We start from the raw sequence: 55,861 nt of genomic DNA on the forward strand, positions 1-55,861 counted from the left end.
GAAACACGCGATGATCATGGGCCTCTGGCAGGTTCTGGCACTCATTCCCGGCACGTCGCGGTCAGGCATCACCATCACCGGCGGACGGCAACTCGGCTACGGCCGGCACGACGCGGCCAGGCTTGCCATGCTGATGTCCATCCCGACGATCCTTGCCTCTGGCGCGCTTCTCGGCGCAGAGGCGCTCATGGAGCCTGACGCTTTCCCCTGGCGCGATGCCGTCATCGGCGCTGCGCTAGCCTTCTTGGCCGCGCTCGCCGCGCTGGCGCTGATGATGCGGCTCCTCAGGAGCGTCAGCTTCACACCCTACGTCATCTACCGCGTGATCCTCGGCCTCGCCCTTCTGGTCTACGCCTATTCCTGAGCGTCATGCGCCGCGCGGCTGTCGTCCGGCGCCTCGGCACGGTCGAACATGCCGTAATCGCGCAGAACATGGCAGACCTTGAGCCGGTAGTCCGAAAAGACGCCGCGCCGCCCCTTCGACTGCGCGCCGCGATGGGCTGCAAGCTGCCGCCAGCGTTCGACCGCATCCTCGTCCTCGAAGAATGAGATCGACAGGAGCTTGTCCGGATCGGTGAGGCTCTGGAACCGCTCGACGCTTATGAAGCCCTCGACCTCATGCACCATCGGGCGCATTTCTGCGGCGATGTCGAGATATTCGTCCTTGCGCCCTTTGGCGGGGATGACTTCGAAAATGATCGCGATCATGGGCGGCCTCCTCGCAGGGTGTCATAATGCGTTCCACGCCGCGCGGGAAGGCGCCGCTTATGCCCCCGGACTTGCCGCCCTCATCCCGGCGTCAGCACATGCCGCAAGAGCGCCACCGGATGCCGCCGTAGCGTCAGGCGCATGGCGACGTAATCCTCCACCACCTCCTCGCCCTCGCTCATCTCGGGCAAGAGCGCCGCTGGCTCCACGATCCCCTCCCCGTCCATATCCCCCGAGAACAGCGGCAGGGGTTTCGCGCCGCCCAGCGCCTTCGCCTCCCAGAGCGCCGCGCGCCGCGTGAGCCCGAGCGGGGCGAAGACATCCGCCTCCGCGAGCCGCGCCACGCGGGCAGGCGCGAGCCCGGCCCGCCGCCAGACATCGCCGACGCTCTGGTAGCCGTTGCCGCGCGCGGCGGTCAGCCAGACCGCGTCCTCCTCCGCGAGTCCCTTGATCTGCCGGAACCCGAGCCGGAGCGCGAGTCCGCCGCGTCCGTCGGGTTCCATCACGTTGTCCCAGTAGCTGTCATTGATCGCCACGGGCCGGACCTCGACCCCGTGCTCGCGCGCATCCCGCACGATCTGCGCGGGCGCGTAGAACCCCATCGGCTGCGCGTTCAGCAGCGCGCAGGCGAAGATGCCGGGGTGGTGGCACTTGATCCAGGCCGAGGCATAGACGAGGAGCGCGAAACTCGCCGCATGGCTTTCGGGAAACCCGTAAGAGCCGAACCCCTCGATCTGGGAAAAGCAGCGCTCCGCGAAATCGGCCTCGTAGCCGTTCTTGCGCATCCCCCTCAGGAACCGCTCTCGAAAATCGCCGATATGTCCGAGCTTCTTGAAGGTCGCGAGCGCCCGGCGCAGCCGGTCCGCCTCGGAGGGCGTGAACCCCGCGCCGATGATGGCGATCTGCATCGCCTGCTCCTGAAAGAGCGGCACGCCCAGCGTCTTGCCCAGAACCTGCCCCAGCGCATCCGAGGGAAAGGAGACGTCCTCCTCTCCGTTCCGGCGGCGGATATAGGGATGGACCATATCGCCCTGGATCGGTCCCGGCCGGATGATCGCGACCTCGATCACCAGGTCATAGAAACTGCGCGGCCGCATCCGGGGCAGGAAGTTCATCTGCGCCCGGCTCTCCACCTGGAAGACCCCGATGGAATCGGCCCGGCAGAGCATGTCGTAGACGCGCGGATCCTCTGGCGGCAACGTCGCCAGGTCGTGCCGCGCCCCGTGATGCCGCGCGATCAGGTCGAACGCCTTGCGGATACAGGTCAGCATCCCAAGGCTCAGCACGTCGACCTTGAGGATGCCCAGCGCATCGATATCGTCCTTGTCCCAACAGATGACCGTGCGATCCTCCATCGAGGCGTTCTCGATCGGCACCAGCTCGTCGAGCCGCCCCTCGGTCACGATGAACCCGCCCACATGCTGCGAGAGATGCCGCGGGAAGCCGATGATCTCGAAGATCAGCTCCATCGTCAGCATCAGCCGCGGATCCTCGGGGTCGAGCCCGATCTCCCGCATCCGCTGCGGCTCGATCCCGTTGGTGGAGAAGAAGCCCCAGAGCTGCGACGAGAGCGCCCCGATCGTGTCCTGCGAAAGCCCCATCGCCGCGCCCACCTCGCGAATGGCGCGTTTGCCGCGGTAATGGATGACCGTCGCGCAGAGCCCCGCGCGGTGCCGGCCGTAGCGCGCATAGATGTGCTGGATCACCTCCTCGCGGCGCTCGTGCTCGAAATCGACGTCGATATCGGGGGGCTCGTCGCGCGCCTCCGAGACGAAACGCTCGAAGACCATTGTGCCGATCTCGGGACTGACCGATGTGACGCCGAGGCAATAGCAGACTACCGAATTGGCCGCAGAGCCGCGCCCCTGGCAGAGTATCCCCCGCTCGCGGGCGAAGGCCACGATATCGCGCACGGTAAGGAAATAGGGCGCATAGGCCAGCTGCGCGATCAGCGCCAGTTCGTGCTCGAGCAGCTTTGTCACCTTCTCAGGCGCGCCGCCCGGATAACGCCATTTGAGCCCCGCCCGCGCCAGCCGTGCGAGCCGCGCATCGGCAGTCTCTCCATCCGTGATCTCGGAAGGGTATTCGTAGCGGAGCGTGCCAAGGTCGAAATCGCAGCGCGCCGCAAGCCGCACCGCCCGGTCCAGCGCCGGGGCATGAGGGCCCAGAAGGCGGCGCATCTCGGGCTCCGACCGCAGCCGCTGCTCGCCGTTTGCCAAGGCATCGCGGCCAAGATCGTCGACCCGGATGCCCGTGCGGATCGCGGTCATCACGTCCGCAAGCCGCCGCCGCCGCCCGTGATGCATGATGGGCCGCGCGCTCGCCACCGTCTCGATGCCGAGACCGCCCGCGAGCCGCGCGAGCCGGTCGAAGCGCGCCGCATCTTGCCCGTCATAGCGCGGGCTCAGCATCATGTGGACGCGTGTTTTATGCCCCGCCACAAGCCTCCGGGCGAGCGGCTGCCAGCGCGCCACCTCTCCGGGCTCCGGCCCCGAGAGAATGAGCTCCAGCCCGTCGGCCCCTTCCATCAGGTCCGCGAGCCGCAGATCGCACGCCCCCTTCTCCGCCCGGAGCCGCCCCCTGGAGATCAGCCGGCACAGCCGCGCCCAGCCATCCCGCGTCGCCGCGAGCGCGGTGATCTCGAGCCCTTCGGCCAGAACGAGACGCGCCGCCGGGATGAGCCGCGGCACGTTGCGGATCGCAAGGGACGGGCCTGCCTCGCAGCCCTCTGGCGCAGGCGGGCCGATGGGGCCGTCCGCCGCTTCGGCTTCGGCGCGTTCGGCCAAGATCCGCGCGATCTCCCGCGCGCGCTGCCACGCGCGCACGATCCCGGCCACCGAGTTCTCATCGGCAATGGCAATGGCCTCCAGCCCTTCCAGCGCCGCGCGCTCCATGAATTCCTCAGGGTGCGACGCGCCGGTCAGGAAGGTGAAGTTCGATGTGATGCTGAGTTCGACGGACATGAGGGAATCAGGCAGCTTTCCGCCATATGTTCCCATTTTGTTCTTTTGCGTCCAACCCCAATTTGGGTTGGCCCAAATACCTCGGGGGTGTCTGAGGGGGCAGCGCCCCCTCAGCTATCGAGCCAGGCGAGTCCCATCTCGGCGAAGCGCGGCACGTAGGCGCCGAGCCTCAGCCCGCTTTCGGGGTTCGAGGCGTTGCCGTCCAGCGCGCGCCTCTTCACTCCTTGCAGGATCGCGCCCATCCGGAAAAACGAGAAGGCGACGTAATAGCCGAACCGCTCGGGCCGCGCGATGCCGCGCGCCTCGCAATACATCTCGATGAACGCGTCATCGGACGGCAGGCCAAGCGCATCACGGTCCAGCCCGGCAAGACCCCGCCCCTCGGCGCCGGGCGGCATCTGCCATTGCATGATGACTGCCGCAAGGTCGGCGAAGGGATGGCCGAGCGTCGAAAGCTCCCAATCGAGGACCGCACGGCAGGACGTGCCTTCCTGCGCGAAAAGCAGGTTGTCGATGCGGTAATCCCCGTGAACAAGCGTGCGGGTGCCGTCATCTTCGGGCATCTCTTCGCCGAGCCGGGCGATGAGGCGGTCCATCTGAGGCAAATGCTCGGTCTCCGAGGCCTCGTATTGCCCGGCCCAGCGCTTGAGCTGGCGCGCGTAGTAATGTCCCGGAGGGCCATAATCCGAAAGCCCCGCCGCCTCGAGATCGACATCGTGGATCGCGGCCAGAACGCGCGCCATCTCGCAGGCGATCTCCGCCCGCTCGCCGGGGACGAGGTCGGTCATGGACGGCTCGGCGATGTTGCGGCCCGAGACATGCTCCATCACGTAGAACATCGAGCCGATCACGCTCTCGTCGTCGCAAAGCGCCAGCACGCATGGCACCGGCACATCCGTGGCCCAAAGCGCCTTCTGCACCCGGAACTCCCGATCCACAGCATGCGCCGATTTCAGAAGCGCACCTTCTGGCTTCCGCCGAAGAACGTAGGAGCCCGAACCGGCATTCAGACGGAAGGTGGGGTTCGACTGCCCCACCTCGAATTTCGTCGCGGAAAGCGGACCGCGATAGCCCTCCACGTTCTCGGCCATCCAGGCCGAAACCGCGCTCAGATCGAGATCGGACATCATACCTCTCTCTGGGTGTATTTCCTCAGCTCCGCCCGCGCGACCTGCCGGCGGTGCACAGCGTCCGGCCCGTCGGCAAAGCGCAGCGTGCGGATATGGGTCCACATCGAGGCAAGGTCGGTGTCCTGGCTGATCCCGGCGGCGCCGTGCATCTGCATCGCCTCGTCCACGACGCGGCCGGCCATCAGCGGGGCGACCACCTTGATCTGGCTGATCCACGGCTGCGCCGCGCGCACACCGGCCGTATCCATCATCCACGCGGCCTTGAGGCAGAGAAGCCGGGCCATCTCGATCTCCATCCGCGCGTTGGCGATGATGTCGTAATTCGCACCCAACTCCACCAAGGGCTTGCCGAAGGCCTCTCGCGCGAGCCCGCGGCGGCACATCAGGTCGAGCGCCTTCTCCGCCTGCCCGATCGCGCGCATGCAATGGTGGATGCGCCCCGGCCCGAGCCGCCCCTGCGCCACTTCGAAGCCGCGTCCCTCACCGAGCACGACATTCTTCGCCGGCACACGCACATCGGTGAAGCGCAGATGCATATGCCCGTGCGGCGCATCGTCCGCACCGAAGACCTTCATCGGGCGCAAAACCTCGATGCCCGGCAGATCCGGGTCCATCACGAACATCGTATGGCGCTGATGCTTGGGCGCGTCCGGATCGGTGCAGGCCATGAGGATATACAGACCGCAGCGTGGATCGCCCGCGCCCGAAATCCACCATTTCTCGCCATTGAGAACGTAGTCTTCGCCATCGCGCTTCGCCTCGAAGACGAGCTGCGCGGCATCAGACGAAGCCGTGTCCGGCTCCGTCATCACGTAGGCCGAGCGGATCTCACCCTCGAGCAGCCGTCCGAGCCAACGCTCCTTCATCCAGTCCGCGCCATAGCGTTCCAGCACTTCCATGTTGCCGGTATCGGGCGCGTTGCAGTTGAACACTTCAGCGGCGATGGAGACCTTGCCCATCTCTTCGGCAAGATAGGCATATTCGACAGTCGTCAGCCCGTAACCCCGCTCGCTGTCCGTCAGCCAGAAGTTCCACAAACCGCGCTCCCTCGCCTTGGCCTTCAGCCCGTTCAGGATCTCGAGCTGCCGGTCGGTATGCGCGAAACGCCCATCCGGGTGCTTACCCACCTCGCCGTGGAACTCCGCGTCGAGAGGCGCAATATCTTCCTCGACCATCTGGCGCACCGCGTCGATCAGCGGGCGCACCTTCTCGGTGACACCAAGGTCCATCACTCTTCCTTCCAACTTACGAGGTTCAGCCAATCGGCGACGATCGCGGGTTTGTCCTCGCCGTCGCGTTCGACGCTCACGTCCCAGCGCAGAAGCACCCCGTTCTCGCGCTCCTGCGTCTCGGATATCTGGAAATGCCCGCGGATGCGGCTACCGACTGCCACCGGGGCTACGAAACGGATGCGGTCGAAGCCGTAATTCACCGACCACGCGCCCGGCGGCAGGTCGGGCAGAACGTCATAGAGCATAGCCGAAAGCATCGAGACCGCGAAGAAACCATGCGCGACGGGACCATCGAACCCAGCCGCCTGCGCCGCGCCTTTTTCAAGATGGATGCCCTGCCAATCCTCGGAGGCATCCGCGAAGGCCGCGACCTTCTCGGCGGTGATCTGGTACCAGCGCGACGCCTTGGGCTCGGTGCTGCGAAACGCGTCAGCCAGCATCGGGCAGCGTGTGATCGGCGTAGGTCTGGCGCAGTGTCAGCTTGGAGACCTTGCCGGTCGCGGTCAGGGGCAATTCGTCCGCGAAGACCATGTCGTCTGGCAGCTGCCACTTGGCCAGGTGCTCGAGCAGCATCTCGTGGATCTCTTCCAGCGTCGGCTTGTCATCACCCTCCAGCACGACCACGAGCAACGGGCGTTCGTCCCATTTGGGATGCGGCACGGCGATCACCGCACAGGACGCGACCTTCGGGTGCGCCATCACGATATTCTCGATGTCGATCGAGGAGATCCACTCGCCGCCCGACTTGATGAGATCCTTCGTGCGGTCCTGGATGACGAGGAAGCCTTGCGCGTCGATGGACGCCACATCGCCCGTGCCGAACCAGCCATCATCGTCGAAAGCCTTCTCGGTCGCCTCGGGATTGGCGAAATAGCCCGAGATCACGGTGTTGCCGCGCACGAACAATTCGCCCGCAGCCTTGCCGTCATGCGGAAGACGATTGCCGGCATCGTCGACGATCTTCAGCTCAACGCCGTAAAGCCGCCGGCCCTGCTTGGCCTTGAGCGCCATCTGGTCGTCCCAGGACAGCTCTTTCATGGGCGCGGACAACAGACCGTGCGTGCCGACCGGGCTCATCTCGGTCATGCCCCAGGCGTGGCAGACCTCAACGCCCGATTTCTCGAACCCTTCGATCATCGAACGCGCGGCGGCCGAGCCGCCGATCACCACCTGCGCGAAGCCGTCCGGGTTCTTGCCGCGCTTGTCGATCTCGCCCCTCAGACCCAGCCAGACGGTCGGCACACCCCAGGCGGACGTGACGCGTTCGCTATCCATCAGATCGAACAGCGACGGCCCGTCGAGCTTCGGCCCCGGCATGACGAGCGATGCGCCGGTCAGCGGCGCTGCATAGGGAAGACCCCACGCGTTGACGTGGAAGAGCGGCACGACCGGCAGAACGCGCGCGCCTTCGGTCAGCGATTTCGAGAGGCCGATCGCGACGGTCATCGCGTGCAGCACGGTGGAGCGATGGGTATAGAGCGCACCCTTCGGATTGCCGGTCGTGCCCGAGGTGTAGCACAGCGCCGCGGCGGCCTCTTCGTCGAGATCGGGCCAGTCGTACTCGGCGGGCTGATCCGCGATGAGGTCTTCATAGCACATAAGATCGAGCGTGCTGTCCGGCATATGCGCCCGGTCGGTCATCGCGACGAGCGTCATGCCCGGCGGCAGGTGCTCGGCGAGTCCTTCGATGATCGGCGTGAAGGTTACGTCGAAGAACAGCACCTTATCCTCGGCATGGCCGATGATGTAGAGCATCTGCTCGGCAGACAGTCGCGGATTGATCGTATGGCACACCGCGCCCATGCCCGAGACACCATAATAGAGCTCGAAATGCCGGTAGCCGTTCCAGGCGAGCGTCGCCACCCGGTCACCCTCACCAATACCGAGCCCGGCCAGCGCATGGGCGAGCTGGCCCGAGCGGGCATAGGCCTCGGCATAGCTTTCGCGGTGGATATCGCCCTCGGTGCGGACCGAGACGATTTCGCCGCCGGGATGCGCCCCGGCCGCGTAGCGCAGGATCTCGATGATCGAGAGCGGTTGGTTCATCATCATTCCGTGCATCTGGCCCTCCCTTGCCGTCTGCGCGTCGAACACCACCTCACTCTGCGAAGCCTGCGACGCTTCCGCAACAGCTAAGCCCCGACGACCCCACGGAAAGGCAAACAATGTCCGACACCTACCGCCGCATCGCCCTGGCCCGCCGCCCGGACGGCGCAGCCACCACCGAGGATTTCTCGCTCGAGACGGACCCGATGCCCGAGCCGGGCGATGGCGAGGTCCTTGTCGAAGTGCAGTGGATGTCGCTCGACCCGTACATGCGCGGGCGAATGGACGATGCCAAGAGCTACGCCGCACCCGTAGAGATCGGCGGCACGATGACCGCGCAGGGCGTCGGCCGCGTAATCGCCTCCAAAGCGGAAGGACTCGTGGAAGGCGACACCGTCACCGGAATGACCGGCTGGGCGAGCCACGCGGTGCTTTCGGGCAAGGAGGTCCGCAAGCTCGACGAGGGAACGCCGCCCTCGGCGGTGCTTGGCGTGCTGGGGATGCCGGGTTTCACCGGCTGGCGGGGCCTGCACGAATACGGCCGCCCCAAATCCGGCGAGACGCTGGTCGTCGGCGCGGCGACAGGCCCCGTGGGCTCGATGGTCGGGCAGCTCGCTAAGGCGATGGGCCTGCGGACGATCGCCATTGCCGGCGGCGCAGAGAAGTGCCGGATTGCGACCGAGACGTTCGGCTTCGACGCCGCCATCGACCACCGCGCACATGACGATGCCCGCGCTCTGCGTAAGGCCATCGCCGAGGTCGCGCCCGACGGTGTCGACATCTACTGGGAGAATGTGGGCGGCAAGCTTCTCGAGGCGGTGCTTCCCCTGATGAACGTGCACGGACGCATCCCGCTCTGCGGCGCGGTCGCCTGGTATTCCGGCGATGTCAGCGAGACGAACCTTTTGCCGATGGCCTGGCGGTCGATCCTGACGAAGCGCCTGTCGGTCAATGGCTTCATCATCTTCGACCACTGGGACCACTACCCCGCCTTCCTCAAGGATGTCGCCCCGCGCGTGGCGGGCGGCGAGATCACCTATCTCGAAGACGTCGCCGAAGGGCTCGAGAACGCGCCCGAAGCCTTCATCGAGATGCTGAAAGGCGGCAATACCGGCAAGCAGGTGGTCAAGCTTTAGGGCTCAGCCGCGTCCGATATAGGGCATCGCGGTCGCCATCACCGTCATGAACTGCACGTTCGCCTCAAGCGGCATCCCGGCCATGAGGCGGACGGCGCGCACGGCCTCGGAGACATCCATCGTGGGTGGCTCTGGCAGGCCCTTGGCCCGGTTGCCCTCGATGATGCCGTCCAGAAGCTCGGTCCGCGCATTTCCGATATCGATCTGACCGCAGGCGATGTTATGCGCCCGTCCATCGAGGCTGAGCGATTTCGTCAGCCCGGTGATCGCGTGCTTGGTGGTCGTGTAGCAGACGGAGTTCTCGCGCGGCACATGGGCCGAGATTGAGCCGTTGTTGATGATGCGCCCGCCCTTGGGATCCTGCTTACGCATGATTGCATAGGCCGCGCGGGCACAGAGAAACATGCCGGTCAGGTTCACCTGCAAGACCTGCATCCACTCCGCGACGTCGACCGCGTCGATCTCGGCTGCCGGACCGAAAAGCCCGGCATTGTTGAAAAGCACGTCGATGCGGCCCGCGTCCTGGGCAAAGCGCGCCGCCGCCGCGTCCACCGCGTCCGAATCCGAGACATCCGCGGGCAGGATGACCGCGTTCCGGTGACCGCTCGCGACCTCGATGAGCGCGTCCTCGCGCCGGGCAAGAAGTCCGACCAGCCAACCCTCCGCGAGGAAGTCCCGCGCGGTCGCTGCGCCGATGCCCGAGCTGGCCCCCGTTATGAGTATGCTTTTCACGCCTCGTCCTCCTCTGCGGCAAGCTCCAGCGGCATTGGCTGCGCCACCTCGCGCAGATCGTCGACCGCGAGCGGCCCGGAAGGTTTCGCGAGCCGATTCCGCACGACCCAATAGAGTCGCTCCTGTGCGCGGGTGATCGCGACATAGGCAAGCCGTTTCCAAAGGGGCTGCCCCGCCTCCGACCGTCCGGCCCGCGCGGCGGCGTAAAGATCGGGCGCGAAAACCTGCACAGCATCCCATTGCGACCCTTGCGCCTTGTGGATGGTCACCGCCGCACCGTGCAGGAAGGTCGCGCCCATGCGCGCGGCGAAGGGGATGAAGGGCTCTTCCTCGTCCGGTTTCTCGATCTTCACGATGGAGGCCGCCGAGATCCGTGGATCGGGCGCGCCCATCACGTGCAGCCGGGAAAAGCCGGGCTTCCGGCCGGGACCGAGATAGACCACCTGCGCGCCCTTGATGAGGCCGCGCGCTTCAAGGTCCAGCCGCTTCTTGCGGTGCTTCATCGGCAGCTCGATACCGTCGCAAATGAGCGGCTCGCCTTCCAGGAGCTCAGTCTCGGGCGCGCCGTAGACCGCGCGGAACGCGTTGATGAGCCGGATGCGCGTAGCGTTCCGCCAGACCAGCACCGGCGAGCGCGCCATCAGATCGACCTCGACCCGCTGGCCCCAGACGACGCGGTCGTCGCGGTGGGCGGTCTCCTCGACCATCCGCTCGAAATCCTCGAAGGTGAGGTCAGGGTCCGAGAGCGCGTGGGCCAAATCGAGGATCGGGTTGTCCGCGTCTTGGCGATGCACGCGGGCCAGCTCCATCTTCTGGCTCACCTTCATGCGGTCGAACACCATTGCGCCAGACTGGTTGACCGGCGCGAGCTGCGCCGGATCGCCGAAAAGCAGAAGGTTCGGGAAGATCTCCTGCAGATCCTCGTATTGCCGCTCGTCCAGCATCGAGGCCTCGTCGACGAAGCCGATATCGAGCGGCTCTTCCCGGCGCTTCCAGCCGGTAATGAAGTCCGAGCCCCGCAGACCGGCCGCCGCGAGCGCCGCTGGCACCGACTTGTGGCCCTGATAGGCCGAGAAGGCCCGGTCGAGTGCATCCTCGGTCAGATCCTCGATCACGGGTTTCTCGCCGTTTCCCATGAGCCATTCGGCGATCTTCTCGTATTCCGGGTCATAGACCGGAGTATAGAGGATGCGGTGAATGGTCGTCGCAGGCACGCCGCGATTGCGAAGAACGCTCGCGGCCTTGTTCGTGGGCGCGAGGATGGCGAGGGTCCGGCGATCCTTGCGGCGGCGGCTCTCGTAGTCACCCGAGACGGTCTCGACCCCGGCTTCACCGAGCGCGCGGGCCAATTCGGCGAGAAGCATGGTCTTCCCCGATCCGGCCTTGCCCAGAAGCGCCATGACGCGCGTCTTGCCCTCCTTGGCGGGCAAGCAGAGCCCCTCCTCGAGATCCACGCCCGCCTCGCGCAACATCTCGGCCACGCGGTCGTAGGCCTGGGCCTGGTCGTCGGAAAAGGTCAGTGCGGGCAGCGTCATGGGCGGACCCTACAGACGCGAGCCGCCGCGCACCAGATGGCGCGCGGCGGCAATTTCGTCTCTGGGCCGGCTCCGCGCTCAGCGCGCGTCGAGCGCATCCTCAAGCGTTCGAAGGCCGGTCTTCGGCGACTGTACGAGCACGGCCATGTTGCCCGGCTTATGCTCGTTCCGCATCATCTTCATGTGCGCTTCGGGGATCTCGGCCCAGGGGAACACCTCGGACATGCAGGGATCGAGGCGCCGCTCGATCATCAGCTTGTTTGCAGCAGCCGCCTGCTTGAGATGCGCGAAGTGGGAGCCCTGTAGGCGCTTCTGGTGCATCCACATGTAGCGCACGTCGAAGGTTGTGTTGTAGCCGGTCGTTCCGGCGCAGATCACGACCATGCCGCCTTTCTTGACCACGAGCGTCGAGACCGGGAACGTCGCCTCGCCAGGATGTTCGAACACCATGTCGACGCTGACGCCCTTGCCGGTAATTTCCCAGATGGCCTTGCCGAACTTGCGCGCCTCTTTGAGCCACTCGGTGTATTCGGGGCTGTTTACAATGGGAAGCTGACCCCAACACTTGAAGTCGCGCCGATTGATGACGCCTTTCGCCCCAAGGGACATGACGAAATCGCGCTTGTCCTCTTCTGAGATAACGCCGATCGCGTTCGCGCCCGCGGTGTTGGCAAGCTGGATCGCGTAGGAGCCGAGCCCGCCCGACGCACCCCAGACCAGCACGTTCTGGCCGGGCTTGAGCTCGTGCGGATGGTGGCCGAACAGCATCCGGTAGGCGGTCGCGAGCGTCAGTGTATAGCAGGCGCTCTCTTCCCAGGTCAGGTGTCGCGGACGCGGCATGAGCTGCTGCGCCTGTACGTTGGTAAACTGCGCGAAAGAGCCATCGGGCGTCTCGTAGCCCCAGATTCGCTGCGTCGGCGAGAACATCGGGTCGCCGCCGTTGCACTCCTCGTCGTCGCCGTCGTCCCGGTTGCAATGGATCACGACCTCGTCGCCGACCTTCCAGTTGCGGACCTTGTCGCCCACTGCCCAGACGATGCCGGAGGCGTCGGACCCCGCGATGTGGAACTCGGCGCCGTGCACGTTGAACGGCGAGATCGGCACGCCCTTGCCGGCCCAGACGCCGTTATAGTTGACGCCTGCCGCCATCACGAGAACCAGCACCTCGTGGCTGTCGGGCAGCGGCGTGTCCACGACCTCGACCTTGAAGGACTTGTCGGGATCGCCGTGGCGCTCGCGACGGATCGTCCAGGCGTACATCTGCTTCGGCACATAGCCCATCGGAGGCATTTCGCCGATCTCGTAGAGGTCCTTCTCGGGTGCATCGTATTGCGCGATGCCGGGTTGCGTATCGAGAGCCATGAGCTGCCTCCTGTCGTTCATGCGCGTGCCGCAGTGCGGCGGTGTTCGTCTTCACCCGAGATAGAGCCGGGCGCGCAACAATGCAATCATATTTAGGTCCGGTTTGTAATTTTATGACCGAGCAATTGCAGAAAGTTACGCTGCGTCTGCAAAATCAGTCAGGAGATGACGCACGGAGTTCGCATAGAAGCGGAGAATCGGTTCCGCGTTTTCTGACGGCCGGTACGTCTCCCCATCCTCGATCACGAGTTTGCGGAGCTTGAGCCGCTCTAGCGCGAACTGAACGGCGTAACCCCGGCTGCGGCGCGGCAGGAACAAGCGGTACTCGGTGGCGATCTCGACCTTTCGGAAGGCCACTTCGAGGTCGGTCCGCGTCAACGGCCCGCGCGTCAGCAAGAGATATGAAACGAGCGGCACGGGCAGAATCGGCACCGCATCGGCAATGCGCGACATGATCTCCCGGCCGAGCGCTTCGGGTCGTGCGACGAGTTCGGGCTGCGCTCGCATGGACAGCGGACGGCCGAACCTGACTGCCGTCAAACCGAAGCTGCGGAACCGGCCGGTCGCGCGTCGCCACAGAAGCGCCAGCGCGTTGCGGAAGGCCGAGAACAGACCCGCGCGAAAGCGCCGGTCGCCGCGCTGGTCGGCATCGATCAGGATGCGGTCTTCCAGCACGCGGTCATAATTGAGCGCGACCGGCACGAAAACCACGTCGCGCGTCTTCAGATCGCTGCCCTCCGCGATGTACTTTATCAGCCCGACTTTCGGAGAATGCAGCGCGCCGTCGAGGCTGAGACCGCCCTCCGGGAAGATCGCCTGCGCGACCCCGCCTTGCGTCGCCATCTGCACGTATTTCTCCAGCACCTTGCGATAGAGCGCGGTGCGCGACTTGCGGCGGATGAAGTACGCGCCCATCGCCCGGATCAGCGCCGAAAGCGGCCAGACCCGCGCCCATTCGCCCACCGCGTAGGACAGGGCCGAACGATTCGCCGCAAGGTACGTCACGAGCACGTAATCCATGTTCGAGCGGTGGTTCATCACGAAGATGACCGTCGCGTCGCGATCGATGGCCTCGAGCGCGCGCTCGTCGATATCCGCGACGTCCACGCGGTAAAGCGCATTCGACAGCCACCGCGCCGCGCGGATCGCAAAGCCGAAATAGGCCGTGGCCGAAAATGCGGGCACGATCTCGCGTGCATAGCGGCGGGCATCCTGGAAGGCGACATCCTCGCGCAGGCCGTATTCGGCGGCATGGGCGAGCACGGCCTCCGTCACGTCGGGATCGTAGATCAATCGCTGGATGAGATCGTATCTGCGCGCCAGCTTGAACGGTTGGATAGGCCGCTCGAGGCGCTCGTTCAGCCGCGCGACGATCTTCTCGGCGCGCCGCCGGAAGAACCAGCGCACGGAGGGAAACAGGAAATGCGATGCGAAAGTCACCGCCGCAAAGAGCAGGATCAGTACGAATAGCCAGACAGGAAGCGTGACGGAGCCGGTCATGCCGGCGAGACTTGCAGCCGCCTCGGGCATCGGCAAGCCTCAGCCCGGCGGAAGGCCCGCTTTCGCGACGTGGCGGCAACGCGGTATCGTAAGCCGAAAGCACACCATCGCGCCGCGACGCAGCGAATTGACATTGCCACAATCTTTCTCATATTCGTGCTCAAACGCAATTTTATTGCCAGACCGATCCGAGGGTTTCATGACCGAGACATCCCAAGCGACCGCCCGCGACAAGCCCTGGCTCATCCGGACCTATGCCGGACATTCCACGGCGAAGGCGTCGAACGCCCTCTATCGCGGGAACCTTGCAAAGGGTCAGACGGGGCTTTCGGTGGCGTTCGATCTGCCGACGCAAACGGGCTATGACAGCGATCACGTGCTGGCCAAGGGCGAGGTCGGCAAGGTCGGCGTTCCCGTCTGCCACCTCGGCGACATGCGGACGCTTTTCGACGAGATCCCGCTCGAGCAGATGAACACGTCGATGACGATCAACGCGACCGCGCCCTGGCTGCTCGCGCTCTACATCGCGGTGGCCGAGGAGCAGGGAGCGGATGTCTCCAAGCTTCAGGGCACGGTGCAGAACGACCTCATCAAGGAATACCTCTCGCGCGGCACGTATATCTGCCCGCCGAAACCGTCGCTGAAGATGATCGGGGACGTGGCAGAGTACTGCTACAAGCACGTTCCCAAGTGGAACCCGATGAACGTCTGCTCCTACCACTTGCAGGAAGCAGGCGCGACGCCCCAGCAGGAACTGGCCTATGCACTCGCCACTGCCATCGCGGTTCTGGACGAGCTGAAACCGCGCGTGCCCGCCGAGGATTTCCCGATCCTCGCGGGCCGGATCTCGTTCTTCGTGAATGCCGGCATCCGGTTCGTGACCGAGATGTGCAAGATGCGCGCCTTCGTGGATCTCTGGGACGAGATCCTGCAGGAACGCTACGGGATCGAAGATCCCAAGTTCCGCCGCTTCCGCTATGGCGTGCAGGTCAATTCGCTGGGACTGACCGAACAGCAGCCGGAAAACAACGTCTACCGCATCCTGATCGAGATGCTCGCTGTGACGCTGTCGAAGAAGGCCCGCGCCCGCGCGGTTCAGCTTCCCGCGTGGAACGAGGCTCTGGGCCTGCCGCGCCCCTGGGATCAGCAATGGTCGATGCGGATGCAGCAGATCATGGCCTACGAGACCGACCTTCTGGAGTTTGACGATCTGTTCGATGGCAACCCTGCGGTCGACGCCAAGGTCGAAGCGCTGAAAGAAGGCGCACGGGCGGAATTGTCGACGCTCGACGGTATGGGCGGCGCGATCGAGGCCATCGATTACATGAAATCCCGCCTCGTTGAGAGCAATGCCGATCGCGTGGGCCGTGTCGAGCGCGGCGAGACCGTGGTGGTCGGCGTGAACCGGTATACGGAAAGCGAGCCCTCCCCGCTTCTGGGCGAGGATGGCGGCATCATGACCGTCGATCCCGCCGTCGAGGCCGACCAGATCGGACGGCTCGAGGAATGGCGTGCGCAGCGCAACGCCGATGCCGTGACTGCCGCGCTCGCGGATCTGCGCCGCGCCTCCCGCGAGGGGCGCAATGTGATGGAAGCCTCCATCGCCGCCGCCAAGGCAGGAGTGACGACCGGCGAATGGGCCGAGGAAATGCGCGCGGCCCACGGCGAATATCGCGGCCCGACCGGGGTGTCGAAATCCGTCTCGAACCAGACCGAGGGGCTCGATGATATCCGCGACGCGGTGGATGCGATCTCCGACAAGCTCGGCCGCCGCCTCAGTTTCCTGATCGGCAAGCCGGGCCTCGACGGGCATTCGAACGGCGCCGAACAGATCGCATTTCGTGCACGCGACTGCGGAATGGACATCGATTACGAAGGCATTCGACTTACGCCCGATCAGATCGTGTCCGCGGCTCTGGAGAACAATCCACACGTGATCGGCTTGTCGATCCTTTCGGGAAGCCATTTGCCGCTGGTAGAAGACACGCTTTCGAAATTGCGCGATGCCGGGCTCGGCAACATTCCTCTCATTGTCGGAGGCATCATTCCCGACGTCGACGCGCAGCGTCTGAGGGCGATGGGTGTTGCCCGTGTCTATACTCCGAAAGATTTTGTCCTGAACAAGATCATGACGGATATCGTGACCCTTGCAGACCCCGAAGCAGTCGCTGCCGAATAATCCTTAACGACAATTCCGTCCAATTCGTTAACGCGCAAGTTGCGCGACGAATCACGCGTTCCGGATCCACCTTTATTTCCACTTGCGTTTGAATGATTTATCATCAAATAAATTATGAAACAAATGGAGAGAAAACGAATGGATCTCGAAAAGATGTCGAAGGAAGAGCTGGAACAGCTCAAGAAAGATGTCGACAAAGCTTTGAAGACAGTTGATGCACGCCAGAAAGCCGAAGCGAAACGCGCGGCGGAACAGGCCGCACGGGAATACGGCTTCTCTCTCGACGATCTCGTTGCCGGACAGACCGGAAAAGGCAACAAGGGTGTTGCCAAGTATGCAAACCCCGCCGATCCGACGCAAACGTGGACGGGTCGTGGCCGTAAGCCCAATTGGGTGAATGACGCGCTGGCAGCCGGGAAAAGCCTGGACGACCTCGCTATCTGATGTCCATCCATATCGGTGCGAAACCCGGCGACATCGCCGAAACCGTTCTCATGCCCGGCGATCCCTATCGGGCGCGCTGGGCAGCGGAAACCTACCTCGATAATCCGCGCCTCGTGAACGAGGTGCGTGGCATGCTCGGATATACCGGAACCTGGAAAGGAAACCCGGTCACGATTCACGGCAGCGGCATGGGAATGCCCTCGCTTTCCATCTATGCGAACGAACTTATTCGAGATTATGGCGCGAAGACCTTAATCCGTATCGGCTCCTGCGGTGGAATGCAGACTCACGTCTCGATACGAGACGTCATTGTCGCGATGACGGCATCGTCAATTTCGACGCCGTCGCGCGGCATCTTCAAGGAGTTTAATTTCGCACCCCCCGCCGATTGGACCCTGCTGCGGAATGCGGTCGAGGCGGCCGAAGCGAAAGGCGCCCCCGTGCATGTGGGCGGGATCTATTCGGCAGATGTCTTTTACGACGAGCGGCCCGATCTGAATGAACAGATGACCCGGCATGGCATTCTCGGGGTCGAGATGGAGGCTGCGGAGCTGTACAATCTCGCGGCACGCCACGGAATCCGCGCCCTTTGCGTCCTGACCGTCAGCGATCACCTCATTACCCATGAGGCGCTGCCTTCCGAAGATCGGGAGCGCAGTTTCGGGGACATGGTCGAGATCGCTCTGGACGCCGCCTTTCCGTGACGCCCTATCGCCCGTGCGTGCCGTCGTAACCGGAGCGCGCGGGCGGTTGCCAGCCCTCCGGCTGCGCGGCCGGTATCAGCACCTCTACGCGCAGCGGAAAACATGCCGCCTCGTCCGAGGAATGCTCGGCACCGCAATCGCCGCCCGGACATGCCGAGAGCGCGCCAAGAAGTTCGATCTCCGCGAAGAAGGTCAAGGCATCACCCGGGCGCACCGGACTGGCTTTCATGAAATACTGCCCAGTATCCCGCGTGAAACCGGTGCACATGAAGACGTTCAGAACGTCATGCACGTGTGGCTCGGCGGCACGCAGGGTGCAGCCCAGCTCATCGGCCAGCGCGCGCGTCAGGTTGGAGTGGCAACAGTGGTGATACTGCGCGCCCGACAGCACATTGGCCGTGTAAGGATCGCAGCGCGTGCCGATGACGTCATGCACGGAGCCGCCATCCGCATCAATTCCGTACCAGCCGAGATCGTCGCGCACGATCGTCGCCATCGGTCGCAGATGCGGAAAGGACGACCAGAGCCGCTCACCAGTGGTGACATGCGTTCCATGCAGTGCACGTGTCTTGCCGGAATAGAACCGCTCTGACAGATCGTCCGCGTTCCAGAGATTGAGATCGCCGACCTGAGGCCCCTCTACGCTGACGATGCGGAAGAACGATCCGGCAGGTACGCGGAACGTGCGCGCCTCGCGGGGTGGTATGATGATCTCGTCGCTTCGTGTGGCCGTCACCAAAGCAGCCTCGAAGGCGGCAAGCGGCGGCGCTGGCAGCGTCTCGGGCGGATAGCAGATCACCGGTGCTGCGGCCCGGCGCGTCTCTGCGTCCTGCGGTTCCTGCGTCACTCTGTGCCCCTTCTCGCTGCGTTTGCGCGAGACTACGCTCAATCGGCATGGACACGAAAGCAAGAAGGCCGGGCGCAAGGCCCGGCCTCGTTTGACCCCGTGGGGCTGTGTTCAGATCACGACGACATCGAGCGGCGGGAAGCCGTTGAAGCCGACCGAGGAGTAGGTCGAGGTGTATGCGCCGCAGGACCGGATCACCACCTTGTCGCCTGCGCGCAGACCGAGCGGCAGCTCGACCGGGCGCTTTTCGTAGAGCACGTCGGCGGAATCGCAGGACGGGCCGGCCATGACGCAGGGGCCTTTGCCCTCGTGCTCGCGCAGCGTCGCGAACTGGTAGCGGATCGCCTCGCCCTCGGTCTCGGCAAGACCGGAAAACCGGCCGATGTCGAGATAGACCCAGCGGTGCATATCGTTCTCGGATTTCTTGGAGACCAGAACGACCTCCGCGGCGATGGCACCTGCCTCGGCAACCATGCCGCGGCCCGGCTCTGCCATGATCTCCACCTCGGTGCCAAAACGCGCCTCGACGAGCTGCATCACCTCAACGGCGTAGGGCGTCGGGCCTTGCACGGCATCGGTGTAGAAGGCCGGGAAGCCGCCGCCGATATTCAGGAGCGACAGCTCGAAGCCTGCCTCGCGGGTCGCGTCCCACACCGATTTCACCTGGTCGAGGATGGGCGCCCATGCTGCGGCTCGCTTCGTCTGCGAGCCGACATGGAAGGAGAAGCCGACCGGCGTCAGGCCGAGCGCGGTCGCGCGTGCCACGAGGTCCACCGCCTTGTCAGGCGCACAGCCGAACTTGCGGGTCAGCGGCCAGTCGGCCTCGCAGGCATCGACAATGAGGCGAATGTAGACCCGAGCACCGGGCGCGTGCTCCGCGATTTTCTCGAGCTCTTCCTCGGCATCGGCCGCGAACAGATCGATCCCGACGCCATGCGCCCAGGCAATGTCCGAAGCGCGCTTGATCGTATTGCCGAAGGAGACATGCTCGGGCGCCGCGCCCTGGCTCAGGCAAAGCTCGATCTCGCCGCGCGATGCTGCATCGAAATGCGATCCGAGGCCGACAAGCGTCTCGATGATCTCGCGTGCGGGGTTCGCCTTGACCGCGTAGTGGATCGACGCGCGGCCCAGACCCGCGCGCAGGGCACGGAACTGGTGTGCAACCGCATCGCGGTCGATCACGAGCGTCGGACGGTCGAAGCTGCTCGAGAAGATGAATTCTTCGACGCGGGAGGTTTGAGGTGCGGAAAATGCCGAAAAATCGGCGACGTATGCGTTCATGTCCATCTCCACTAGACCCGGCCATCTATGACCGCTCACTTCTTCGGGAGACGTTACCGTCGCTACGTAACCGTGGGGCGGACCCATGGGAAAGAGGCGCGTGCGTTGGCGTCTGTCGTAGCGCGCATATCGACGTTCACCTGAGTCGTTTCAAGAGAAATTTCGTGCGCGGGACAAGAATTTTCCGCAACGGCGGAATCGCGCTATCCCCTTGTGGCTTTTGATCAAATTCAGGCCGTGCGCCTAGCTGTCTTCGGGGCGGTAACAGCGTTGCGGGGTCTTGCCTTGCGTCCCCTCGGTCACCGCGCCGCAGAAGGCGCAGCGCCATTCCGCGCGCCCGTCGCCGGTCCGATATTCGCGCCAGCGACAATCGCGCGTCTCCCGGTTCGCGAAGATCGCGACCAGAACGAACGCAACGATAAGACCGATGACAACGATCATCGGCGCGCCTCGGCTCCGCAGATGTCAGGCAAAGGTGTCACTAGGTCTCCGAAACAAAAAGCTCCGTCCCACGTTTGGCGGGGCGGAGCCGGGATGCAAAGCGGTCTGCCGGACGTGCGGCGCGTTCAGGCCGCGAGACCGAATTCGTCGTAGTCCGCAGCGTCTTCGGCCTCTGCCTGCGGGGCGAGGTCGCGCACGTCGAAATACGCGAAGGCTTCGTTCAGAAGCGCGAGAGCCTCGGCGGGGGATGTGGAATTGTCTGCCATAAGGGGCCTCTTCTCGGATGCGTAGTCCCCTCCCTACACCCCCGATTTGACCATCGCTGCGACGCAGCACAAGCATCAGATCTGCAACCGAGCGATGCAGGCAGCACATGGCACAAACAAAACGCCCCGACCGAGGGCCGGGGCGCTTCGCGTGCAATCAGTCTGCGCTCAGATGGCTCGCTCGACCATCGTTTTCTTGATCTCCGCGATCGCCTTGGCGGGGTTCAGACCCTTGGGGCAGGTCTTCGCGCAATTCATGATCGTGTGGCAGCGATAGAGCTTGAAGGGATCTTCAAGATCGTCGAGCCGCTCACCCGTCGCCTCGTCACGGCTGTCGATGATCCAGCGATAGGCGTGCAGAAGCGCTGCCGGCCCGAGATACCGATCGCCGTTCCACCAGTAGGACGGGCAGGCGGTCGAGCAGCAGGCGCACATCACGCATTCGTAAAGACCGTCGAGCTTTTCGCGATCCTCGATGGACTGCTTCCATTCCTTGGCCGGGCGCGGCGTCTCCGTCTCGAGCCAGGGATGGATCGAGGCGTGCTGCGCGTAGAAATGCGTCAGGTCCGGGATGAGATCCTTGACCACCGGCATGTGCGGCAGCGGGTAGATTTTCACGTCGCCCTTCACCTCGTCGATGCCGTAGATGCAGGCCAGCGTGTTGATCCCGTCGATGTTCATCGCGCAGGACCCGCAGATGCCTTCGCGACAGGAGCGGCGGAAGGTCAGCGTCGGGTCGATCTCGTTCTTGATCTTGATAAGAGCGTCCAGAACCATCGGCCCGCAGGCGTCGAGGTCGAGGAAGTACGTATCGACCCGTGGATTTTCCCCGTCATCGGGGCTCCAACGGTAGATCTTGAACGTACCAACCCGGTTCGCGCCCTCGGGCTTCGGCCAGGTCTTGCCCGTCCGGATGGTGGAGTTCTTGGGGAGCGTCAGTTGAACCATGACGGTGCCTCCGTGGCTATTTCATCATTCAAGATATGGCGTGAGCGCGCGGCATGAAAGGCGGGACCGACCGACCGTGACAATGCGCGGCATCTCTTCGGGTCTCTGCGTGCAATCATCATAGACGAGCTACCTCGCTCAGTGCAGCACCACTCAGACACTGCAATGTCTCCGGCTTGCGCAGGATCGCGGTGACGACCTCGCCTGTGGCGTCGGTCGGGCCAGTCACGCTGTCGGCAGCGAGGGAGACGATCTGTGTCGAGTTCGCATTGTCGATGATGCAGTTGATCGCTGGCTCCACAGGAAGGCCGGGATAGCGTTCGAGTACGACCCGGTTGACGGTCGATTTCGCCGCAGAGCGCGCGATCTGATCCTGCGTCTGCGGCGTGCAGCCGGCAAGTGCCAGGATGGCAATCAGCGCCGTTGGGGCGGCGCGCGTGTATGACCGGGTCAATCGAGGCAATAGAGCGTCCCGCGATAGAGAGTGGGGGCGCCGGGCGGACAGTCTAGGCTGGCGGCGGTCACGACAGTTCCGCCGGTCCGACCACCCGCGCCATGCGCCGAAAGTCCCGCACCTTTGCCGGTATAGACATCTGCTTGCACAATCGGGGCCGGCTGGGGCGCCGGCGCGGGCGGTGCGGCACAGGCGGAAAGAGCTGCGAGTGCGGCAGCCGCGAGCGGTTTGAAACCCCGAGCCATCAGAACGTGCGCGCCTTGGGCGCGATCTTTTTCAGCTCGATCCCGCCTTGCTCTTCCGTGGTCAAAGGATCGGTCACGATCGGACGATAGCTGAGATCCACCTTCGCGTCCGAGATCCGGCTGATCGTATGTACGCGCCAGTTCTCGTCGTCGCGCTCGGCGAAGTCCTCGTGCGCATGGGCACCGCGGCTTTCCTTCCGTGCCTCGGCTCCGGCGATGGTCGCCAGCGCGTTCGGCATGAGGTTGGTAAGCTCCAGCGTCTCCATGAGATCGGAGTTCCAGACAAGGCTGCGATCCGTAACCTTCAGATCGCCGATCTTGCCTGCGATGTCGGTCATGCGCTTGAGACCGTTCGCCATCGTCTCGGCGGTGCGGAAGACGGCGGCGTCTTCCTGCATGGTCTTCTGCATCTCGAGCCGGAGTTCCGCTGTGGGCGTCCCGCCATCAGCGTGGCGCAGCGCATCGAAGCGGTCGAACGCCTTGTCCACCTGTCCCTTGTCGGCCTTGCGCGGCGAGGCTGCCCGGTCGACCACGTCGCCCGCGCGGATCGCGGCGGCGCGGCCGAAGACCACGAGGTCGATGAGCGAGTTCGATCCGAGGCGGTTCGCACCGTGCACGGAGGCGCACCCCGCCTCGCCCACGGCCATGAGGCCGGGCACGATCTTGTTCGGGTCGTCCGCTGTCGGGTTCAGCACCTCGCCCCAGTAATTCGTGGGGATGCCGCCCATGTTGTAATGCACGGTCGGAATCACCGGGATCGGCTCTTTGGTGACATCGACGCCCGCGAAGATGCGCGCGCTCTCGGAGATGCCGGGCAGACGCAGTTGCAGCGCCTCTTTGGGCAGGTGCGAGAGGTTCAGGTGGATGTGATCGCCACCCTTGCCGACGCCGCGTCCTTCGCGGATCTCCATCGTCATGCAGCGCGAAACGTAGTCGCGTGGCGCGAGGTCCTTGTAGTTGGGCGCATAGCGCTCCATGAACCGCTCGCCTTCGGAGTTGGTCAGATACCCGCCTTCGCCGCGCGCACCCTCGGTGATAAGGCAGCCCGCGCCGTAGATGCCGGTCGGATGGAACTGAACGAACTCCATGTCCTGAAGGGGTAGCCCGGCCCGCGCGACCATGCCGCCGCCATCGCCGGTGCATGTATGCGCCGAGGTAGCGGAGAAATAGGCACGGCCATAGCCGCCGGTCGCGAGCACGACCATCTTCGCGTTGAAGACATGCATCGTGCCGTCGTCGAGCTTCCAGCAGACGACGCCCGTGCAGGTGCCGTCATCGTCCATCAGAAGGTCGATGGCGAAATACTCGATGTAGAACTCGGCGTTGTTCTTGAGCGACTGGCCGTAGAGCGTGTGCAGGATCGCGTGACCGGTGCGGTCGGCGGCAGCACAGGTGCGCTGTACCGGCGGGCCTTCACCGAACTCGGTCGTGTGGCCGCCGAAGGGACGCTGGTAGATCTTGCCCTCTTCGGTACGCGAGAACGGCACGCCGTAATGCTCAAGCTCGTAGACCGCCGCGGGAGCATGACGCGCGAGATATTCCATCGCGTCGGTGTCGCCGAGCCAGTCGGACCCCTTCACCGTGTCGTACATGTGCCATTGCCAGTGGTCGGGCCCCATGTTCGACAAAGAGGCCGCGATGCCACCCTGTGCGGCCACGGTATGCGACCGGGTCGGGAACACCTTGGTCACGCAGGCGGTCTTGAGCCCTTGCTCGGCCATGCCCAGCGTCGCGCGCAGGCCCGAGCCGCCGGCCCCCACGACCACGACGTCATAATCATGCGTCTCGTATTCGTATTCAGCCATGTCTCGTCGGTCTCCGCGAAATCAAAGCGCCAGGCGCGCGACGGCGAAAAGGCCGGTCGCGGCGAGCGCATACATAAGGCAGGTCATGCCGAGGATGAGGATCTTTTCCCAAAGTCCGTGCACGTAATCCTCGACGAGGGTCTGGAAGCCGTCCTTGAAGTGGATGCAGGTCACGAGGATCGTGAGCCCCGCCACGATCGCCGGGAAGGGACGGGAGTAATAAGCGATCACCTCTTCGTAGCTCGATCCCAGGATCGGGCCGAAGGTGAAGACGAAAAGCGGCACCAGGAAAAGAAGGCCCACGGATTGGATCTTCATCTTCCAGAAATGCTCGGTTCCGGCTTTCGCGCTGCCCCAGTTCACGGCGCGCTTGCGGTCGGTCAGGAATGCCATGTGCTGCGCCCCTTCAGATGATGATGACGGTGAGGATGGTCATGGCGACGGAGGCACCGATCATGCCCCAGCCGAGCTTTTCCGCGATATCGAGCTCGAGACCTATCGCGTAATCCCAGATGAGGTGCCGGATGCCGGCGAAGAAGTGGTACCAAAGTGCCCAGACCGACAGGAACATCACCAGATCGCCGAACCAGCTCGTCACGAAGCCGTTCGCGGTGGCGAAATACTCGGGCCCGGAGGCCGCGGCGATGAACCACCATACAATCATGAAAATCGCGACGATCAGCGCATTGCCGGTAATCCGCGTCAGGATCGAGGTGATGGAGGTCAGCTGCGGGCGGTAGACCTGCAGGTGCGGCGACAGGGGGCGGTTCCCCCGGTTCACGTCTGCCATTGACGAATTCCTTTCGGTTCCCTGAGCTTGGTTCTAGTCATATTTATCGCGCTGTCACGCGCCCAGCCTCGAAAATGAGCGCCTTTGCCGCGGTTGCCGGGCTGATAGCGCGGCAAGTGATCACAAGAAATACGCGTGTGATCACAAATATCCACCGCGCAGCGAGTCGCCTCGGGCCATTAGAGCGGGATCAGCGCCCAGTAATCGAGATCGAGCAGGATACCGGGCAGATACCTGCCATCCTCATCCTTGAGCTCGCCGACGCTGCCGTCTTTCGTTGCAACCAGGCGCAAACGGATCGCACCGACGCCCGGCGCGGAGGTTTCCGCCGTGTCGAGCACTTCGGACCAGGCCCGGATCGTGTCGCCTGCAAAGCACGGATTGGCATGCGCCCCTGCATTGAGCCCTGCGATGATCTGCGCGTTGGCGAGACCGTTGAAACTGAGCGCGCGAGCCATCGAGATGACATGCCCGCCATAGATCAGGCGCTTGCCATCCTCGCGCTGGGTGGCGTCGAAATGCACCTTGGCCGTGTTCTGCCAGAGGCGCGTCGCCATCATGTGCTCGGCTTCCTCGACCGTGACGCCGTCTACGTGGTCGATAACCTCTCCGATCGCGTAATCGCTGAGGCGGTGCCGTTCTCCGGCCTGACCGAAATCGTAATCCGAGAAATCGAGCCCCGAGGGAATCGTCAGATCGGCGGGCTCGAGCGCATTCTTGAGGTTGGGCACGACGGTCGAGGGGGCGGGAGCATCTTCATCGCGTTTCTTGACCATCACCCAGCGCACGAAGTCGATCACCGTCTCGTCGCGTTGATTGATGCCCTTGGTCCGCACCCAGACGACGCCGGTTTTCCCGTTCGAATTCTGCTTGAGGCCGATCACTTCCGACTGCGCGCGCAGCGTGTCGCCGGCGAAGACAGGCTTCAGCCAGCGTCCTTCCGCATAGCCCAGATTGGCTCGCGCGTTGAGCGAGATATCCGGCACCGACTTGCCGAAAACGACGTGGAACGCCGCCAGATCATCGAGCGGACTTTCCGGCAGGCCCGAGGCGCGCGCGAACTGGTCCGATGAGTAGAGCGCGTGCCGCTCCGGGTAGAGCGCGTGGTACAGCGCCCGCTCGCCCGGACCGACGGTGCGGGGCACGGCGTGTTCCAACACCTGCCCGATCTCGTAATCCTCGAAGAAATTTCCGGAATTGGTCTTCGCCACCGATCCACCCTCATCCTTCATCACTGCTCTCCGAGCTTCATGTCAGGATCGTAGGTGCCGGGTGCGTCCTTCACGACGGCTTGGCCGCAGCGCATCACGCCGTTCGCGGAATCGAAGGCGTAGGTCGGATCGCCGTAGAGCTCCCAGCCCTTGGAGAGGGCTTCGCTCACCTTGTGGCAAAAGGCCGACGTGTCGTCTTCGCTGAGGAAGCGGTAGAGTTTCATAAGGTCTCCTCTCGCGGGGTCAGGCCGGGAAGGGCCAGACGCCCAGCCAGGCGTGAATTCCGGTGATGAGGACGAACATCACGATGGAAATGATAAGAAGAACGACATCTTTCTTCGCAGGGCCGGGCTCGGGCCGGTCCCAGGTCGTGCTCTTGTTGATGAGGATCACCTCGGCGACAGCCCAGGCCAAGAGCCCGCCGAAAAGGATGATCGAGGCCAGGTCACCGTTGACCAGAAGGTGCGCGATCGCCCAAACCTTGACCGCGGTGAGCTGCGGATGCCGCAGCTTGCCGCGCAAACGGCCTTTCGTGGCACTCATCCCGTACAGGAACACGGCACCCAGCATCATCAGGTTGTTGATGTGGACCATGAAGGACGGCGGGTTCCAGACAGGGATCAAGGGCGCCGCGCGATAGCCAAGGATCATAAGGACGAGCCCCGCCAGAACGCCGACCGCGACGAGCCCCTTGCCCGCATTGCCCATCGCCGCGCGCTGCTCGGGTGCGACACGTTTGAAGAAATGCGCGGCGACCCAGAGGAGCAGCCCGAGTATCAGCAGAAGCATTGCGGTCATCCTTTCGCGATGGCGTCGATTGCTTCCGCTTGTGCCAAGAGTTTGCGGGCCGTGTCTACGTGCAGATTTTCGACGATCTTCCCGTCGACCACCGCGACCCCCTGCCCTTCGGCCTTCGCCGCCTCGTAAGCCTCGATCTGACGGCGCGCGAGATCGAGGTCGTCTTCGGAGGGGCCAAAGGCGCGGTTCGCGATCTCGACCTGAGCGGGATGGATCAGCGTCTTGCCGTCAAAGCCCATATCGCGGCCTTGCCGGCATTCGGCGGCGAGCCCCTCTTCGTCCTTGAACGCGTTGTAGACGCCGTCGACCGCCGCGATGCCATGCGCGCGCGCCGCCAGCAGGCACTGACCCAGCGCCGGCAGCATCGAGACCCGGTCGGCTGTCGCCCGCGCGCCGAGCTCCTTCACGAGGTCGTTCGTGCCCATGATGAAGCCGTCCATCAGAGGATGGGCCGCGATCTCGGGCGCCGCAAGAATGCCGCGCGGCGTCTCCATCATGGCCCAAAGCCGCACGTCGCCGGTGATCCCCGCGAGAGAATCGAGCTGCGCCGTGTTCTCGACCTTCGGCAGAAGCACCGCATCGGCCTTCATCTCGGCCGCGGCCTTCGCGTCGTCCTTGCCCCATTCGGTCTCAAGGCCGTTGATCCGCACCAGGGTGAAGCGCGGCGCGAAGCCGCCCTTGTCCAGCTCTTCGGCGAGTGTCGCACGGGCCACCGCCTTTTCCTCGGGTGAGACCGCGTCCTCCAGATCGAAGATGATCGCATCGACCGCGAGGCCCCGCGCCTTGTCGATCGCCCGCGGCTTGGAGCCCGGAATATAGAGGACGGAGCGAAGCGGGCGGGTCATCATGGGCGGCATCCCCTCAGGCGGCGCGAAACAATATTGCGCCGGAAACAGCCAGTTTTTGCCGAAACATTCAAGCAGAATTTGCTGCAATGCAGAGAGCCGCCCTCAGCTCAGCGCGTCCCAGATGAGTTTAGAGCCGGTGATGCCGAGCAGCGTATAGGTCAGACCGAAGAAGACCCGCTCCGGCACGAGATGATGCGCCTTGATCCCGATCCAGGTGCCGAGGACCGCCGCGGGGATCAGCGCGAGATCGAGAAGCAGGCTTTCGCGGGTGAAGATTCCCATCCCCGCGTAAAGCCCGACCTTGGAGAGGTTGATCGCCCAGAACACGAGAACCGTGGTCGCCTGGAACGCGGTCTTCGGCAGGCTGCGCCCCAGCAGATAGACCGCGGCGGCAGGTCCGCCTGCATGGCTGACGAAAGAGGTGAAGCCCAGCGTCAGACCCGCAAGGATGCCCGCGCGCTGGCCCATCTGCCGCTCGATCCGGATGACACCGGCTTTCTGCGCCCACTGCCACGCGATGAACAAAAGACAGACCAGCCCAATCACAAGGCGAATCGCGTCGTCGTTCGTCCAGCGATAGAACAGCGCGCCGAGCACCACGCCGGGCAGACCGGCCGCGATCAGGAGCCGCGCCTCCGGCCAGCGCCACTTCTTCCAGTAGGCCGGCAAACTGACCACGTCGATGACCATCAAGAGCGGCAACATGATCCCGAGCGCCGCACCGGGATCGAGCACGATCGCCAGAATCGAGGCCGACGCAAACGCTGCGCCCGAGCCGAATCCACCCTTGGAGACGCCCGCGAAGATCACCGCAGGCACGGCAAGCGCAAAAACGGGCCAGCTGAGAAGATCCATGTGAAAACGTCCGTAAATGACGGTGTTAGCGATGTGTTAGCGCTTGAGCCCGGCAATGAACAGGCTGGCCTTCCAAGGTCGCTGCATCGCGGCAGGCTTGCGCGCGGCCCGGACATTGCTTAGGCCATCACGCAAATTTTCACCCAACCGGAGACTACCTCATGGCCAGACCCAAGATCGCGCTCATCGGCGCGGGACAGATCGGCGGGACGCTTGCACATCTTGCCGCGCTGAAGGAGCTGGGCGACGTCGTCCTCTTCGACATCGCCGAGGGCACGCCCGAGGGCAAGGCGCTCGACATCGCAGAATCCGGGCCGTCCGAAGGCTTCGATGCGAACCTCAAAGGCACCCAGGACTACGCCGATATCGCTGGCGCGGATGTCTGCATCGTCACCGCCGGCGTGCCGCGCAAGCCGGGCATGAGCCGCGACGACCTTCTGGGCATCAACCTCAAGGTCATGAAGTCGGTTGGCGAAGGCATCCGCGACAATGCACCGGACGCGTTCGTGATCTGCATCACCAACCCGCTCGATGCGATGGTCTGGGCCCTGCGCGAATTCTCGGGCATGCCGCACGAGAAAGTCGTCGGCATGGCGGGCGTTCTCGACAGCGCGCGTTTCCGCCACTTCCTCAGCCTCGAGTTTGGCGTGTCGATGAAGGATGTCTCCGCATTCGTTCTCGGCGGTCACGGTGACACGATGGTGCCGCTGACCCGCTATTCGACGGTCGCAGGCGTGCCTCTGCCCGACCTTGTCAAAATGGGCTGGACCACGCAGGACAAGCTCGACGCGATCGTGCAACGCACCCGTGACGGCGGCGCTGAGATCGTTGGCCTCCTGAAGACCGGCTCCGCCTTCTACGCGCCCGCAACGAGCGCCATCGAGATGGCCGAGGCCTATCTCAAGGACCAGAAGCGCGTCCTGCCCTGCGCGGCATGGTGCGACGGCCAGTTCGGCCTGAAGGGCCTTTACGTCGGCGTGCCGACCGTCATCGGCGCAGGCGGTATCGAGCGTATCGTCGAGATCCAAATGACCAAGGACGAACAGGCGATGTTCGACAACTCGGTCAACGCGGTCAAGGGTCTCGTGGACGCCTGCAAGGGCATCGACGACAGCCTGAGCTGAGATCGGCGACACTGCGATTTCAATCAAGGGCGGCCGCTGAGCCGCCCTTTTTCGTTGCGGTTCAGTCTGGCGACGACAGTCCGACGCTTCGATCGAAAGCCTCCGGTCTGAGGTCAACGCTCCCACCGAAAAGCGCCGCCGTCGCGCGGGCCGGATCGCACGGCATAGGCTCCAGGCACCCGGCTTGCCTCAGTGCATCGGCCAGTTCCGGCCCGAGGACGCGCAGCTTGTCATGCAGGGCGAGCGCCGCTGCTCCGTCGCCCCCAGCCTCCGTGACTTCTGCAATCTGACGCGCGCGAAAGGACTGGGCGCGCGAGCCGTCTTTATACATGCCCTGCGCGGCGTACCGCATGAGCTTGGCGCACCAATGCGCCCGCGTCAGCCCGTCGAAATGACAGATCTTCGCCTCGCGGCTTTCCGCGATGCGCGCTGGCGGCTCACGACGGGGGCCATGAAGCCCGAGGCTGAGCCCACGCCCGGTCCGAGTGACGCTCTTGCCAAGCGCATGTCCGCAAAAGCCGCGATCGGTGAAGAGCGCAAGCTCGTCTCCAAGCAGGCGGCGCGCGGCACGCGGCGGACCCGGAACCTGCCACAGCAGAGCGCCGTCGAATATCGTGTCCACCGGCGCGTCCCTCAGCCAGACACGCTCACCGTTCGGGATATGCAAACTGTCGATGTCGTCTGGCAAAGCGGAGAGCAGCCCTGCGAATTCCTCTGCCGCCAGGAATTCGTCGGCATCTACGTGCAGGAGCCAATCGACCTCCATCGTCCGCACCGCGTGCTCCGCATTGAACCGTTGCTTGCGGTTGAGAGCCGCGGGCTTGCGCCGCACTCCGACAATGTCTGTATAAAATGCCTCATCGGCCCCGATGAGATGCACCTGCGGCACACGCCCGAGCAACTCGTTGATGCGAGGGTCGGATCGATCGAGATAGTAGCGGATCTCTGATACACCCATCGTCACGTAGTGCGCGGCGTGCGCCGCAAGAAGTTCAGGCGGCTCTGCGACGGTCGAGACGACGCCCCAACGCATCGCTTACGCCTTGAGAAGGGCCGCATGGCCCTCGCGGTCGGCCCGCTCGACCAGTAGCGCCGCATCGAACGCCTCGACGGACAGATCTGCCGAGACGCCTGGAAAGATCCGCGTCAGCGACGCCGACGCATCCACACCTGTCGGCTTCAGACGGTGTATGCGGCTCATCTTCCGAGCCATCAGCGGCGGAATGACCCTGAGCCGGTCGTGCAATGCGACGACCGGAGCGAGATCGCCGCCCGACTCGACAGCCAGCGCGATCTGCTGATCCCGGTAACTCGAATGACGGCGCCCGGGCTTCGGCAGAACCCCGTTCTCTGCGTGACGTTGAAGCTTCAAGGCCCAGTGCAGACGGGTGAGACCGTCGAAATGACTTATTCTAACGGTGTCGGCGGCATGGGTCACATCCGTGTCGCAGCGCGGCCGGTGAATGCCCGCGCCGATGCCGCCGCCAACACGCAGCGCCCCCTTTCCGAGTGCATGTGCCAGAAGACCGTGACGCGTCAGATGCCCCATATCCGGGCCCCGCACCCGGGCAAGACGGCCCGGATCGGTCATCGGGAGCGCCAATGCGCCGTCGAAAATGGTCTCGAGCGGCGCGCCTTCGAGGTAGACCCTCTCTCCGTTCTGCACCCAGTATGCCGAGATCTCGGGCGGCAAGGCGGCAAGCTCCTCGGCGGGGTCGGCGGTCAGGAACTCGTCGGCGTCGAGATGGAAGAGCCAGTCTGCATCGCTCAGCGTCTCTGCGTGGTTGGCGTTCACGATCTGCCGTCTGTTGATCCAGCCCGGACGACGGCGTCCGATACTGGAATAAAAGGCATCATCGCAGGTGATGAGCGTCACGCGCGGGTCCGCACCGATCGCCGCTTCGAGATCCGGATGCGGTCCATCGAGATAGAGATGAACATGCAGGGCGCCGAGATCGAGGTGATGCGCCGCGAACGCCAAAAGCAGCGCCGCAGGTTCGCGCACGGTTGCAACGACGCTCCAGCGACCACCGGACGCCGACATCTGCGCCCTGTTGGACGTCATCTTGCGAGGCATTGCTCGAAACCTCAGAATTTCTTCTTTTTGTTGATGAGACGGTATGCGAGGCGCGCCTGGCTTGTCAAAATCGCCCCGCCGCTTTCGGCGACCAGTGATGCAGACCGGCACCGAGAACGCGCATCGAAGAGTCGGACACCGCCGCCCCGCATTGTGATCACACTAAATTCCTGTGTGATCACAAAAGGCGAATTATTGCCGGGTCAGCGCAATTCGAGGTGTTTTTCGGTGCACGACGCCCCAGCTAGCCTTTATAGCAGGTGGAAAGACAGCAAAACGGGACGGATGACATGAATATCCACGAGTATCAGGCCAAGGCTCTTCTGCGGAGCTACGGCGCGCCGGTCTCCGACGGCCGCGTCGTGCTTAAAGCTGCGGACGCCAAGACCGAGGCCGCCAATCTCGATGGCCCGCTCTGGGTGGTGAAGGCCCAGATCCACGCGGGCGGTCGCGGCAAGGGCTCCTTCAAGGAAGCCGATGCTGGCGAGAAAGGCGGCGTGCGCCTGGCCAAATCGGTCGAGGAAGCCGCCGAAGAAGCCAAGAAGATGCTCGGCAAGACCCTCGTGACGCACCAGACCGGCCCGGCGGGCAAGCAGGTCAACCGCATCTACATCGAGGATGGCTCCGATATCGAGCGCGAGCTCTACCTCGCGCTGCTGGTAGACCGCGTGTCGAGCCGCGTGTCCTTCGTCTGCTCCACCGAAGGCGGCATGGATATCGAAGAGGTCGCGGCTTCCACGCCCGAGAAGATCCTGTCCTTCGCGGTCGACCCTGCCACGGGATACCAGCCCTATCACGGGCGCCGCATCGCCTTCGCCCTCGGGCTGGAGGGCGCGCAGATCAAGCAATGCGTCAAGCTGATGGGCATCCTCTACAATGCCTTTATCGAGCGCGACATGGAGATGCTCGAGATCAACCCGCTGATCGTGATGACGAACGGCGAGCTGAAGGTTCTCGACGCCAAGCTCGGTTTCGACTCGAACGCGCTTTACCGTCAGCCCGACGTGGCAGAGCTGCGCGACGAGACCGAGGAAGACCCCAAGGAGCTTGAAGCGTCCAAGTACGACCTCAACTACATCGCGCTCGACGGCGAGATCGGGTGCATGGTCAACGGTGCGGGCCTCGCGATGGCGACGATGGATATCATCAAGCTCTACGGCGCGGAGCCAGCGAACTTCCTCGACGTCGGCGGCGGTGCCACGAAGGAGAAAGTGACCGAGGCGTTCAAGATCATCACCTCTGACAGCAACGTCAAAGGCATCCTCGTGAACATTTTCGGCGGCATCATGCGCTGCGACGTCATCGCCGAGGGCGTGGTCGCCGCGGTGAAGGAAGTCGGCCTGAAAGTTCCGCTGGTCGTGCGTCTTGAAGGCACCAATGTTGAGCAGGGCAAGGAGATCATCAACAACTCCGGCCTCGACGTGATCGCCGCGGACGACCTCAAGGACGGCGCGCAGAAAATCGTTCAGGCGGTCAAGGGCTGAGAATTCGGCGGACGGATCGCGATGAAGCTCGAACACATACATGCAACCGGTCGTGAACAATCGGCGTATCTCGGGGGTTTCCCCCCGAGCATCGGGGCGAGCTTTGCCCCGGCGCCCGCGTTCCCGCCTGCCGCGCCTCGGCGCGCGCGGGTCACGGCCCAGCATAGGAGAGCCGCCATGTCGCTTCTGTCCAGATCCAAGACCCAAACCCTGCCCAGCCTTCCCGAGAACAGCGCGAGCTACGCGCCGTTCCTGATCGGGATCGCGATGGTCGGCTTCGGCCTCGCGCTTCGGCGCACCGAACCCAACACCCTTTCGCTGCCCGAGCCCAACCGGCCGGCGCGGCTGAAAGACGTCAAATCCGGCCGCGACGCGGCCCGTGTGGCGCGCGACGGGATTGCGCGCTTCATTCCCGCAAATCTCACAGGCTCTCTCGGCCGCACGCTCATCCTGATGGGAGGTGCGACCATCGCTGTCCGCGCCCTCGACGAGCTCGTGGACGACGAGGGGCCAGACTACTGATCAAAACGGGGCGGGCCGGAAAAGGCCCGCCAGAGGGACGAAGGAAACGAAATGGCCGTTCTTGTCGACGAAAACACCAAGGTGATCTGTCAGGGCTTCACCGGCTCCCAGGGCACGTTCCACTCCGAACAGGCGATCGCCTACGGCACCAAGATGGTCGGTGGCGTGACACCGGGCAAAGGCGGGCAGAGCCATCTTGACCTGCCGGTCTTCAATTCCGTGCACGAAGCCAAGCACGAAACCGAAGCGAACGCCTCGGTGATCTACGTGCCGCCGCCCTTCGCCGCCGACTCGATCCTCGAGGCGATCGACGCGGACATGGAGCTGATCGTCTGCATCACGGAAGGGATTCCCGTTCTCGACATGATGAAGGTCAAGCGCGCGCTCGAAGGCTCCAAGTCGAAGCTGATCGGCCCGAACTGCCCAGGTGTCATCACGCCCGACGCCTGCAAGATCGGCATTATGCCCGGCCACATCCACAAGCGCGGCAAGGTCGGCGTCGTTTCCCGCTCGGGCACGCTCACCTATGAGGCGGTCAAGCAGACCACCGATGTGGGCCTCGGTCAGTCGACCTGCGTCGGCATCGGCGGCGACCCGATCAAGGGCACGGAGCATATCGACGTTCTGGAATGGTTCCTCGCCGACGACGAGACCGAGGCGATCATCATGATCGGCGAGATCGGCGGTTCGGCCGAGGAGGATGCCGCGCAGTTCCTCGCCGATGAGAAAAAGAAAGGCCGCTGGAAGCCGACCGCCGGGTTCATCGCGGGGCGCACCGCGCCTCCGGGCCGCCGCATGGGCCACGCCGGCGCGATCGTCGCTGGCGGCAAAGGCGGCGCGGACGACAAGATCGAGGCAATGAACAAGGCGGGTATCGTTGTCGCCGACAGTCCCGCCACCCTCGGCGAGGCCGTTCTCAAGGCGATCGACAAAGGCTGAGGCCGGACAGTCCGTGGCCCCCGGCACAAGCCGGGGGCATTCACACCCGAAGTCTCCCGATCAGGGTCCGCGCCGCAGACGCTGATCCGGACACTTCGCCAGACAGGGCTCAGAGGAGGCCGCCGGAATGGGCAACACGATCGCACCGTCGATCCTGCTATGCACAGCGCTTGCGTTGGGCGGCTGCTCCTTTTTCGGCTTCGGCAACGAGGTCTATTTCAAGGACGACGGCAACGGCTGGGTCGAGATCGAACGCGCCGAATACGAGGCGCTGCAAACCGCTGCTCCGGCACCGGCAGACACTGCCCAACGCTTCGTCGACATGAGCGATGCCGAGCGTCGCGCCCTGTCGGACGACATCACCCGAGACATCTGTAATATCCCCGAGGGTCAGCCGATCACGCCGGAGACGCCATGCGATCTCTGATGCGGTTCGAGCCCTTTCCTTTCAAGCCCGGTCCCCAGCCCCAAGAGGTGACATCATGACCGACCAAAGCCCCAACGACGCCTTCCACGCCTCCTCGTTCATGCAGGGGCACAACGCGGAATATCTCGAACAGATGTACGCGCGTTACGCCAACGACCCGAGCGCGGTCGACGACGCCTGGCAGGCCTTTTTCAAGGGGCTCGGCGACGATGAGATCTCGGTCAAGAAAGAGGCCGAAGGCCCGTCCTGGGCGCGCAAGAACTGGCCGCCCGAACCCGTCGACGAGCTGACAGCGGCGCTGACCGGCGAATGGCCGATGCCCGCCATCCCGGGCGAGGCGAAGGCCGCGGGCGAGAAGATCAAGGCCAAGGCCGATGCGGAGGGCGTCAAGCTCACCGATGACGACATCCAACGTGCGGTGCTGGATTCGATCCGCGCGCTCATGATCATCCGCGCCTACCGGATCCGTGGCCACCTTGCCGCCGATCTCGACCCCTTGGGCATGCGCGACACCTCCGAGCATCCCGAGCTCGATCATCGCTCCTACGGCTTCACCGATGCCGATCTCGACCGTCCGATCTTCATCGACAACGTGCTCGGCCTCGAGATCGCGAGCCTGCGCGAGATCATCTCGGTCTTGAAGCGCACCTATTGCGGCACCTTCGCGCTGCAATACATGCACATCTCCGACCCCGAGCAATCCGCGTGGCTGAAAGAGCGGATCGAGGGCTATGGCAAGGAGGTGAAGTTCACGCGCGAGGGCCGCAAGGCGATCCTCAACAAGATGGTCGAAGCCGAGGGCTTCGAGAAGTTCCTGCACGTCAAGTACATGGGCACCAAGCGCTTCGGCCTCGATGGCGGCGAAAGCGCGATCCCGGCGATGGAGCAGATCATCAAGCGCGGCGGCGCGCTCGGCCTCGAGGAAATCGTCATCGGCATGCCCCACCGGGGCCGCCTCTCGGTCCTGGCGAACGTGATGGGCAAGCCCTACCGCGCGATCTTCAACGAATTCCAGGGCGGCAGCTTCAAACCCGAGGATGTCGACGGCTCTGGCGACGTGAAATACCACCTTGGCGCATCATCCGACCGCGAGTTCGACGGCAACACCGTTCACCTCTCGCTGACCGCGAACCCCTCGCACCTCGAGGCGGTGAACCCGGTCGTGCTCGGCAAGGTCCGCGCCAAACAGGACCAGCTCAAGGACAGCTCACGCACCAAGGTGTTGCCGATCCTTCTGCATGGCGACGCGGCCTTCGCGGGCCAGGGCGTCGTCGCGGAATGTTTCGCACTCTCGGGCCTGCGCGGGCACCGGACGGGCGGCACGATCCATCTCGTGGTGAACAACCAGATCGGGTTCACCACCGCGCCGCACTTCTCGCGCTCCTCCCCCTACCCGACCGACAACGCGCTCGTCGTCGAGGCACCGATCTTCCACGTCAACGGGGATGACCCCGAAGCCGTGGTTCATGCTGCCAAGGTCGCCACGGAGTTCCGCCAGAAATTCGGCAAGGACGTGGTCATCGACATGTTCTGCTATCGCCGCTTCGGTCACAACGAAGGCGATGAGCCGATGTTCACCAACCCGTTGATGTACAAGCAGATCAAGGGTCACAAGACAACGCTCACGCTTTATACCGAACGCCTTGTGAAAGACGGGCTCATCCCCGAGGGCGAGATCGAGGACATGAAAGCCTCGTTCCAGTCGCATCTCAACGAGGAGTTCGAGGCCGGCAAGAACTACAAGCCCAACAAGGCCGACTGGCTCGATGGGCGCTGGTCGCATCTCGATCGCCAGAAAGAGGGTAAGTACCAGCGTGGCAAGACCTCGATCAAGAAGAAGACCCTCGAGGAAATCGGCCGCGCACTGACGGAGCCACCCGAAGGCTTCCCGCTGCACAAGACGGTCGGCCGTCTCCTCGAGACCCGAAAGAAGATGTTCGAGACCGGGCAGGGCTTCGATTGGGCGACCGCCGAGGCCCTGGCCTTCGGCTCGCTTCTGACCGAAGGCTATCCGGTGCGGCTCTCGGGCCAGGATTCGACGCGCGGGACGTTCTCACAGCGCCATTCGGCCCTGATCGACCAGGAAACCGAGGAACGGTATTATCCGCTCAATCATATCCGTGAGGGTCAGGCCCGCTTCGAAGGGATCGATTCCGCCCTTTCGGAATACGCGGTGCTCGGGTTCGAGTACGGCTACTCGATGGCCGAACCCAATGCGCTCACCCTCTGGGAAGCGCAGTTCGGCGACTTCGCCAATGGCGGCCAGATCATGTTCGACCAGTTCATCTCGTCGGGCGAAAGCAAGTGGCTGCGGATGTCGGGCCTCGTCTGCCTTCTGCCGCATGGTTACGAGGGACAGGGCCCGGAGCACTCCTCCGCCCGGCTCGAGCGCTTCCTGCAGATGTGCGGTCAAGACAACTGGATCGTCGCGAATTGCTCGACCCCGGCGAACTACTTCCACATCCTGCGGCGGCAGCTTCACCGCTCCTTCCGCAAGCCGCTGATCCTGATGACGCCGAAATCGCTTCTGCGCCACAAGCTCTGCGTCTCTGAAGCGGAGATGTTCGTGGAAGGCTCGTCCTTCCACCGCGTCCTCTGGGACGATGCGGAGAAGGGTCATTCCGAGACCGAGCTGAAGCCCGACGCCGAAATCAAGCGCGTCGTGCTGTGCTCCGGCAAGGTCTATTACGACCTCCTAGAAGAGCGCGACAATCGCGGGATCGACGACGTCTACCTGATGCGGATCGAGCAGTTCTACCCGTTCCCCGCCGTATCCGCGGTGAACGAGCTGCAGCGGTTCAAGCAGGCCGAGATCGTCTGGTGCCAGGAAGAGCCCAAGAACCAGGGCGCCTGGAGCTTCATCGAACCCAATCTGGAATGGGTGCTCGGCCGGATCGAGGCTGAGTACAAGCGCGCCCGGTATGTCGGCCGCGCGACCTCGGCCTCGCCCGCAACGGGTCTGGCCTCGACCCACAAGGCACAACAAGCGGCGCTCGTGGACGAAGCGTTGACGATTGAAGGAAAGTAAGTGACATGACCACCGAAGTGCGCGTTCCCACCCTGGGCGAATCCGTCTCCGAGGCGACCGTGGCAACCTGGTTCAAGAAACCGGGGGATAGCGTCGAGCAGGACGAAATGCTGTGCGAGCTGGAAACCGACAAGGTGACCGTCGAGGTGCCCTCGCCCGCCGCCGGAACCCTTGCCGATATCGTTGCGGGCGAAGGAGAGACGGTCGGCGTCGATGCGCTTCTGGCGAACATCTCCGAAGGCGCGTCTGGCGGCAAATCCGACGAGGGCTCGAAAGAGACCAAGGAGGCGCCGAAGGAAGAGGCGGCCGGGTCGGGCGGTGACCAGGGCGATACGACGGGCGAAACCGTCGATGTCATGGTTCCGACGCTCGGCGAGTCGGTCTCCGAAGCCACCGTCTCCACCTGGTTCAAGAAGGTCGGCGACAGTGTCGAGGCGGACGAGACGCTGTGCGAGCTGGAGACCGACAAGGTCTCCGTCGAGGTGCCCGCGCCGTCCGCAGGCACGCTCTCCGAGATCAAGGCCGAGGAAGGCTCCACCGTGGAAGCCGGCGGCCAGCTTGCCGTAATCGCGAAATCCGCCGCCGGTCAGTCCGGCAAGGCCAAGCCCGATGCGGGCGTGGAACACGGTGGCGACAGCCCCTCTGCCAAGGAAGGTGACAACCAATATTCGACACCTCCCGCCGGGCAAGGCCGCAAGGACGTGGAGGATGCGCCTTCGGCCAAGAAGGCGATGGCCGAGAAAGGCGTTAGCCGCGACCAGGTCACGGGCACCGGCCGCGACGGGCGTGCGATGAAGTCAGACGTGGACGCGGCACTCGCCGCCGCCAAATCCGCCCCCGCCGAGGGCAGCCAGCCCAAGCAGGCCCCGCGCGCCCCGGTCTCCGCCGAGGATGCCGAGCGCGAGGAGCGGGTGAAGATGACCCGCCTGCGCCAGACCATCGCCCGTCGCCTCAAGGACGCGCAGAACACCGCGGCCATGCTGACCACCTACAACGAGGTGGACATGACCGAGACGATGGCGCTCCGCTCCGAATACAAGGAGCTCTTCGAGAAGAAGCACGGCGTGCGCCTCGGCTTCATGTCCTTCTTCACCAAGGCCTGCTGCCATGCGCTTAAAGAGGTGCCCGAGGTCAATGCCGAGGTGGACGGCACCGACATCGTCTACAAGAACTTCGTGCATATGGGCATCGCGACGGGCACGCCGCAGGGTCTCGTCGTGCCGGTGATCCGCGATGCGGACGCCAAGTCCTTTGCCGAGATCGAGGCCGACATCGCGGACAAGGGCAAACGCGCCAGAGACGGCAAGCTCTCGATGGCCGAGATGCAGGGCGGCACGTTCACCATCTCGAACGGCGGCGTCTACGGCTCGCTCATGTCCTCGCCGATCCTGAACCCCCCGCAATCGGGCATCCTCGGCATGCACAAGATCCAGGAGCGGCCGATGGTCGTGAACGGCAAGATCGAAGCGCGCCCGATGATGTACCTCGCGCTCAGCTACGATCACCGCATCGTTGACGGCAAAGGCGCGGTGACCTTCCTCGTGCGGGTCAAGGAAGCCCTCGAGGATCCGCGCCGGATGCTGATGGATCTGTGAAGACGGTCTTCGGGGCGCAGTGCTTGCGGGCTGTTTACGGCATGCGAGACTGCGCCTCGGGCCCATCCTCGGCCCAAGCCATGCAAAGAGATCCCGTGCACCGTTTCGACACAGCCCTCCAAGCCCGCCGCGCCTTCGCCCCCGAAGGCTACGCGACGCTCGCCGATGTCGGCCTCGATCTGCCATTGGTCTCGCCCTATCAGCTCTCTTGCGGCAATCCCGATGGCCCGGTGCTGATCTCCTACAATCACATGGACGCGCCCACAGCACGGGCCAACCGGGAGCGGATCGCGCGGGACGGCTATCTGCCGGAAATGCTGTTCAACCGGGTGCTCGACCGGGCGCTGGCGCTGGCGGGGATGGCGCGTCGCGACATCTATCTGACCCACGCGTTCCATGCCCTGCCCGAAGCCCGCTCCGCCGCGATCCCGGCCCGCCTCGTTGAGGAAAGCTTCGACAGCATCACCCGGCACGAAATCGACGGGCGCCCCGTCATCGCGCTTGGTCGGGACGCGGCCCGATGCTGCGCGCGCTTCGGCGTGTCGCATCAGGCGCTGCCGCATCTCTCGGCGCGCGGCGAAAGCCTCGACACCAAGGCCCGCCGTCTGGCCGACGCGCTGCCCCAATCCGCAAAAAGGCATGCCGCATGACCCCAGAACTCACCATCCTCGCCCTTGCGGCGCTTCTGCAATGCGTTCAGTTCGTGCTGTTCGCGATCCCTGCGAACCTCGAACTGGGCCCCGGCTACACGATGTCCGCCCGCGACCGCGAGCCCTCGCGCGAGCTCTCGACCGGGACCGCCCGGCTCCAGCGGGCGCTCGGAAATCATTTCGAGGGGCTCATCCTCTTCACCATCGCGGTCGTCGTCGTCACCTATGCCGACAAGGGCGATGTCTTCACCGCGGCCTTCGCCGTGATCTACCTGCTGGCGCGCATCCTCTACGTGCCGGCCTATTACTTCGGTTGGCGTCCGGGCCGCTCCCTCATATGGGCGGCGGGCTGGCTCGCCACGGTTCTCATGCTGATTTACGCGCTGATCTCCTGATCGGCGCTCCGACAGAAAAGAAAGGACAAGGGAAATGGCTTCCTACGATGTCATCGTGATCGGCTCCGGCCCCGGCGGCTACGTGGCCGCGATCCGCGCCTCGCAGCTCGGTCTCAAGACGGCCTGCGTCGAAGGGCGCGAGACGCTGGGCGGCACCTGCCTCAACGTGGGCTGCATCCCCTCCAAGGCGCTCCTGCACGCCACGCACCAGCTGCACGAGGCCGAGCACAACTTCGCCAAGATGGGCCTCAAGGGCAAATCCCCCTCGGTCGACTGGGACCAGATGCAGACCTACAAGGGCGAGACGATCGAGACCAACACCAAGGGCATCGAGTTCCTGTTCAAGAAGAACAAGATCGACTGGCTCAAGGGCTGGGGCTCTATCCCCGAGAAGGGCAAGGTCAAGGTCGGCGACGAGGTGCACGAGGCGAAGAATATCATCATCGCCACCGGCTCGGACGTCGCCACGCTGAAGGGTGTCGAGATCGACGAGAAGATCGTCGTCTCGTCTACCGGCGCATTGTCGCTGCCGAAGATTCCCAAGAAGATGGTGGTGATCGGCGCGGGCGTGATCGGTCTCGAGATGGGCTCGGTTTATGCGCGCCTCGGCACCGAGGTTACGGTGGTCGAATATCTCGACAAGATCACCCCGACGATGGACGGCGAGGTTTCCAAGAACTTCCAGAAGATCCTGCAGAAACAGGGGCTGACCTTCGTGCTGGGTGCGGCCGTCTCGGGCGTCGAGACGATGAAGACCAAGGCGAAGGTCTCCTACACGCTCAAGAAGGACGACAGCGAAGAGGTGCTGGACGCCGATGTCGTTCTCGTCTCCACGGGCCGCAAGCCGGTGACCGAGGGTCTCGGCCTAAAGGAACTCGGGGTCGAGATCACCGAGCGCGGATTCGTGAAGACCGACGGGCATTGGAAGACCAACGTCGACGGCATTTACGCAATCGGCGATGCGACCGAAGGCCCAATGCTCGCTCACAAGGCCGAGGATGAGGGCATGGCCGCCGCCGAGGCGATTGCCGGCAAGGCGGGCCACGTGAACTACGACGTGATCCCGAGCGTCATCTATACCCATCCAGAGGTCGCCGCTGTCGGCAAGACCGAAGAAGAGCTGAAGGATGCGGGGCACTCCTACAAGGTTGGCAAGTTTTCCTTCATGGGTAACGGCCGGGCGAAGGCCAATTTCGCCGCGGACGGCTTCGTGAAGATCCTCGCCGACAAGGACACCGACCGCATCCTTGGGGCACATATCATCGGCCCGATGGCGGGCGATCTCATCCACGAGATCTGCGTAGCGATGGAGTTTGGAGCGGCGGCGGAGGATTTGGCCCTGACCTGCCACGCCCACCCGACCTATTCCGAAGCGGTGCGCGAGGCTGCCCTGGCCTGCGGAGACGGCCCGATCCACATGTGATCGGCTCGTCAGCCCGGAACCGAAGCCCGCCCTTGCCGACAGGGGCGGGCTTTGTCACATCTGGCTTGTGCAGGTGCCCCGCATGGGGAGAATCGGGAAGCCGGGGCAGCTCCGGCGCGGGCCCGCCGCTGTGACGGGGACGGGACGGCAATGCCACTGGAGCGATCCGGGAAGGCGCCGCGACCCGGACGATCCGAAGCCAGAAGACCGGCCTGCACAAAACCCGCGCCCCGCGTAAGGACGGCGAGGCGGCGCAGCGTTTTGCAAGGGAGGCCAGCCGTGCCGCCATCGTCCACTTGCGCGCCGAAGCCAGCGCGCGTTTTCACCGACACCGAGCGTCAGGCTCTCCACGATGTCATCGCCCACCGGCGTGATGTCCGGAACGAATTCCTGCCGGACCCGATCGAGCCGTCCCTCCTGCGCCGCATCCTCGAGGCGGCGCATCGCGCCCCGTCGGTCGGACTGTCGCAGCCGTGGAATTTCATTCTCGTTCGCGACCCCGCGCGCAAGGTCGACGTCAAAGCGATCTTCGACCGCGCCAACGACGCAGCTTGCGCGATGTTTCCCGAGGCGCGGCAATCGGACTATGCGCGGCTCAAGCTCGAAGGAATTGAAAAAGCGCCGCTGAATATCGTCGTCACCTGCGACCGGCGCCGCGGAGGTCAGGTCGTGCTGGGCAAGACCCAGAACCCCGAGATGGATCTCTATTCGACCGTCTGCGCGGTGCAGAACCTCTGGCTTGCCGCCCGGGCAGAAGGTGTCGGCATGGGCTGGGTCAGTATCTACGACAAGGCAGAGCTCTCGGCCCTGTTCGCCCTGCCCGAGAATGTGGAGATCGTCGCCTATCTGTGTCTCGGCCACGTGTCGGACATGTTCGACGGGCCAGAACTTGAAGCGCGAGGATGGGCACGGGCCGAAAGCCTCGACGCCGCGATCATGGAGGAGTGCTGGCAGGGTTAGCGGCGCGCGGCTACCGTGCAAGTGTATTCGGTCCCGTCGGGGTCGGGCTCGCGATATGTGGCCTCGTCGCCCTTGATCCAGATGAACCGCCCGAAAGAGCCGTCATATCGCGCGCCGGAGGCGGTGCGGCTGAGCGTTCCGGCGTCGATCGTGTCGCGGCGCTCGAACCTCACGCTCGGAAGTTCGGTGTCGAAGAACAGCGTCACGACCTCGTTCGCAGGAGTGCCGCCACAGGTCCAGAACACGGTCTCCGCTGGTTCCTCGAGTCGCCAGGTCGCGACCAGTTCGCCCTCACGGCGCAGATACGCATCGCTGACGCAGGCGCGCAGGTCTTCGGCTTTCCAGCAGTCGTCACGACCCGAAATCCAGCCGCGCTGCGTTGCCCGCAGCTCCGCCTCCGCATACGCCGCTCCGGCATCGAGGCCCTGCACGACAGAAAGAGCCGCGCCGAAACGATCCGCGAGCCTGCGGTCGAGCCGCGCAAGATCGGCATCCGAGCAGATGAGTGTTTCCGCCTCGCTCCCCGCGTTGGCACACTCGAAGGACGGACCGTCCTGTGCCAGCGCAGGCGCGGAAATCCCGAGGATTGCGATGAGGGAATGAACGAGTCGCATGGCGGACCTCCTTTTGACCGATAACGGGATGATACCGCCCGGACAGGTCGTCACTAATCATCATTCGAGGCGGCGCATCACCACATACGATCCTTGGCGCGCTCGGCGTAGCCCGCATCATAGTCCGGTCCGCCATGCGATCCGGCCGAGCCTTCCTCGATAAGCTGGCCAGTCGTGGGCACGCCCTCCGCATCGTCGCGGTCCCAGAGCCCCGAGCGCATGATGGCTTTCGCACATTGCGCGTAAAGCTCCATGACCTCGATGACGATGACGCTTTTCGGGTAACGGCCGCGCTGCTCGAACCGGGCGCACGCATCGGTGTCGTCGGTCACGAACGCCGTGCCGTTGACGCGCACGACGCTCTTGTGACCGGGAATCATGAACATCAGCGCGACGCGCGGATCGCGCACGATATTCCGCAAGGAATCGAGGCGATTGTTGCCCTGCCAATCGGGCATCAGGATCGTGCGCTCATCCGCCACCATCACGACGGGGCCATCGTCACCGCGTGGGCTGCCGTCAACGCCCTCCGGACCGACCGTCGACAGGATGCAGAAGCGCGACGCCTCGATCCATTCGCGATGTCTCGGACCGATCCGGGTGGCGACCTTCGTCAGCGATGCGGGCACCGGTGCGTCGTAGAGCGCGTCAAGCGCCGCCTCGCTTTCAAATTTTTGCATGAAACCCGGCCTCTTCGAGAAGTGTGTCCGATGCCGCCTCGACCTCGGTTTCGAGGCGCTTGAGAAAGCCCTCCCGGCTGGTGCCTGCCGGGATGCGCGGCAGAAACTCGACGACGGCCTTGCCGGGTCTGCGGTAGATACCCTTGCGCTGCCAGGTCACGCCGGCATTCGTCGCGACCGGCACGCAATCTTGCCCGAGCTGGTCGAAAAGGACCGAGGTGCCGATCTTGTACGGCGCTTTCACACCCGGCGCGACCCGCGTGCCCTGCGAATAGATGATGAGCTGCCCTGGCTCCGCGCGCCCTTTGTCGACGTCCGAGACCATTTGCTTGATCGCTTGGCCCCGCTTGCCGCGATTGACCGGCACACAACCGATCCGCAAGGCGTATTGCCCGATGATCGGCGCGAACATCAATTCGCGCTTCATGATGAACTTGCCGGCGGGCACGGCGTAGAAAATCAGGATGATGTCGAGAAAGGATTGGTGCTTCGCCGCGATCAGCACTTCATCTTGCGGAACATCTCCGCGGATGTCGTAGGTGATCCCGATCATCCAGCGCGCGGTCCAGAGCGTGAAGCGGCACCATGTCTTGCAAGCTGCCCGCGCCCCTCGCGGCGAGAAGATCGCCCAGGGAAAGAAGACGATCCCGAGGACCAGCATCGCGACGTAGATCGTCACGATATGGATGAGAGAGCGAAGCCATTGGATCGCATGGGCCATCAGGCGAGATCCTCCAGAACACGATTGGCGGCGGCGCGCGTCGCCAGAAGCGCGACCAGCGCGGCGAGCGGCGGCACGAAGACCGGCCAGACCCAATCCCAGCCCTGGAAACCGAGCCCGGTGAGAACTCCGCCCGCATCGCCAGTATCGGGAATGAGCGTCACGAGCACTACGCCAAGCAGAGTGCCTGCCGCTGCCCCCGCCAGCGCGCGCAACGTGTAGCGGCGCACGAAGGCCGCCGCGATATAGGCATCGGTCGCCCCTACGAGCCGCAAGACAGCGATGACCTGCGCGTTGGCCGCGAGCGCGGCATTGGCCGCAAGCGTCACCATCGCCGCCGTCGCAGCCGCAATCAGGATGAGCGCGGTCCAGCCGAAGAGACGCATCCCCCCGGCCGCTGCCAGAAGCGGCCGCCGCCAGCGGGCATGATCGTCGAGAACGGCTCCCGGCACCTCGGCTTGAAGCCGTAATCGCAAGCCTGCCGCGTCGAAGCCATCGCCGGTCTCCGTGACCTCGATCAGGCGCGGCACGGGCAGTTGCGCGAGCCGCAGCTCCGCCCCGAACCATGGCTCGAGGAGAGCACGCTGTTCATCATCCGAGAGCGCGCGGAATTCCGCGATCCCCGGCGTCGTCTCGAGAACGGCGAGTGCGGCACTCGTCTGCCGCTCCATCTCCTCCTCGGGGGCGGAGATCCGGATGGTGACCGATCGCGCAAGCTCGTCGCCCCAACGGTCCGCCAGACGCCCCGCGGCAAGCGACAAGGCCAGCGCGAAGACCGCGAGAAACGCCATCGCCGCCGATGTAAAAAGTGTCAGCTGCACCGTGAAGCCGGCGGGCGGGACCACGCGGTCCGCCCCGGCCTCCCGGACGAAGACAGCGCGGATATCGGGCAGAAGCCGTCTCACAGGTCCGCCCCGGCAAGCTGCAGCTTGCGGCTTGCGATCCGCAACACGCGCGCCTGCACGTGGGCTTTGGCCGCACGGATGAGACTTAGATCGTGCGTCGCGATCATCACCGTCTTGCCCATGCGGTTCAATTCCAGAAGAAGCCGCAAGAGCCGCTGCGACATGTCCCAATCGACATTGCCCGTGGGCTCGTCGGCAAGGATCACGTCCGGCGACATGATGACCGCTCGCGCAAGCGCCGCACGCTGACGCTCGCCCCCGGACAATTCCGGCGGGCGTGCATGGGCGCGGTTCGTGAGCCCGACCCAGGTCAGAAGCTCGCTGAGATCGGCTTCCATCGCCGCGTTCTCCTCGCCGGCGACGCCAAGCGGCAGCGCGACATTCTCGGCGACGGTCAGGTGGTCGAGGAACTGGCAATCCTGATGCACGACACCGATCCTGCGCCGCGCCAGCGCCACCCCGTCCCGGCCGATCCGCGTGACATCCCGGTCGAAAAGCCGGACATGTCCGGCGGTCGGCAGAAGCGCACCGTAGCAGAGCTTGAGAAAAGTGGTCTTGCCCGCGCCGGAGGGACCCGTAAGAAAATGGAACGAGCCGGGCTGGAGGCTCAGCGACACATCCGACAGAAGCTCGCCCCCGCCATAGCTATACGCCACATTCTCGAACTCGATCACGCCTGCCCCCGGGACCAATGCCGCGTTGTTGTGCCCGAGCATCGTCGCGGTTTCAATGAGGAGCGTCTGCGAAAACGGCTTTTACACGCGGGTGAGCCAGCTTATTGTTTCCAAACAACGACTTTTGGCAGGATAACGGGACGGGACCGAGGATGCGACTGATCTGCCCCAATTGCGGCGCGCAATACGAGGTGCCGACGGAGGTCATCCCGGAGGCCGGTCGCGACGTGCAATGCTCCAATTGCGGGCATACCTGGTTCCAGTATCATCCCGACCACGCGGCCTACGAGCCGGACGAGTACGCAGTCGAGGAGGACACGGCGGAGGCCTCCGCACCGCCGTCGCCTCCAGAGCCGGAGCCGGAACCGCCAGAAGAGCCGCCCGCTCCCGAGGCGCCCCCTGCACCCGAGGCTGGCCCCGCACCCGGGACGACCGGGCCGCAGCGCCGCTCGCTCGATCCCAGCGTGGCCAGCGTTTTGCGCGAAGAAGCCGAGCGCGAGGCACAGGCGCGCAAGGCCGATAGCGGCGCACTCGAGACGCAGCCCGATCTGGGCCTCGACAGCCCGTCCGAAACCGATGAAGAACGCCGCGCTCGGCAGGCGCGCGAACGTATGGCGCGCATGCGCGGTCCGAGTGCCGAAGTCGATCCGCACCCGCCGGAAGAAAAGCCGCAAAGCGAGACCGGCTCGCGCAGCCAGATGCTGCCCGATGTGGACGAGATCAACCAGACGCTGCGCTCGGCGACCGACCGTCGCCCCGTCGAGACGCCGCAGGGCCGCGCCCCGGAGATCGAGGAAGAGCGGCGCGGCGGCTTCAGCCGCGGCTTCTTCCTGATGATCCTCTTGCTGGTCGTGATCGTGGCGCTCTACGGTCTCGCCGCCCCGCTGGCCGAGATGGTCCCGGCGCTCGCACCGCTTCTCGAAACCTATGTGGCAGAGATCAATGATCTTCGCGTCTGGCTTCAGGACAGTGTCGCGGGCCTGACCGCCCCCACGGCAGAATAGGCGCGGCGCAGATCCTTACGCTTTGGTAACGCGCCCGCGCTAGGGTCCCTCTCGTCAGCAGAAGGGGCCAGCAATGGAGCTTGCAATTCAGCAGTGCGGCGGGGCGAAAATCGTCCGACCGGAAGCCGCGCGCATCGATGCGGCGGTCGCCATCGAGTTCAAGGACCTCATGCGACCGGTCTGCGCTGAAGCAGACGGGCGCATCCTGCTCGATTTATCCGAGGTCCAGTTCATCGACTCAAGCGGTCTCGGGGCCGTGGTCGCGGTCATGAAAATGCTCGAGCCGCCCGCGACACTCGAACTCGTGACGCTCAACCCGACGGTCGACATGGTGTTCCGCCTCACCAGGATGGACAGTGTGTTCCGTATTCACGCCACGCTCGACGCAGCGCTCGCGCAAGATGCGGCCTAAGCCGGTGCCGGCGCTCGACTTGCCGGACATTCCGGCCGTACTCGAGCTCAAGATCGGGGTGTCTCCACTCGCCGTCCGACACGCCTGCGAAACAATAGCGCTGGCCTTGAGGGAGAACGGCGCCCGCGCCACCGACCTGAACCGCATCGTCCTTGTCTGTGCCGAGGCGCTGAACAACGTGGTGGAGCATGGCGGCCTCGAGGAGACCAGCCCGCCGATCCGGCTTCAGCTCACGCTCGGCGCGCCCTGGCATGTGCGGATCCTCGATGCGGGCCGCACCATGCCAGCCGTTCTTCTGGCCGCGTCGAATACGGCCTTTACCGCCCCGGCTTGTGCGACAGAAGATTTGCCAGAAGGGGGCTTCGGCTGGCGGATGATCAATTCGCTCTCCGACCGTCTCGATTACGTACGACATCGAGGCTCGAACCGCCTCGAGATCGTGATCGACGGCTGATCGCGGTGATCGCGTCATGCGGACCCGACAGGCGCTTCCAGAAGGTGCTGCTCCGGGCAGATATTGCCTCAAAAAGACCAAGTTTGCCGCCAAATGACGACACAGAGATGCGTCAAAACCGCGATTGTAGCTGCAAAAGGCTTCCCTCGACGTCGCGTCGAAATTGCCCCCACCCAAGGCGCGGCGTCGAGGTTCTTACCCCTACATTGACGCCGGTGCCGCCTTCCGTATGGTTCGCGAGGATCACAAGGGGGACCTCCGAACATGCGCGATTTTCACATGCCCGGCCGCTCGGCCGTCTACGCAACGAATGGCATGGCAGCGACGTCGCATCCTTTGGCTGCGGCGGCGGCTATCGACATCCTGAAATCGGGCGGCAACGCGGTGGATGCCGCGATCGCAGGCGCAGTTCTTCTCGGCCTCTGTGAGCCGCAGATGACGGGGATCGGCGGCGATTGCTTCGCGCTCATCTCTGAGCCTGGCAAGGACGTCGTCTCGATCAACGGCTCGGGCCGCGCGCCCGCCGGTGCCAGTGCCGCGCGCCTCCGCGAGGCCGGCCACGAGACAGTGCCCATCGGCAGCGCCGATGCCGTGACCATCCCCGGCGCGCTGGATGCTTTCGACCGGATGTCGGCTCGGTGGGGCAAGCTTGGCCTCGCCGACAGCCTCGCACCCGCGATCCGGTACATGGACGAAGGTGTGCCCGTGGCCCCGCGCGTCGCCTTCGACTGGGCCGCTCAGATCGACACGTTGCAAGGCGCGGCGCGGGAGCATTTCCTGACCGAAGGCCACGCGCCCGCCGTCGGCGCGCCTTTCTCCTTGCCCGGCCAGGCAGAGGTCTTGCGCCGCGTCGCCAAGGACGGCGCGCGGGCCTTCTACGAGGGTGAGGTTGCGGAGGACATGCTGGCGACGCTGCGCGGCCTTGGCGGTGTTCACACCGAAGAGGATTTCCGCGCGGTCGAGGCAACCTTCGGCGATCCGATCGAGGGCAGCTATGGCGGCGCGGAGCTTCTGGAGCATGCCCCGAACGGTCAGGGCGCGACGGCGATCCTGCTTCTCAACATTCTCAAGAAGTTCGACCTGGCGCGTATGGACCCCTGGGGAACGGAGCGCGCGCATATCGAGGCCGAGGCCACCAAGCTGGCCTATGACGCCCGTAACCGCTTCCTCGCCGATCCCGACCACATGACCCGCCTCGATCACATGCTGAGCCAGGAGACCGCCGACAAGCTGGCCGGGCTCATCGATCCGCGCCGCGCGCAGGCCGCCGTGACCGAGATCTCCGAAGCGGTGCACAAGGACACGATCTACATCACCGTGGTCGACAAGGACCGCATGGCGGTCTCGCTCATCTACTCGATCTTCCATGGCTTCGGCTCTGGCATCGCCTCGGAGAAGTTCGGCATCCTCTTCCAGAACCGCGGCGCGGGCTTCTCGCTGAAAGAAGGTCATCCGAACGAGATGGCCCCCGGCAAGCGCCCGATGCATACGATCATCCCGGCGATGCTGCGCGAGAACGGCGCGGTCAGCATGCCTTTCGGTGTCATGGGCGGGCAGTATCAATCCGCGGGTCATGCGCGCATGGTTACGAACTGGCGCGATTTCGGGCTCGATCCGCAAGACGCGCTCGACGCGCCACGCTCTTTCGCCGAAGGCGACACGCTCCAGGTCGAGCGCGGTTATGCGGCCCAGGTGCGCGAGGAACTGGCCGAGATGGGCCACAAGGTCGTGGTGCCAGACGGGCCTATCGGCGGCGCCCAGGCAATCCGCATTCACGAGAACGGCACGCTCGAAGGCGCGTCGGATCCCCGCAAGGATGGTGCGGCGCTCGGCTATTGAGCGCCGCCCACATCAATAGGCGAATTCCTCGAAGACCGGGCGGACGTCGCGGTTCCAGTCGGTCTCGTACCGGCGAATGAGCTCGTCCGCCGGCGCCTGCCCGCTATCGACGCTTTCGCGGAGCGCGTTGAGGAAATGCGTCTCGTCCGGCAGAAGCCCGCCCGCACCGGGCCGCGCCCGCGCCTTCAGCCCCGCCTCGGCGATGTCCAGAACCTCGCGCGCCACGTCGAGCATCTTCTGCCCGCCGACCTCGGCATGGAGCCCATCCACCGACGCCGCGACGCGCCACGCCTCGCGCGTATCCGCATCCCAGCTCTTCGCCATGTCCCAGGCGGCATCGAGCGCGCCCTGGTCGTAGGTCAGCCCGACCCAGAACGCCGGGAGCGCGCAAAGCCGTCGCCACGGACCGCCATCCGCGCCGCGCATCTCGATGAACTTCTTGATCCGCGCTTCGGGGAAGATGGTCGTGAGGTGATCGGCCCAGTCGCTCAGCGTCGGCTTCTCGCCCGGCAGCGCGGGCAGCTCGCCACGCAGGAAATCGCGGAAGGACTGGCCGAGCGCGTCGATATACTGCCCATCGCGATAGACGAAGTACATCGGCACATCGAGCGCGTATTCGGCCCAGGCCTCGAACCCGAAGCCCGGCTCGAACACGAAAGGCAGCATGCCGGTGCGGTCCGCATCGAGATCCCGCCAAATGCGGCTGCGCCAGCTCTTGTGGCCATTGAGTTTGCCTTCGAAGAACGGCGAGTTGGCGAACAGAGCCGTGGCGACCGGCTGCAAGGCCAGCGCCACACGTAGTTTCTGCACCATGTCCGCCTCGGAGGCGAAGTCGAGATTCACCTGAACGGTGCAGGTCCGGTACATCATGGATTTCCCCATTGTCCCGACTTCGTCCATGTACCGGGTCATCAGCCGATAGCGCCCTTTCGGCATCATCGGCATATCCTCGAAGTGCCAATGCGGCGCAGCGCCAAGCCCGATGAAGCCCACATCGATCGCGTCGGCCACATCGCGCACCTCCGCGAGGTGCTGGTTCACCTCGTCACAGGTCTGGTGAATCGTCTCGAGCGGCGCACCCGAAAGCTCGAGCTGCCCACCCGGCTCGAGCGAGATATTCGCGCCGTCCTTCTCGAGCCCGATCAGATGGCCGGATTCCTCGATTGCCGACCAGCCGTGGCGGTCGCGGAGACCTTCGAGCACGGATCGCACCGATTGACGGCCCTCATAGGGCAGAGGCTCCAATGATCCTTTGAGGAAGCCGAACTTCTCGTGCTCGGTGCCGATACGCCAATCCTCGCGCGGCTTGCAGCCGCTTTCGAGATATTCGGCAAGCTGGGCATGGGACTCGATCGGACCGCCGCCGCTCTGGGGAATGGACATCAGGACGCTCCGTTCAGTCTTCTTCGTGGATGACAGCCATGGTCAGGAACGCGCGGGGTGTCAATGCAGCCGCCGGTGGCTCTCGGGCCCGTGACGCCGCCAGAGGATGGCGAGGCCCTCATGGTCCCGCTCGAGAGCGCGCAACATCGCGGAGGTGTCGAAATTCGGCAGACCCGCGAAGGCATCGAAGAGCCGATCCGCGCCGGCCGCGGTCACCGGGATGAACAGCGCCGGGCCACCGTCATGGTCGATCCGCCAGTGCTTCGGCCGCGCCGAGCCGTCGAGCGCGACCCCGGTCACGTCGTCGAGCGCCGCGACACCGCCCGAAAGCGGGCCGAAATACGAAAGCTGCCGCTCCGTGACCTCGACGATGCCCGGCCCGTCTTCGCCGGAACGAAAGCGCCCGCGCTGCAGACCGATCCCGGCCAGCACGACACCCAGAACGACGAGAAGCGCCCCGAAGGTCAGCGTCAGCCACCCCAGCGCGCCCCAGGCGATTGCCAAACCTATAGCCACGAGGCCGACACCGATCAGGGCCTCGCGCCAGCGCATGATCTGCGCGCGCGCTTCGGGTCGGATCATGTCCAGTCTCCGAGTTGCATCTGCCAGAGCGTTAGAGCGGCGACCGCCGCGGTATCCGCGCGCAGGATCCGGGGTCCGAGCCCAGCCACGTAGGCGAAGGGCAGCCCGTGCAGATGGACGCGCTCCCGGTCCGAAAACCCGCCCTCGGGCCCGATCAGCACCGCCCAGGGCCCGTGTTCGCTCGCCGCCGCGAAGCGGCCCGCCCGGACCGATGAGCTGCCCTCTCCCGTCTCGGCCTCTGCCTCGTCGCAGAACATGAGCCGCCGCCCGTCCGGCCAATCTGCCAAGATATCGCGGAGCTTCGACAGCTCGGCCACCTCCGGCACGAAGAGCCCGCCGCATTGCTCCGCCGCCTCCTTCGCATGCGCCTGCAACCGATCCCGCCGCACCCGTTCGGAATTGGTGAACTCGGTCGCGACAGGCACGATTCGGCGCACTCCCATCTCGACCGCTTTCTCGACGATGAAATCGGTGCGGGCCTTCTTCACCGGCGCGAACAGCAACCACAGATCCGGCGGCAGGCTCTGCGCGCGGGTCTGTTCAACGGCCTCGAGTACGCCGCCGCGCTTGCTGGCCTCGGCAACGCGCGCGCGCCATTCACCGTCCTGCCCGTTGAACAGCGTCACCTCGTCACCCACGGAGAGCCGCATCACCCCGAAGAGATAATGCGCCGCGTCCCGCGACAGCGTCACCGGTTGTCCTGCCCCGAGGGCGTCGTCTACATACAGCCTGACCTGAGCCATGAGGGGGACCCTATGACCCGACCGGGCAAAGCGCCAGAGGGCCAGATCGCCGACGCGGTCAGCGGCAATTGGGTGGACAAGAGCGCCCCCGAGGCCTGGAAGCCGTATTTCCGCCTGTCGCGGCTCGACCGTCCGATCGGCACCTGGCTTCTCCTCCTGCCCTGCTGGTGGGGCCTGTTCCTGGGATCGGTGCATACCGGCACCTTCACCTGGCACGATCTGTGGATATTCGCGGGCTGCGGGATCGGCGCGATCCTGATGCGCGGCGCGGGCTGCACCTGGAACGACATCACCGACCGGGACATCGACGGCTCGGTCGCGCGCACGGCGCTCCGGCCGATCCCGGCAGGCGACGTGACCGCGCGGCAGGCCCTCGGCTGGGCCGTTGCCCAATGCCTCGCCGCCTTCCTGATCCTGCTGACCTTCAACACGGCAGCGATCGCGCTCGGCATTCTCGCGCTCCTGCCCGTCGCGATCTACCCCTTCGCCAAGCGCTTCACCTGGTGGCCGCAAATCTTTCTCGGCCTCGCATTCAACTGGGGCGCGCTTCTGGCCTGGACCGCCCATACCGGCAGCCTCGGATGGCCGGCGGTGCTGCTCTATCTTTCGGGCATGGGCTGGACGCTCTTCTATGACACGATCTACGCCCACCAGGACAAGGAAGATGACGCGCTCATCGGCGTGAAATCGACCGCCCGGCTCTTCGGCGACCGCACGCCGCGTTTCCTGGCCATGTTCCTCGTCGGTGCGACCCTGCTCATGGCCGGGGCGGTCTGGATCGCTCTGCCTTCGAATGCCCCGCTCACCGCCACTCTCGCCGCTCTCGGTCCCATCGCCTTCGCCATCCACCTCGCCCGCCAACTCGCACGGACCGAGCTCGACAACCACGACCGGCTGCTGGCACTCTTTCGCTCGAACCGCGATGCGGGGCTCTTGCCTGTGCTGTTTTTCGCCGGTGCCGCATTCGTGTGATTGCAGGTCCACCCCCTGCCGCCTACAAGGCGGCGGCTGAGACAAAGTCCGGAAGATCCATGCGACTCTCCACACTGACGACGCTCGGCGGCACCTTTCTCGGCGCCGCAGCCCTGTCCATCATCGCCGCGAGCCTGTCGGCCCGCGTGATCGAGGAAAGCTCCATCACCGGGGTGGCCCGCGTTCTCGAGACCGACGGGATCGACTGGGCCGAAGTGGACGCGAACGGGCTTCAGGTCTTCGTCTACGGCACCGCACCCTCCGAGGCCGACCGCTTCCGCGCCCTGTCGCTTGCGGGCCAGGTTGTCGACGCGGCGCGGGTGATCGACGAGCTCAACGTCAATGACAGCCGTGACATCGAGGCCCCGCAATTCTCGGTTGAGATCCTCAGGAATGAAGACCGCATCTCGCTGATCGGTCTCGTTCCGACCAGCTTCGACCGCGAACCGCTGGTCCAGACTCTCGAAGCGCTGGCCGACGATCCCGAAGACGTCTCGGACCTGATGGAAAGCGCGAATTTCCCCGCGCCCGAAAGCTGGGGGCCCGCCATGCGCTTCGCCGGCTTTGCGCTAGCCGACCTGCCCCGGGCCAAGATCTCCGTCAATGCCGAGCGGATCGCCATCGAAGCGATGGCCGAGACCGCCGAGGACCGCGACCGGATCGCCGCGAAGCTCGACAGTGCCGCGCCGGACGGGATCGAGCTTGTCCTGGACCTCGAGGCACCCCGCCCCGTCATCTCGCCCTTCGCCCTGCGCTTCACGATCAGCGAGGATAGCGCAGAGCTCGAGACTTGCGCCGCCGACACGGAGGCCGCGCGCGCCAGCATCGTCAATGCAGCGCGGCTCGCAGGCGCGTCTGCGGACACCGATTGCACCATCGCGCTCGGCGTTCCGTCCCCCGACTGGGGCACCGCCGGCGCAGAGGCCATCGCGGCCCTTGCCGAGATTGGTGGCGGGTCCGTCACCTTCTCCAACGCCGACATCGCGCTCGTCGCGGCCGAGGGCACGGATCCGGCACGGTTCGACCGGGTCGTCGGCGCGCTTGAGGGCGATCTGCCCGAGAGTTTCGTTCTCGACGCGGTCCTGCCCGAAACGCCCGACGAAGACGCCGCCCCGCTCGAATTCGTCGCGACCCGCAGCCCCGAGGGCCAAGTCGCGCTGCGTGGCCTGATCGATAACGAGGTGACCCGCACCGCCATCGACGGCTTCGCCCGCGCCGCGTTCAGCTCGAACTCGATCCAGGTGGGCGCGCGCGTGTCGGACAACCTGCCCGACGGCTGGCGCGCCCGTGTTCTCGCCGGTCTCGAAGCGCTGTCCCGCCTCGACAACGGCGCGGCCATCGTCACCCCCGACCGGATCTCCGTGCGCGGCGATACAGGCAACAAGGACGCCTCCGCCGAGATCGCCTCGCTCCTGTCCGAGAAACTCGGCACGGACCAGTTCGAGATCGACGTCGCTTATGTCGAAAAACTGGATCCAAGTCTCGGCATCCCGACGCCCGAGGAATGCGTCGCCCAAATCGATGACATCATCGGTGAGCGCAAGATTTCCTTCGAGCCAGGTGCCGCCACGTTTGATGCCACCGCAAGGGACATCCTCGACGATATCGCCGAGCTCCTGAAACTCTGCGGCGATATCCCGCTCGAGATCCAGGGCCACACCGACAGCCAGGGCCGCGAGGTGATGAACCAGCAGCTCAGCCAGGAGCGGGCCCAGGCCGTGCTGATAGCGCTGGCCGAGCGCCGCGTGCTGACCTCCGCGTACCGCGCCGTCGGATACGGCGAGGAAGACCCCA

56 protein-coding genes and 1 riboswitch (2 of these 57 cut by a window edge) are annotated in these 55,861 nt (G+C 64.7%); of the genes, 22 read left to right on the top strand and 34 right to left on the bottom strand.

The features are described 5' to 3' along the window. On the top strand, positions 1-364 hold the final stretch of the coding sequence (locus tag FIU91_RS16830; protein WP_152463351.1) for an undecaprenyl-diphosphate phosphatase. Its footprint begins 440 nt before the window's first position; the window shows 364 of its 804 coding nt (coding positions 441-804); the start codon falls outside the window, past its left edge; it ends in the stop codon at positions 362-364. On the opposite strand, the gene FIU91_RS16835 is transcribed toward FIU91_RS16830, so the two are convergent. The 6 genes from FIU91_RS16835 to FIU91_RS16860 all read right to left on the bottom strand — a co-directional run bounded on the left by FIU91_RS16835 (position 355) and on the right by FIU91_RS16860 (position 8,094). Next, positions 355-708 (bottom strand): antibiotic biosynthesis monooxygenase, encoded by a 354-nt coding sequence (locus FIU91_RS16835; protein WP_152463352.1) that lies wholly within the window; start codon positions 706-708, stop codon positions 355-357. The genes FIU91_RS16830 and FIU91_RS16835 overlap by 10 nt on opposite strands. A gap of 80 nt (positions 709-788) precedes the next feature. Further along, a complete protein-coding gene (locus FIU91_RS16840) occupies positions 789-3,671 on the bottom strand; it encodes an error-prone DNA polymerase (RefSeq protein ID WP_152463353.1) in 2,883 nt (960 codons plus the stop codon). A gap of 110 nt (positions 3,672-3,781) precedes the next feature. After that, entirely contained in the window at positions 3,782-4,798 is a 1,017-nt protein-coding gene (locus tag FIU91_RS16845) for a phosphotransferase family protein (RefSeq protein WP_371418203.1), read from the bottom strand. Next, positions 4,798-6,030, bottom strand: a complete 1,233-nt coding sequence (locus tag FIU91_RS16850; protein WP_093008886.1) for an acyl-CoA dehydrogenase family protein — start codon at positions 6,028-6,030, stop codon at positions 4,798-4,800. Before FIU91_RS16850 ends, FIU91_RS16845 begins: the two co-directional genes overlap by 1 nt. Next, positions 6,030-6,473, bottom strand: a complete 444-nt coding sequence (locus FIU91_RS16855; protein WP_152463355.1) for a MaoC/PaaZ C-terminal domain-containing protein — start codon at positions 6,471-6,473, stop codon at positions 6,030-6,032. The genes FIU91_RS16850 and FIU91_RS16855 overlap by 1 nt, the downstream gene beginning before the upstream one ends. Next, positions 6,463-8,094, bottom strand: coding sequence for a long-chain-fatty-acid--CoA ligase (locus FIU91_RS16860; RefSeq protein WP_152463356.1), 1,632 nt, complete (start codon positions 8,092-8,094; stop codon positions 6,463-6,465). The genes FIU91_RS16855 and FIU91_RS16860 overlap by 11 nt, the downstream gene beginning before the upstream one ends. A gap of 104 nt (positions 8,095-8,198) precedes the next feature. Between FIU91_RS16860 and FIU91_RS16865 the strand changes: the two genes are divergently transcribed. Then, positions 8,199-9,215 carry an NADP-dependent oxidoreductase gene (locus FIU91_RS16865; RefSeq protein WP_152463357.1) on the top strand — a complete coding sequence of 339 codons (1,017 nt, stop codon included), beginning with the start codon at positions 8,199-8,201 and terminating at the stop codon, positions 9,213-9,215. Between the two features lie 3 nt (positions 9,216-9,218). On the opposite strand, the gene FIU91_RS16870 is transcribed toward FIU91_RS16865, so the two are convergent. The 4 genes from FIU91_RS16870 to FIU91_RS16885 form a co-directional block, all read right to left on the bottom strand. After that, positions 9,219-9,947, bottom strand: coding sequence for an SDR family oxidoreductase (locus FIU91_RS16870; protein WP_152463358.1), 729 nt, complete (start codon positions 9,945-9,947; stop codon positions 9,219-9,221). Beyond that, the gene (locus FIU91_RS16875) at positions 9,944-11,482 is read right to left on the bottom strand and encodes an ATP-dependent RecD-like DNA helicase (RefSeq protein ID WP_152463359.1); all 1,539 of its coding nucleotides are present in this window, start codon (positions 11,480-11,482) and stop codon (positions 9,944-9,946) included. The genes FIU91_RS16870 and FIU91_RS16875 overlap by 4 nt, the downstream gene beginning before the upstream one ends. Positions 11,483-11,560: 78 nt before the next feature. Beyond that, positions 11,561-12,844: a crotonyl-CoA carboxylase/reductase gene (gene ccrA, locus FIU91_RS16880; RefSeq protein ID WP_152463360.1), complete on the bottom strand. Its 1,284-nt coding sequence runs from the start codon at positions 12,842-12,844 to the stop codon at positions 11,561-11,563. 135 nt (positions 12,845-12,979) lie between these two features. Next, on the bottom strand, positions 12,980-14,344 hold the full coding sequence (locus FIU91_RS16885) for a 1-acyl-sn-glycerol-3-phosphate acyltransferase (RefSeq protein ID WP_093009259.1): 1,365 nt from the start codon (positions 14,342-14,344) through the stop codon (positions 12,980-12,982). A 199-nt stretch (positions 14,345-14,543) separates the two neighbouring features. Between FIU91_RS16885 and FIU91_RS16890 the strand changes: the two genes are divergently transcribed. The 3 genes from FIU91_RS16890 (at position 14,544) to deoD (ending at position 17,671) form a co-directional block, all read left to right on the top strand. Next, a complete protein-coding gene (locus tag FIU91_RS16890) occupies positions 14,544-16,523 on the top strand; it encodes a protein meaA (protein WP_152463361.1) in 1,980 nt (659 codons plus the stop codon). Between the two features lie 138 nt (positions 16,524-16,661). Then, positions 16,662-16,967: an H-NS family nucleoid-associated regulatory protein gene (locus FIU91_RS16895; protein WP_093008893.1), complete on the top strand. Its 306-nt coding sequence runs from the start codon at positions 16,662-16,664 to the stop codon at positions 16,965-16,967. Beyond that, complete coding sequence (deoD, locus tag FIU91_RS16900; RefSeq protein WP_152463362.1) at positions 16,967-17,671, top strand: purine-nucleoside phosphorylase; 705 nt, start codon at positions 16,967-16,969, stop codon at positions 17,669-17,671. Before FIU91_RS16895 ends, deoD begins: the two co-directional genes overlap by 1 nt. A 4-nt stretch (positions 17,672-17,675) precedes the next feature. On the opposite strand, the gene FIU91_RS16905 is transcribed toward deoD, so the two are convergent. From FIU91_RS16905 to FIU91_RS16965, 14 genes are all read right to left on the bottom strand, one after another. Further along, positions 17,676-18,518 (bottom strand): DUF1989 domain-containing protein, encoded by an 843-nt coding sequence (locus FIU91_RS16905; protein ID WP_152463363.1) that lies wholly within the window; start codon positions 18,516-18,518, stop codon positions 17,676-17,678. A gap of 111 nt (positions 18,519-18,629) precedes the next feature. Continuing rightward, positions 18,630-19,799, bottom strand: coding sequence for a type III PLP-dependent enzyme (locus FIU91_RS16910; protein WP_152463364.1), 1,170 nt, complete (start codon positions 19,797-19,799; stop codon positions 18,630-18,632). A 243-nt stretch (positions 19,800-20,042) separates the two neighbouring features. Then, positions 20,043-20,240: a hypothetical protein gene (locus tag FIU91_RS16915; protein ID WP_093008896.1), complete on the bottom strand. Its 198-nt coding sequence runs from the start codon at positions 20,238-20,240 to the stop codon at positions 20,043-20,045. A gap of 125 nt (positions 20,241-20,365) precedes the next feature. Continuing rightward, positions 20,366-20,506, bottom strand: coding sequence for a hypothetical protein (locus FIU91_RS19520; RefSeq protein WP_172975040.1), 141 nt, complete (start codon positions 20,504-20,506; stop codon positions 20,366-20,368). A 168-nt stretch (positions 20,507-20,674) separates the two neighbouring features. Further along, the gene (locus tag FIU91_RS16920; protein ID WP_093008897.1) at positions 20,675-21,454 is read right to left on the bottom strand and encodes a succinate dehydrogenase iron-sulfur subunit; all 780 of its coding nucleotides are present in this window, start codon (positions 21,452-21,454) and stop codon (positions 20,675-20,677) included. Between the two features lie 118 nt (positions 21,455-21,572). After that, a complete protein-coding gene (locus FIU91_RS16925; RefSeq protein ID WP_254701993.1) occupies positions 21,573-21,917 on the bottom strand; it encodes a hypothetical protein in 345 nt (114 codons plus the stop codon). Positions 21,918-22,152: 235 nt separating this feature from the next. Next, complete coding sequence (sdhA, locus tag FIU91_RS16930) at positions 22,153-23,958, bottom strand: succinate dehydrogenase flavoprotein subunit (protein ID WP_093008900.1); 1,806 nt, start codon at positions 23,956-23,958, stop codon at positions 22,153-22,155. A gap of 21 nt (positions 23,959-23,979) precedes the next feature. Continuing rightward, complete coding sequence (sdhD, locus tag FIU91_RS16935; RefSeq protein WP_152463365.1) at positions 23,980-24,351, bottom strand: succinate dehydrogenase, hydrophobic membrane anchor protein; 372 nt, start codon at positions 24,349-24,351, stop codon at positions 23,980-23,982. A gap of 13 nt (positions 24,352-24,364) precedes the next feature. Next, positions 24,365-24,748 (bottom strand): succinate dehydrogenase, cytochrome b556 subunit, encoded by a 384-nt coding sequence (gene sdhC / locus FIU91_RS16940; RefSeq protein ID WP_152463366.1) that lies wholly within the window; start codon positions 24,746-24,748, stop codon positions 24,365-24,367. Between the two features lie 179 nt (positions 24,749-24,927). Then, complete coding sequence (locus FIU91_RS16945; protein ID WP_152463775.1) at positions 24,928-25,959, bottom strand: MaoC family dehydratase; 1,032 nt, start codon at positions 25,957-25,959, stop codon at positions 24,928-24,930. A 20-nt stretch (positions 25,960-25,979) separates the two neighbouring features. Then, positions 25,980-26,183, bottom strand: a complete 204-nt coding sequence (locus FIU91_RS16950) for a DUF1737 domain-containing protein (protein WP_093008903.1) — start codon at positions 26,181-26,183, stop codon at positions 25,980-25,982. A gap of 19 nt (positions 26,184-26,202) precedes the next feature. Beyond that, positions 26,203-26,748 carry an NnrU family protein gene (locus FIU91_RS16955; protein WP_152463367.1) on the bottom strand — a complete coding sequence of 182 codons (546 nt, stop codon included), beginning with the start codon at positions 26,746-26,748 and terminating at the stop codon, positions 26,203-26,205. A 5-nt stretch (positions 26,749-26,753) separates the two neighbouring features. Further along, positions 26,754-27,605, bottom strand: a complete 852-nt coding sequence (locus FIU91_RS16960) for a CoA ester lyase (RefSeq protein ID WP_371418206.1) — start codon at positions 27,603-27,605, stop codon at positions 26,754-26,756. 102 nt (positions 27,606-27,707) lie between these two features. Next, on the bottom strand, positions 27,708-28,460 hold the full coding sequence (locus tag FIU91_RS16965; RefSeq protein WP_152463369.1) for a sulfite exporter TauE/SafE family protein: 753 nt from the start codon (positions 28,458-28,460) through the stop codon (positions 27,708-27,710). Between the two features lie 161 nt (positions 28,461-28,621). Here FIU91_RS16965 and mdh point away from each other — a divergent pair, with 161 nt between their 5' ends. Continuing rightward, positions 28,622-29,584: a malate dehydrogenase gene (gene mdh / locus FIU91_RS16970; protein WP_093008906.1), complete on the top strand. Its 963-nt coding sequence runs from the start codon at positions 28,622-28,624 to the stop codon at positions 29,582-29,584. A gap of 61 nt (positions 29,585-29,645) precedes the next feature. Here mdh and FIU91_RS16975 read toward each other — a convergent pair whose 3' ends face one another. Both FIU91_RS16975 and FIU91_RS16980 read right to left on the bottom strand, forming a co-directional pair. Continuing rightward, positions 29,646-30,617: a glycosyltransferase family 2 protein gene (locus FIU91_RS16975; protein WP_152463370.1), complete on the bottom strand. Its 972-nt coding sequence runs from the start codon at positions 30,615-30,617 to the stop codon at positions 29,646-29,648. Positions 30,618-30,620: 3 nt separating this feature from the next. Next, a complete protein-coding gene (locus FIU91_RS16980; RefSeq protein WP_152463371.1) occupies positions 30,621-31,661 on the bottom strand; it encodes a glycosyltransferase family 2 protein in 1,041 nt (346 codons plus the stop codon). A gap of 290 nt (positions 31,662-31,951) precedes the next feature. Here FIU91_RS16980 and sucC point away from each other — a divergent pair, with 290 nt between their 5' ends. From sucC to bluB, 10 genes are all read left to right on the top strand, one after another. Beyond that, positions 31,952-33,145 carry an ADP-forming succinate--CoA ligase subunit beta gene (gene sucC, locus FIU91_RS16985; RefSeq protein WP_093008909.1) on the top strand — a complete coding sequence of 398 codons (1,194 nt, stop codon included), beginning with the start codon at positions 31,952-31,954 and terminating at the stop codon, positions 33,143-33,145. A gap of 177 nt (positions 33,146-33,322) precedes the next feature. After that, a complete protein-coding gene (locus tag FIU91_RS16990) occupies positions 33,323-33,667 on the top strand; it encodes a hypothetical protein (RefSeq protein WP_245760145.1) in 345 nt (114 codons plus the stop codon). A 51-nt stretch (positions 33,668-33,718) separates the two neighbouring features. Continuing rightward, entirely contained in the window at positions 33,719-34,606 is an 888-nt protein-coding gene (sucD, locus tag FIU91_RS16995; protein WP_152463372.1) for a succinate--CoA ligase subunit alpha, read from the top strand. 127 nt (positions 34,607-34,733) lie between these two features. After that, a complete protein-coding gene (locus FIU91_RS17000) occupies positions 34,734-35,033 on the top strand; it encodes a hypothetical protein (RefSeq protein ID WP_152463373.1) in 300 nt (99 codons plus the stop codon). Positions 35,034-35,088: 55 nt separating this feature from the next. Next, positions 35,089-38,061 carry a 2-oxoglutarate dehydrogenase E1 component gene (locus tag FIU91_RS17005; RefSeq protein ID WP_152463374.1) on the top strand — a complete coding sequence of 991 codons (2,973 nt, stop codon included), beginning with the start codon at positions 35,089-35,091 and terminating at the stop codon, positions 38,059-38,061. Between the two features lie 5 nt (positions 38,062-38,066). Continuing rightward, on the top strand, positions 38,067-39,656 hold the full coding sequence (odhB, locus tag FIU91_RS17010; protein WP_093008913.1) for a 2-oxoglutarate dehydrogenase complex dihydrolipoyllysine-residue succinyltransferase: 1,590 nt from the start codon (positions 38,067-38,069) through the stop codon (positions 39,654-39,656). A 95-nt stretch (positions 39,657-39,751) separates the two neighbouring features. Next, positions 39,752-40,306: a hypothetical protein gene (locus FIU91_RS17015; protein WP_152463375.1), complete on the top strand. Its 555-nt coding sequence runs from the start codon at positions 39,752-39,754 to the stop codon at positions 40,304-40,306. Continuing rightward, on the top strand, positions 40,303-40,701 hold the full coding sequence (locus FIU91_RS17020; RefSeq protein WP_093008915.1) for an MAPEG family protein: 399 nt from the start codon (positions 40,303-40,305) through the stop codon (positions 40,699-40,701). The genes FIU91_RS17015 and FIU91_RS17020 overlap by 4 nt, the downstream gene beginning before the upstream one ends. 34 nt (positions 40,702-40,735) lie before the next feature. Beyond that, complete coding sequence (lpdA, locus tag FIU91_RS17025; protein ID WP_152463376.1) at positions 40,736-42,124, top strand: dihydrolipoyl dehydrogenase; 1,389 nt, start codon at positions 40,736-40,738, stop codon at positions 42,122-42,124. Between the two features lie 54 nt (positions 42,125-42,178). Then, positions 42,179-42,355, top strand: a riboswitch (cobalamin riboswitch). Between the two features lie 48 nt (positions 42,356-42,403). Then, positions 42,404-43,084 (top strand): 5,6-dimethylbenzimidazole synthase, encoded by a 681-nt coding sequence (bluB, locus tag FIU91_RS17030; protein WP_152463377.1) that lies wholly within the window; start codon positions 42,404-42,406, stop codon positions 43,082-43,084. On the opposite strand, the gene FIU91_RS17035 is transcribed toward bluB, so the two are convergent. The 5 genes from FIU91_RS17035 to FIU91_RS17055 all read right to left on the bottom strand — a co-directional run bounded on the left by FIU91_RS17035 (position 43,081) and on the right by FIU91_RS17055 (position 46,678). Further along, a complete protein-coding gene (locus FIU91_RS17035; RefSeq protein WP_152463378.1) occupies positions 43,081-43,698 on the bottom strand; it encodes a lysozyme inhibitor LprI family protein in 618 nt (205 codons plus the stop codon). The genes bluB and FIU91_RS17035 overlap by 4 nt on opposite strands. A 77-nt stretch (positions 43,699-43,775) precedes the next feature. Then, positions 43,776-44,378 (bottom strand): pyridoxamine 5'-phosphate oxidase family protein, encoded by a 603-nt coding sequence (locus tag FIU91_RS17040; protein WP_152463379.1) that lies wholly within the window; start codon positions 44,376-44,378, stop codon positions 43,776-43,778. Next, positions 44,365-45,099, bottom strand: coding sequence for a 1-acyl-sn-glycerol-3-phosphate acyltransferase (locus FIU91_RS17045; RefSeq protein WP_152463380.1), 735 nt, complete (start codon positions 45,097-45,099; stop codon positions 44,365-44,367). The genes FIU91_RS17040 and FIU91_RS17045 overlap by 14 nt, the downstream gene beginning before the upstream one ends. Further along, positions 45,099-46,004, bottom strand: coding sequence for an ABC transporter permease (locus FIU91_RS17050; RefSeq protein WP_254701994.1), 906 nt, complete (start codon positions 46,002-46,004; stop codon positions 45,099-45,101). The genes FIU91_RS17045 and FIU91_RS17050 overlap by 1 nt, the downstream gene beginning before the upstream one ends. Continuing rightward, complete coding sequence (locus tag FIU91_RS17055) at positions 46,001-46,678, bottom strand: cell division ATP-binding protein FtsE (RefSeq protein ID WP_093009265.1); 678 nt, start codon at positions 46,676-46,678, stop codon at positions 46,001-46,003. Before FIU91_RS17055 ends, FIU91_RS17050 begins: the two co-directional genes overlap by 4 nt. 152 nt (positions 46,679-46,830) lie before the next feature. Between FIU91_RS17055 and FIU91_RS17060 the strand changes: the two genes are divergently transcribed. The 4 genes from FIU91_RS17060 (at position 46,831) to FIU91_RS17075 (ending at position 50,387) form a co-directional block, all read left to right on the top strand. Continuing rightward, positions 46,831-47,682: a zinc-ribbon domain-containing protein gene (locus FIU91_RS17060; protein WP_152463381.1), complete on the top strand. Its 852-nt coding sequence runs from the start codon at positions 46,831-46,833 to the stop codon at positions 47,680-47,682. Between the two features lie 73 nt (positions 47,683-47,755). Beyond that, on the top strand, positions 47,756-48,094 hold the full coding sequence (locus tag FIU91_RS17065; protein ID WP_152463382.1) for an STAS domain-containing protein: 339 nt from the start codon (positions 47,756-47,758) through the stop codon (positions 48,092-48,094). Beyond that, entirely contained in the window at positions 48,039-48,548 is a 510-nt protein-coding gene (locus FIU91_RS17070) for an ATP-binding protein (protein ID WP_152463383.1), read from the top strand. Before FIU91_RS17065 ends, FIU91_RS17070 begins: the two co-directional genes overlap by 56 nt. A gap of 264 nt (positions 48,549-48,812) precedes the next feature. Continuing rightward, complete coding sequence (locus FIU91_RS17075; RefSeq protein WP_152463384.1) at positions 48,813-50,387, top strand: gamma-glutamyltransferase family protein; 1,575 nt, start codon at positions 48,813-48,815, stop codon at positions 50,385-50,387. A 12-nt stretch (positions 50,388-50,399) separates the two neighbouring features. Here FIU91_RS17075 and FIU91_RS17080 read toward each other — a convergent pair whose 3' ends face one another. Genes FIU91_RS17080 through FIU91_RS17090 form a run of 3 tightly spaced genes read right to left on the bottom strand, consistent with a single transcriptional unit; the run spans position 50,400 to position 53,095 of the window. Beyond that, positions 50,400-51,770 carry a glutamate--cysteine ligase gene (locus FIU91_RS17080; protein WP_152463385.1) on the bottom strand — a complete coding sequence of 457 codons (1,371 nt, stop codon included), beginning with the start codon at positions 51,768-51,770 and terminating at the stop codon, positions 50,400-50,402. Positions 51,771-51,830: 60 nt separating this feature from the next. Further along, positions 51,831-52,352: a hypothetical protein gene (locus FIU91_RS17085; protein ID WP_152463386.1), complete on the bottom strand. Its 522-nt coding sequence runs from the start codon at positions 52,350-52,352 to the stop codon at positions 51,831-51,833. Further along, a complete protein-coding gene (locus FIU91_RS17090; protein WP_152463387.1) occupies positions 52,349-53,095 on the bottom strand; it encodes a 16S rRNA (uracil(1498)-N(3))-methyltransferase in 747 nt (248 codons plus the stop codon). Before FIU91_RS17090 ends, FIU91_RS17085 begins: the two co-directional genes overlap by 4 nt. Before the next feature lie 12 nt (positions 53,096-53,107). On the opposite strand from FIU91_RS17090, the gene ubiA reads away from it, so the two are divergent. Together ubiA and FIU91_RS17100 are read left to right on the top strand one after the other, a co-directional pair. Then, the gene (ubiA, locus tag FIU91_RS17095; protein WP_152463388.1) at positions 53,108-54,067 is read left to right on the top strand and encodes a 4-hydroxybenzoate octaprenyltransferase; all 960 of its coding nucleotides are present in this window, start codon (positions 53,108-53,110) and stop codon (positions 54,065-54,067) included. 59 nt (positions 54,068-54,126) lie between these two features. Continuing rightward, on the top strand, positions 54,127-55,861 hold the 5' portion of the coding sequence (locus tag FIU91_RS17100) for an OmpA family protein (protein ID WP_152463389.1). It continues 173 nt past the right edge of the window; the window shows 1,735 of its 1,908 coding nt (coding positions 1-1,735); the start codon lies at positions 54,127-54,129; the stop codon falls past the right edge of the window.

Source organism: Roseivivax sp. THAF30, from assembly GCF_009363575.1.
GTDB classification, from domain to species: domain Bacteria; phylum Pseudomonadota; class Alphaproteobacteria; order Rhodobacterales; family Rhodobacteraceae; genus Roseivivax; species Roseivivax halotolerans.

Excerpts from the sequence above, each read along its gene's own strand:
- FIU91_RS16950 (WP_093008903.1), bottom strand. The coding sequence starts at position 26,183 with ATGAAACTCTACCGCTTCCTCAGCGAAGACGACACGTCGGCCTTTTGC.
- FIU91_RS17040 (WP_152463379.1), bottom strand. The coding sequence starts at position 44,378 with ATGCAAAAATTTGAAAGCGAGGCGGCGCTTGACGCGCTCTACGACGCA.
- FIU91_RS16845 (WP_371418203.1), bottom strand. The coding sequence starts at position 4,798 with ATGTCCGATCTCGATCTGAGCGCGGTTTCGGCCTGGATGGCCGAGAAC.
- FIU91_RS16955 (WP_152463367.1), bottom strand. The coding sequence starts at position 26,748 with ATGCTTCTGCTGATACTCGGGCTGCTCCTCTGGGTCGCCGCGCATTTC.
- ccrA (WP_152463360.1), bottom strand. The coding sequence starts at position 12,844 with ATGGCTCTCGATACGCAACCCGGCATCGCGCAATACGATGCACCCGAG.
- FIU91_RS17080 (WP_152463385.1), bottom strand. The coding sequence starts at position 51,770 with ATGTCCATTCCCCAGAGCGGCGGCGGTCCGATCGAGTCCCATGCCCAG.
- FIU91_RS16965 (WP_152463369.1), bottom strand. The coding sequence starts at position 28,460 with ATGGATCTTCTCAGCTGGCCCGTTTTTGCGCTTGCCGTGCCTGCGGTG.
- sdhA (WP_093008900.1), bottom strand. The coding sequence starts at position 23,958 with ATGGCTGAATACGAATACGAGACGCATGATTATGACGTCGTGGTCGTG.
- FIU91_RS17085 (WP_152463386.1), bottom strand. The coding sequence starts at position 52,352 with ATGATCCGACCCGAAGCGCGCGCGCAGATCATGCGCTGGCGCGAGGCC.
- FIU91_RS19520 (WP_172975040.1), bottom strand. The coding sequence starts at position 20,506 with ATGGCAGACAATTCCACATCCCCCGCCGAGGCTCTCGCGCTTCTGAAC.
- FIU91_RS17065 (WP_152463382.1), top strand. The coding sequence starts at position 47,756 with ATGGAGCTTGCAATTCAGCAGTGCGGCGGGGCGAAAATCGTCCGACCG.
- FIU91_RS16855 (WP_152463355.1), bottom strand. The coding sequence starts at position 6,473 with ATGCTGGCTGACGCGTTTCGCAGCACCGAGCCCAAGGCGTCGCGCTGG.
- lpdA (WP_152463376.1), top strand. The coding sequence starts at position 40,736 with ATGGCTTCCTACGATGTCATCGTGATCGGCTCCGGCCCCGGCGGCTAC.
- FIU91_RS16975 (WP_152463370.1), bottom strand. The coding sequence starts at position 30,617 with ATGCGTTGGGGCGTCGTCTCGACCGTCGCAGAGCCGCCTGAACTTCTT.
- FIU91_RS16915 (WP_093008896.1), bottom strand. The coding sequence starts at position 20,240 with ATGATCGTTGTCATCGGTCTTATCGTTGCGTTCGTTCTGGTCGCGATC.
- sucC (WP_093008909.1), top strand. The coding sequence starts at position 31,952 with ATGAATATCCACGAGTATCAGGCCAAGGCTCTTCTGCGGAGCTACGGC.
- FIU91_RS17020 (WP_093008915.1), top strand. The coding sequence starts at position 40,303 with ATGACCCCAGAACTCACCATCCTCGCCCTTGCGGCGCTTCTGCAATGC.
- FIU91_RS16865 (WP_152463357.1), top strand. The coding sequence starts at position 8,199 with ATGTCCGACACCTACCGCCGCATCGCCCTGGCCCGCCGCCCGGACGGC.
- FIU91_RS16920 (WP_093008897.1), bottom strand. The coding sequence starts at position 21,454 with ATGGTTCAACTGACGCTCCCCAAGAACTCCACCATCCGGACGGGCAAG.
- FIU91_RS16980 (WP_152463371.1), bottom strand. The coding sequence starts at position 31,661 with ATGCCTCGCAAGATGACGTCCAACAGGGCGCAGATGTCGGCGTCCGGT.
- FIU91_RS16835 (WP_152463352.1), bottom strand. The coding sequence starts at position 708 with ATGATCGCGATCATTTTCGAAGTCATCCCCGCCAAAGGGCGCAAGGAC.
- FIU91_RS17035 (WP_152463378.1), bottom strand. The coding sequence starts at position 43,698 with ATGCGACTCGTTCATTCCCTCATCGCAATCCTCGGGATTTCCGCGCCT.
- FIU91_RS16840 (WP_152463353.1), bottom strand. The coding sequence starts at position 3,671 with ATGTCCGTCGAACTCAGCATCACATCGAACTTCACCTTCCTGACCGGC.
- FIU91_RS16960 (WP_371418206.1), bottom strand. The coding sequence starts at position 27,605 with ATGATGACCCGCCCGCTTCGCTCCGTCCTCTATATTCCGGGCTCCAAG.
- FIU91_RS16910 (WP_152463364.1), bottom strand. The coding sequence starts at position 19,799 with ATGAACGCATACGTCGCCGATTTTTCGGCATTTTCCGCACCTCAAACC.
- mdh (WP_093008906.1), top strand. The coding sequence starts at position 28,622 with ATGGCCAGACCCAAGATCGCGCTCATCGGCGCGGGACAGATCGGCGGG.
- FIU91_RS16850 (WP_093008886.1), bottom strand. The coding sequence starts at position 6,030 with ATGGACCTTGGTGTCACCGAGAAGGTGCGCCCGCTGATCGACGCGGTG.
- sdhC (WP_152463366.1), bottom strand. The coding sequence starts at position 24,748 with ATGGCAGACGTGAACCGGGGGAACCGCCCCCTGTCGCCGCACCTGCAG.
- deoD (WP_152463362.1), top strand. The coding sequence starts at position 16,967 with ATGTCCATCCATATCGGTGCGAAACCCGGCGACATCGCCGAAACCGTT.
- ubiA (WP_152463388.1), top strand. The coding sequence starts at position 53,108 with ATGACCCGACCGGGCAAAGCGCCAGAGGGCCAGATCGCCGACGCGGTC.
- FIU91_RS17060 (WP_152463381.1), top strand. The coding sequence starts at position 46,831 with ATGCGACTGATCTGCCCCAATTGCGGCGCGCAATACGAGGTGCCGACG.
- FIU91_RS17045 (WP_152463380.1), bottom strand. The coding sequence starts at position 45,099 with ATGGCCCATGCGATCCAATGGCTTCGCTCTCTCATCCATATCGTGACG.
- sdhD (WP_152463365.1), bottom strand. The coding sequence starts at position 24,351 with ATGGCATTCCTGACCGACCGCAAGCGCGCCGTGAACTGGGGCAGCGCG.
- FIU91_RS16875 (WP_152463359.1), bottom strand. The coding sequence starts at position 11,482 with ATGACGCTGCCCGCACTGACCTTTTCCGACGACCAGGCCCAGGCCTAC.
- FIU91_RS17075 (WP_152463384.1), top strand. The coding sequence starts at position 48,813 with ATGCGCGATTTTCACATGCCCGGCCGCTCGGCCGTCTACGCAACGAAT.
- sucD (WP_152463372.1), top strand. The coding sequence starts at position 33,719 with ATGGCCGTTCTTGTCGACGAAAACACCAAGGTGATCTGTCAGGGCTTC.
- FIU91_RS16885 (WP_093009259.1), bottom strand. The coding sequence starts at position 14,344 with ATGACCGGCTCCGTCACGCTTCCTGTCTGGCTATTCGTACTGATCCTG.
- FIU91_RS16860 (WP_152463356.1), bottom strand. The coding sequence starts at position 8,094 with ATGCACGGAATGATGATGAACCAACCGCTCTCGATCATCGAGATCCTG.
- FIU91_RS16895 (WP_093008893.1), top strand. The coding sequence starts at position 16,662 with ATGGATCTCGAAAAGATGTCGAAGGAAGAGCTGGAACAGCTCAAGAAA.
- FIU91_RS17005 (WP_152463374.1), top strand. The coding sequence starts at position 35,089 with ATGACCGACCAAAGCCCCAACGACGCCTTCCACGCCTCCTCGTTCATG.
- FIU91_RS16990 (WP_245760145.1), top strand. The coding sequence starts at position 33,323 with ATGTCGCTTCTGTCCAGATCCAAGACCCAAACCCTGCCCAGCCTTCCC.
- FIU91_RS16890 (WP_152463361.1), top strand. The coding sequence starts at position 14,544 with ATGACCGAGACATCCCAAGCGACCGCCCGCGACAAGCCCTGGCTCATC.
- FIU91_RS17090 (WP_152463387.1), bottom strand. The coding sequence starts at position 53,095 with ATGGCTCAGGTCAGGCTGTATGTAGACGACGCCCTCGGGGCAGGACAA.
- FIU91_RS17000 (WP_152463373.1), top strand. The coding sequence starts at position 34,734 with ATGGGCAACACGATCGCACCGTCGATCCTGCTATGCACAGCGCTTGCG.
- odhB (WP_093008913.1), top strand. The coding sequence starts at position 38,067 with ATGACCACCGAAGTGCGCGTTCCCACCCTGGGCGAATCCGTCTCCGAG.